Origin of the sequence: Stenotrophomonas sp. 2YAF26, assembly GCF_052114625.1 — a bacterium.
Taxonomy (GTDB): Bacteria; Pseudomonadota; Gammaproteobacteria; order Xanthomonadales; family Xanthomonadaceae; genus Stenotrophomonas; species Stenotrophomonas indicatrix.
Genome location: NZ_JBFRFC010000005.1, coordinates 225,974 through 280,322, shown reverse-complemented (window position 1 = coordinate 280,322; position 54,349 = coordinate 225,974). Strand labels below are relative to the sequence as shown.

Here is a 54,349-nt window from a genome sequence, read left to right as displayed (position 1 = left end):
GACGCTGCCGCCTGTTCGATCTCCGGGAAGCGACCGTCCAGCCGTTCTTCGCCGCGCGACCACAACGCCACCTCGCCCTGGCGCCGCAGCAACTGCAGGCGGATGCCATCCCACTTCCATTCCAGCAGCCAGTGGCTGATGTCGCCCAGCCGCTCGGTGGGCTCGCCTTCCAGCGGCGAAGCGAGGAAGAACGGGTAGGGCTGCTGACGATCGGTCGGCAGTTCTTCGGCAGACAGCAAGGTGGTAAGCAGGCCGGGGGAGGGCACCCAGTCGCCGAGCATGCGCTGGGCGATGCGGGCGATATCCAGCCCGGACCACTCGGCCAACGCCTGCTGCACCACGCGCTGCGACACACCAACGCGCAGCGCGCCGGTCAGCAGCTTGTTGAAGACCAGGCGTTCGGCCGATGCCAGCTGTCGCCAGCCGTCGACTACGGCGGCACGACGCACCGGCTCCGGCTGGTTGGCAACGGCAAGCAGGTGGTGTTCGATCCAGTCGGCCAGAGGCCGATCCTCGGCTTCGGTGGCTGGATCATCCAGCAGCAGGGTAAGCGTTTCAGCAAGGTCGCCGACCTGCGCGTAGCTGTCCTCGACCAGCCAGGGCGGCAGACCGGATTCTTCAGCGATCCACGTCCGCAATTCGCCGCTGCCCGCAATTTTCCGGCGCGCGCCGCCCACCTTGCCACCGCTGAGCAGGTACAGCGCCCACGCTGCGTCGTGCGGACGTGCGTGCTGGAAGTAGTTGATCAGCGCCGCGCGCTTGTCCAGCGTCGCCGTGCTGCGATCCAGTCGCTGGTACAGCGCGGCGAAGGCCTTCATTCCTCGCCTCCGAAATCGGTGCGGAACGCTTCGGCGGCGACGCCGCGTTCGCGCAGGTACGGAATCAACGCATCGGTGTTGCCGTGGGTGGCAATGACCCGCTGCGCGCCGGTCTGGGTGATGGTCTGCAGCAGCGCTGGCCAATCGGCATGGTCGGAGATCACGAAGCCACGGTCGACGTTGCGGCGGCGGCGGTTGCCGCGCAACTGCATCCAGCCCGAGGCGAAACCGAGCTGGTGACGGCCAAACCGGCGCAGCCAAGGCGTACCGGCGGCCGAGGGCGGGGCCAGGATCAGCTGGCCGGCCGCATCGGGCTGACGCCCCTGTTCGGCAACGGTGAGCGTGTCGAGCATGGGCACACCGGCCTGGCGATAGACGGCCACGCCGTTGGCGATGGCGCCATGCAGCCAAGCAGGCTGGTCATCCACCGCACGCAGCTCGGCAAGCACGCGTTGCGCCTTGCCCAGCGCATAGCAGAGCAGCACTGCCGCTTCGCCCCGCTGCGCGCACTCGCGGCGCCAGGCGGCGATCTCGGCCGCCACGGCACGGGTATCGGGCCAGCGATAGATCGGCAGCGCGAACGTCGCCTCGGTGATGAAGGTATCGCAGGGCACCACTTCGAACGGGGTGCAGGTGGGGTCTGGCTGGCGCTTGTAGTCGCCCGACGCCACCCAGACCTGCTCACCATCGTCGATGCGCACCTGCGACGAGCCGAGCACGTGGCCGGCGGGATGCAGCGATACCTGCACCCGGCCCAGCGCGAACGGCACGCCCTCGGCATGCGCGTGCAGCGGCACATCGCCCAGGCGCCAGCGCAGAATCGGCACGCTGCCGGTGCTGCAGTGGTACTCGCCCATGCCCGGACGCGCATGGTCGCCATGGCCATGGGTGATGACCGCGCGCGGTACCGGCCGCCAGGGATCGATATGGAAATCGCCTGCCGCGCAGTACAGCCCTTCCGGCCGCAGTACTACCAGATCGTCTTTGCCTGCCATGCCGTCACTGTGGCGGTCCGGTCGTGCACGTGGCGAGAATCGGCCTGAACGCGGGGTTGCCGGGCGATACGGCACAATCGGACCGCACACCTCTTGCCGGCGGGGAAAGAACCGATGAGTGGACCGAGCTTCAACAGCAGCGCCCCCTACGAAACCCATGTGGTGCTCAACCAGCCGCCGCCGTTCGCCGGCCGGCAGCTGTGGACCGACGACATCGCATTGATGGAGGCCGTGCAGCGCGAGGGCGCGGCGGCGTTCGCACCGCGGTTGGCGGCGTACGGAGGACTGGCCGGCGACGCGCTGTACCGGCTGGGCTTCGATGCCAACCGCGATCGCCCACGCCTGCGCACCCATGATGCGCAGGGACATCGCATCGACACCGTGGAGTTCCATCCGTCGTATCACCAGTTGATGCAGACGGCGAAGGAGCATGGCGTTGCCGGGCTGTCCTGGCACGAGCCGCAGCCCGGCGCGCATGTCGCGCGCGCTACGCTGAGCTACCTGCACCACCAGGCCGAGGCCGGCACCAGCTGCCCGTTGACCATGACCCATGCCGCGGTAGCCGTGCTGCGCGGGCAGCCGCATCTGGCCGAGTGGTCGCGCAAGGCCGCCGCACCGGTATACGACCCGCGCGATGTGCCAGTGGCCGACAAGGCCGGCATCACCCTGGGCATGGGCATGACCGAGAAGCAGGGCGGTTCGGATGTGCGCGCCAACACCACCCGCGCCGAACCCATCGACGGCGAGCGCTATCGGCTGATCGGCCACAAATGGTTTTTCTCCGCACCGATGTGCGATGGCTTCCTGGTACTTGCGCAGGCGCCGGCCGGATTGACCTGCCTGTTGATGCCACGGCGCCTGGCTGATGGCGATCGCAATGCATTCCGCCTGATGCGCTTGAAGGACAAGCTGGGCGACTGGGCCAACGCCTCCAGCGAAGTGGAGTTCTGTGGCGCACAGGCCTGGCGTGTGGGCGAGGAGGGACGCGGGGTGGCCACCATCATCGGCATGGTGATGATGACCCGGCTGGACTGCATGCTGGGCGCTGCGGCGGAAATGCGCATGGCGCTGGCGCAGGCGCTGCATCACGCGCGGCATCGACGCACCTTTGGAAAGCCACTGATGGACCATCCGCTGATGGCCAACGTGCTGGCCGATCTGGCGCTGGAATCGGAAGCGGCCACGGTGCTGGCGATGCGCATCGCGCGCGCGGTCGATCGCGCTGGCAGCGATCCGGCCGAGGCCGCGCTCGCGCGGCTGGGTACGGCCTTGGGCAAGTACTGGATATGCAAGCGCGCACCTGCGTTCGTCAACGAAGCGCAGGAATGCCTGGGCGGTGCCGGCTACGTGGAGGAATCGATGTTGCCGCGGCTGTACCGGCAGGCACCGTTGAATTCGATCTGGGAAGGCAGCGGCAACATCCAGTGCCTGGATGTGCTGCGCGCGCTGGCGCGCGAGCCGGAGGTGCTGGCGGCGCTGCACGGTGAACTGGAGGCGGTGGCCGATCGTGATGCGCGTTATGCGTCGGCACTGCAGGAGTGGCGCGATGCGGCGGCGCCGCAGGAGGCACAGGCACGGGTGTTCTGCGAACGCACTGCCTTGCTGCTGCAGGCGGCGCTGTTGCTGCGCGCGCGCAGTCCGATGGCCGAAGCGTTCATCCGCAGCCGGTTGCACGGCGAGCATGGGTTGGCGTTCGGCACGCTGCCGGCGGGGTTGGATGTGGCGGCGATGCTGGCACGCGCGCTGCCGTAGGTGACGGCCAACGGCGAAGCCCCTCATGGTGGGCGGCGCAGGAGCGCGGCCTTGGACGGTTTCCGTGCGCGCCCAGCACGGAATCAACAGAAGAAGCGAAAAGCAGAAAAGCCGCGGCGATGCCGCGGCTTTTCCGGTAGCGCCGGGCCATGCCCGACGAAAGCGAAGGCCTTAGTGCTTGGCTTCTTCCTTGGCGGCAGTGGCCTTGGCGTCGTCGGCCACATCGCGGGCCTTGTCGGCAACCTTCTGCGCGGCATCGGCCGTGGCGTCGCTGGCGTGGGCGGCGGCATCGGTGGCTGCAACCTTGGCCTTGTCGGCGGCGGTGGCGGTCGCGGCTGCGGCGCTGTCCAACGCCTGCTGGGTATCGGCAGCAGCCTGTTCAGAGGCGGCAGCGGTCTTGTCGGCAGCGTCGCGGGTGGCGGCAGCGGCCTTGTCGACGGCATCGCGTGCGGCGACACCGGCGCTGTCGGCAGCCTGCGCGGCATCCTGCTTGGCCTGTTCGGCTTCCGGGCCCTTGCAGGCAGCCAGTGCGAGCAGCAGGGAGGCGGCCAGCAGGGTAGTGGTCAGCGGACGGATCTTCATGGCGGTCTCCGGTACTGCAATGGATGGGGACGCCAGCCTATTCATACCGTTGTGAAGACCTGGTGGTGACCTGCGCACGGAACTGCGCGCAAAGAAAAAGCCGCTGGCGAACCAGCGGCTTCTTCAGAACAGCTTGAAGAAAGAAGTTATTACTTCTTGGCTTCTTCAGCAGCGTCCTTGGCCTGCTCAGCGGTAGCTTCGGCAGCCTTGGCGGCGTCCTTGGCTTCGCCAGCAGCGGCGTCGGTGGCAGCGCCAGCAGCCTGGGCAGCGGCGTCGACCGAAGCGTCAGCAGCGGTGGCGGCGGTGTCAGCGGCCTGCTGGGCAGCGTCGGCGGTCTGGGCGCCAGCAGCGGCGGCCTGGTCGGCAGCAGCCTGGGCTTCGGTGGCGGCCTGGTTGGCCGAAGCAGCGGCGTCCTGGGCAGCTTCCTGCTTCGAGCAGGCGGCCAGGGCCAGAGCCAGGGACATCGCGACCAGCAGCTTGTTGATGCTCATTGTGTAAATCCTCGTCGTTAGAATTAGGCAACGCGCATGCTGCGCGCCGACAACATGATGACAAGCCAAGATTGGGTGTCAAGCGATCCCGCATTCATTTTTGCGAAATAGACGTTAAATCCTTTCAGATCAACTCGATGGCGATAGCCGTCGCTTCGCCGCCGCCGATGCACAGGGTGGCAATGCCGCGCTTGCCGCCGCGCGTGCGCAATGCGTTGACCAAGGTGACCACCAGGCGTGCGCCGGAGGCGCCGATCGGATGGCCCAGCGCGCAGGCACCGCCATTCACGTTGAGCTTGTCGTGCGGGATGCCCAGTTCGCGCATCGGTGCCATCGCCACCACGGCGAAGGCCTCGTTGATTTCGAACAGATCGACCTGGTCCAGCGACCAGCCGGTCTTCGCCAGCAGGGTGTGGATGGCACCGATCGGGGCGGTGGTGAACCACTCCGGCTCCTGCGAATGGGTGGCATGGCCGACGATGCGCGCCAGCGGCTGCAGGCCGCGTGCGGCAGCATCTTCTTCGGTCAGCAGGACCACGGCGGCGGCGCCATCGGAAATGCTGGAGGAACTGGCGGCGGTCACGCTGCCGTCCTTCTTGAACGCCGGGCGCAGGGTCGGGATCTTGGCAATGTCCGAACGGCCGGGCTGTTCGTCGCTGGCGACCTCGACCTCACCCTTGCGGGTGGCGACCTTCACCGCAACGATCTCGTCGGCGAAGGCGCCGTTGGCCTGGGCTGCCTGTGCGCGCTTGACCGATTCGATGGAGTAGGCGTCCTGCTCTTCGCGGGTGAACTGGTACTTGTCCACGGCGCATTCGGCGAATTCACCCATGGCCTTGCCGTCATAGGCATTGACCAGGCCGTCATGGGCCATGTGGTCCACGGCCTGGAAGTTGCCGAAACGGTTGCCGGTGCGCGAGTTGGGCAGCAGGTGCGGGGCGTTGGACATCGATTCCATGCCGCCGGCGACCACGACCTTGGCCGAACCGGCCTTGATCAGGTCATGGCCGAGCATGATGGCCTTCATGCCCGAACCGCAGACCTTGTTGAGGGTGGTGGCGCCGACCGACAGCGGAATACCGGCGGCGATCGCTGCCTGGCGGGCAGGGGCCTGGCCGAGATTGGCCGGCAGCACGCAGCCCATCAGGACTTCGGAGACCTCGCTGGCAGGCACGCCCGACTGTTCCAACGCGGCGGCGATGGCGGCCGCGCCGAGGGTCGGGGTCGGAACGCCGTTGAACTGGCCGAGGAAGGAGCCGATGGCGGTGCGCTTGGCGGCGGCGATGACGATGTTGGACATGGCAATCTCGTTGATGCGTGAGCAATGTTCGGAAAGGAGACGACGGGCGTTGGAAGCGCCGCCGTTTCCCGGCAGACTGCGTGGGGGTCGGCCCAGTATAGAGGGTCGGCGAAGACTGCCGTTGGGCAGTACTGGATGCCTGCCCGGATGGCGGCAGGCCAACGTTCATGGGAAGGAAACGATGGAACGTAAGACGATGGGAAGGTCGGTCCTGGCATCGGCGCTGGCGGTGGCGCTGTCGGCGTGTGGCGGTGGAGGGGGCGGCAGCAACGTGCGCATCGACCCGCCCCCGACCACGCCTCCGGTCACGCCCCCGGTCACCCCGCCTCCCGCGTCCAAGCCGCTGGAACCGGCTGTGGATGCGCATCTGGCACAGACCAACGCGCGTGCCGCACAGGTCACTGGCGCGACCGGCCGCGGCGTGCGCATCGGCATCGTCGATTCGGGCGTGCTGCGCAATGCCGAGGCGCTGAACGGGCGGGTGGTGGCCAACCTCAACTACATCGACCCGAGCCGCAACAATCTCAACGTCGATGACGTGCTTGGCCATGGCACGGCGGTAGCCAGCCTGGCCGCCGGCGCATCGGTGGGTGTCTGGCCCGGGGGCATCGCTCCGGGTGCGGAGATCGTCTCGGCGCGCATCATTTCCGACACCGCGCCCAAGGACGACGGCAGCGGCAAGGGCAATTCCTTCAGCGGCACGTTGGGCGTGGCCGGGGTCCACCAGGACCTGATCAACTACGGCGTGAAGGTGATGAACAATTCCTGGGGCGGCCTGTACTGGACCGACCTCGGCACCACCGCGCAGGTCGCGGGCGAATATCGCCCCTTCATCATCAATCACGGTGGCCTGGTGGTTTTCGCTGCAGGCAACGAAGGGCGCGACCAGCCTAGCAGCGTGGCCGCGCTGCCCAGCCAGCGTGGCTTCGGCGGATCGCTGCCGGCAGCGGATCTGGAAAAAGGCTGGCTGGTAGCTACTGCGATCGATCCGAACAAGCCCGGTGAACGTGCGCCGTGGGCCAATGCCTGTGGCGACGCCGCGCGCTATTGCCTGACCGCTCCCGGCAGCGCGGTGTTTCCGGAGCCGGGTACCGGCAAGTACCTGTGGAACTACGGTACGTCCTTCGCCGCGCCACTGATCTCCGGTGCTGCGGCGCTGGTCTGGCAGCGCTATCCCTACTTCGACAACGACCTGGTGCGGCAGACCCTGCTCGGCACCGCCACCGACATCGGTGCGCCGGGCGTCGATCCCATCTACGGCTACGGCATGCTCAACGTCGGCAAGGCGGTGAACGGGCCCGGCCGCTTCGACTGGGGCGATGTCACGGTCAATGTCGACGCGGCCTCTTCGGGCTCGATCTGGAGCAACGACATCGCCGGCACTGGCGGCCTGATCAAGCGCGGCGATGGCCGGCTGGAGCTGAGCGGCAACAACAGTTACAGCGGTGCGACCCGCATTGAGCGCGGCACCCTGGCCCTGCGCAGTGGCGCCGTGATCCGTTCCAACGTGAGCGTCTCCGGTTCCGGCGGGGCCTCGATGGCCGGCCTGCAGTTCATGCCCGGTACGCCGCGGGTGATCGGCAACGTCGACAACGGCGCCAGCGTGGTGCTGGTCAACGCCAACACCACCGCGACCATCGAAGGCAATTACAGCCAGCGGCCGGATGCGCAGCTGATCGTCGCACTGGGTGTCAACGCGCTGCAGGTGACCGGCACCGCACGCCTGGCCGGTGGCGTCGTGGTCGATGGCATCGTGTCCGGCTACGTGCCGCAGGTCGGCAGCCGCCAGGGCCTGGTCCATGCCAACGGCGGTATCAACGGCACGTTCACCACGCCGGTGGCCAACACCGGCGCCAACGGCCTGACCCTGCTGCAGGCGCAGTACGGCTATGGCAGCAACGACGCGTGGATGGACCTGACCCAGGTCAACGTTTCGGCAGCCGCATCGGGCCTGGGTGCCAATGCACAGGCATCGGCACTGCGGGTGCAGTCGGCATTCACCGCGCTGGACCGCAATGTGGATCTGCAGGGCTCGGCGTTCGGCGTGGCCGCAGGCGCGCTGCAGCGTACGTCTGGCGGAACCGATGGCCTGTCGGCGAGCCTGGAGAGCCTGTCCGGACAAGCGCATGCGCGCGCTGAAGCGTCGACCTTCGACAGCGTGGACATGTCGCGCCGCGCGGTTGCCGAGCGCTTCGACCGCGTGCAGGCTGCGCCGAAGCTGCGTGGCGCCTGGCAGAGCGCGCTGGGCGAAGCCGGGCAGGGCAGCTTTGCCGGCAACGCCGCCGACAGCCAGGGCTGGATGGCCGGCCAGGACCTGGCACTGGGCAGCAACGGCCTGCTGGGCATGGCCTTTGGCGAAACCCGCAGCAACGGCGGCAGCAACTTCAGTGGCGATCGTGGGCGTGACCGCCAGACGCAGGCGCAGTTGTATGCCGGCTGGAACCTTGGGCGTGGCTATGCGCTGGCCCAGTTCGGCACCGGCCAGTTCACCCGTGAGCTGGACCGACAGTTGCTGCTGGGCGCCGCTGCCTACGGTGTGTCCGCGCGCTACGGCGGGCGTTTCAGCAGTGCCAGCGTCGAAGGCGGCTACCGTTTCGGGCGCATCGGTGCGTCGTTGACCCCGTACCTGGGGGCCAGCAGCACCCGCCTGGATACCGATGGCTTCAGTGAGCAGGGCGGCTTCGGTTTCGGCCTTCGCGGTGAGGCATCACGTGCACAGCGCAGCCAGATGCTGGCGGGCCTGCGGGGTGAACGGCAGTGGGGGCGCTGGATGCTGCGCGGCCATGCCGAATGGCAGCAACGGCTGGACGGCGGTGAGCAGGCCTGGCAGGCAAGTTTCGTCGGCGTTGATGCCTGGGCGCCGTTGGCCGGTGTTGACGCACCGCGTGGCAGTGCCTTGTTCGGCCTGGCGCTGGAATCGTGGTGGGGCCGCAATGGCCGCCTGAGCCTGGGTATCGACCAGCGCGTGGGTGGCGATGATGCACGTCAGGCGGCGCTGCGCTACAGCACCGGCTTCTGATCATGGCGCCGGGCTTGCCCGGCGCGTTCATCCGGCGGTGCCGACCCACGGTCGGCACGCGTCCGGTTGCCGGGGGTGGCGCTCAGCCGCCGCGCAGATTGCCCAGGCGCGGTGTGCTGCGGCCCAGCGGCATCTTCAGCTTGCCGATCGACAGGATGCGCGCTTCTGCGATCCGGTCAGCCGCGCGCTGCGGGGCGATGTTCTCGCGCTGCGACAGCTCGAAGATGCGCGTCAGGTTGTGGTAGATGCTGCGGATCAGCCGCATCGCGCGCTCGCGGTTGTAACCGTCGATTTCCAGCGACACGTTCATCACGCCACCGGCGTTGACCGCGTAGTCCGGCGCATACAGGATGCCGCGCGCATGCAGCTCGTCGCCGATCTCCAGGCTGGACAGCTGGTTGTTGGCGGTGCCACAGATGATCTTCGCCTTGATCCGCGGCAGCGTGTCGGCGTTGATCGCGCCTTCCAGCGCGCACGGCGCGAACACGTCGGCGTTCACTTCGTGGATCTCGTCCGGCTTGACTGCCTCGGCGCCGAAATCGTTGACCGCACGGTCCACCAGCGCGCTGTCCAGATCGGTCACGTACAGCTTGGCGCCACGGTCGCGCAGCAGCTTCACCAGTTCCATGCCGATATGGCCCAGGCCCTGCACCGCGATACTGGTCTTGCCCACTTCCTCATGGCCGAACTTGAAGCGCATCGAGGCCATCAGCGCCTGCAGCGCGCCATAGGCGGTGAACGGGGCCGGATCTCCCGAGCCGCCATGGACCTGGTGCACGCCGGTGACGAACTGGCTCTCCAGGTAGATGTTCTCCATGTCGTTGACGTCGGTGCCGACGTCCTCGGCCGTGATGTAGCGACCGCCCAGCGAATCGACATAGCGGCCGAACGCGCGGAACAGCACTTCGGTCTTGTCGGCCTTGGGGTCGCCGATGATCACCGCCTTGCCGCCACCGACATTGAGACCGGCCAGCGCATTCTTGTAGGTCATCGTGCGGCTCAGCCGCAGCACATCGGCCAGCGCATCGTCGGTGCTGGCGTAGGGGCGCATGCGCACCCCGCCCAGGGCGGGGCCCAGGGTGGTGTTGTGGATGGCGATGATCGCCCGCAGGCCGGCATCCTGGTTGTGGCAGAACACCACCTGTTCGTGGCCGGTGGTTGCGAGGGTTTCGAATAGCATGGGGTCTCCGATGGCGCGATCTGCGGTGAACTGCGGCGAACTGCCAATGAACGGTAGGGTCCGAAAACAAAAAAAGCGACGTCGTCGGTACAGGGGGACGGGTCGCGCGGCGCCATTCTAGTCCATTCGCCCGGGATATGCCGTCGACGCCGGAGGGGTCCGGGTTAAAGAAGATGAAAGTGCGGCCGATGCTGCGACGACGGCAGGTGGCCGGATGTGATGAAGGTGCAGGGGCAGGCCGTGGCAGCAGCAGGACAACGACAGGGTGGGCGGCGATGACCGCAGCGTGGTGGCGATCCGTGCTCCGTTGGCTGTCGCAGCTGACCGGGCAGGCCCCGGCACGTCTGGCCGCAGCCCCCCGCCAGGCCGTGGCCGCTGCGGCGGCCAGTCTGCAAGGTGACGCCTTGCCGGCGGCCGAGGTCGCCGCTCACCTGCAGCGCGGACTGCACGCGCTGGCCCTGTATCCGCGCTTGGCAGGCGAACCGGCGGCGGTCAGCGCATCGGGTCTGGCCGAAGCGGTGGACCGTGCACTGCGGGACCGCGACTGGGCCACCCGGCAGCTGCCGCGACGGCCGCAACTGCTGCCGCAGCTGATCCAGACGGTCAATGACGACGTTGCGTCTGCGCGGGTGATGGCCTCCATCATCGGCCAGGATCCGGTGCTGACCGGCAATCTGCTGCGGATTGCCAACAGCCCGGTCTACAAGGTGCACGAGCGGCCTGTGGAAAGCCTGCAGCGGGCGGTGACCCTGGTCGGCACCGAAGGTGTGCGGCAGATCATCAGCGCAGTGCTGGTGCAGCCGGTGATGCAGGTGCAGTGCGAGGTGTTCCCGCAGTTCAGTTCGATCATCTGGGAGCACGCTCTGCTGGCGTCGCGCGCGGCCGCCGACCACGCCCGCACGGTCACCTTCGGCGATGCCTTCGCTGCGCAATGGCTGGGCCTGGTGCAGGGCCTGGGTGCGGCGCTGGTCATGCGTCAACTGCTGCAGGAAGCACAGGCGCGTGGCGAAGAGGTGGAGCCGGCGCTGGCCCTGCAGTTGCTGCAGCAGTGGTCACTACCGCTGGCACAGCGGGTGGCTGCCGCCTGGGAACTGCCCGAACCGGTGCATCAGGCGCTGGCACCTGACGCTGATGGTCCGCTGGCCGACAGCCTGCGCCTGGCCAGCGCCGCCGCGGCGGCCAGTCTGCTGTGCCGGCACGGGCATGCCAGCCAGGGCCGCATGCTGGCCTTGCTGGAACAGTTGCCGGCAGCGCCGCCGCACGCGCTGCGCTGGATCTGGCGGCGCCTGCATGGGCGCAATGTGGAAACCCTGGACGAAAGCCTGCACGGCGATGGCGAGGGGGCCGCCCCCTGATCGTTACAGCTGGGATTCCAGCGGCAACCAGCTGATCACCCGTGCCGTCCAGCGTTTGCCGAGACTGCTGCCGGGCTCGGCATCGACCCAGTGCGGCGGCGGCTCGCGCTGCAACCAGCGCAGTTCGTCATCAGCGCCCAGTGCCAGCCACCAGCTGTGTTCCGGGCTGGCCAGGCGCAGGTATTCCGAGCGCAGCTGTGCGCCCAGCACTGGGTCGTCGAACAGCACGCCCATCTCGGTGTTGAGATAGGCCGAACGCGGATCGAGGTTGAACGATCCGACGAACCCGCGCCGGTCGTCGACCAGCAATGCCTTGGTGTGCAGGCTGGCGCCGCTGCTGCCGAACAGGCTGCCGTCACCGGCCTGGCCGTTCGCCTTCAGTTCGTACAGCTGCACGCCGGCCTTCAGCAGCGGCACCCGGTAGCCCATGTAGCCACCGTGCACGGCAGCCACATCGTTGGCCGCCAGCGAGTTGGTCACCACGCCTACCTGGGCGCCACGGCCGGCCATCGCCGAAAGTCCGTCCAGCCCTTCGCTGCCGGGGACGAAGTACGGCGAGATCAACAGTGCCTTGTAGCGCGTCGACTGCAGCTGCCGGACCAGTTCGGTGACCAGCCAGTCGTCGTGCGCATCGCCGTGGTGCTTCATCGGTGGATCGGACACGATCCGTACCTGCCTGCTCCAGTGCAGCGGCTCCGGGCTGGCACGCTGGCGCTGGCGCGACTCGGCCACGCGCTGCAGGTACGGTTGGGCCTGCGCATGCAGCGCGTCCAGATCGGACTGGCGCACCAGCTGGCGCAGCTGTGCATCGGTATAGGTCGCCAGCGCCGAGATCGGAATCGCCGCGTCGCTGTTCCAGTAGTCGTCGAAGATCTGGTTGGCCTGCTGCACGGCCGGGCCGGCCACCACGAGGTCCAGGTCCTGGAAATTCACGTCGCTGCGCGCGCTGAAGTATTCCTCGCCGATGTTGCGGCCACCCACGATCGCGATGCGTCCGTCGGCGATCCAGCTCTTGTTGTGCATGCGGTGGTTCACGCTGAAGGCGCGTTGCACCAGCTCCAGCGTGCGGGCGATGCCGCTGCGGTTGCGGAACGGGTTGTACAGGCGAAGCTCGATGTTGGGATGCGCATCGAGCGCCATCATCAGCGCATCCTTGTCCTTGGCATTCATGTCATCAAGCAGGATGCGCACGCGCACGCCACGTTCGGCAGCGTCGTACAGCGCCTTGGCCATCAAGTGGCCGATCAGGTCGTCGTGCCAGATGTAGTACTGCAGGTCCAGGCTGCGGCCGGCGTGCTCGGTGATCATCGCGCGGGCAGCGAACGCATCCATGCCATCGCTGAGGAAGGCCACGCCCGACTGCCCGGGATGGGCGGCCTGCAGGGGCATCATCTGCCGATCAATGGGCGTCTGCGAAGGTTGCAGTGGCAGTACCTGCGATGCTTCGCCGCGCGCCTGCGGGGCCAGGTGGTCGGCCAGCAGCAGGCCGGACAGGACCAGCAGAAGCAGTGCGGCGATGATGATCGCGGCGACGCGCARCAGGCGTCGCCATAGGGGTTTGCGCAGACTCATGACGCCGATGGTAGATCCACGTCACGCCTGGAGGTAGATCCACGCCATGCGTGGATGACCTGTCACCGGTAGATCCACGCCATGCGTGGATGAAGCGCCGTGGCTCAGAACCGCTCGTCGCTGCCCAGATAGCGCCACTGGCCCACGGCCAGCGGGCCCAGCGCCACCCGGCCGATGCGCAGGCGGCGTACGGCCACGACCTGCAGGCCGGCAGCCGTCACCGCAGTCCTCAGGCCCTTCGCGGTCAGTCCCTTGCCTGCAAAACGCAGGCGCTGCTCGCTCTGCCAGCTGACCTTCGGGCCGCCTGCTTCATGCTGCAGCCGGGCCATCAGCCACGGGCCACGTTCCGGGCCGCCTTCAGCCACTTCGACCAGGTACTCCTGTTCGGTGCGGCCCAGGTTGCGCTGCAGGTGCGCGAGCACCGCCGGATCCTGGCTGACCACCACCAGCCCGTTGTCGTCGGCCGGCAGCGAGGATGCCAGCTGCAGGCCGTGGAAGTGCCGCTGCAGCGGGCGGATGTCACTGGCATCCAGTTCGCTGCGGGTCTCGGTGCGGATCAGCGCGCACAGGGCATCGGCCGGCACGCCAGCCGGTTTGTGCAGCAGCATGCTGGCGCGCTCTGCCTTGCTGTCGCTGGCCTGCTCGGCCACCACGATGCTGGCGCTCTCGTCCACCGGGCGCTGCGGCTGTTCCACCACTTCGCCATCGACGCTGACCCAGCCGCCCTCGATATAGCGCCGCGCTTCACCACGCGGGATGCCGAGCAGGGCGGACAGGCGTTTGTCGAGTCGGGTCGGTTCCATGGCGAAAGGTCGGGCAGGGGGCGCGCAGTGTAGCCGCTACGCCGGCTCAGCGCTGGCCGCGGTTGGCCAGCTCGGTCAGGTACAGGCGGGTATCGAACTCCAGCTGCAAGTAATCCGGCTCCATGTGCTGGCACAGCTGGTAGAAGGCCTTGTTGTGGTCGGCCTCCTTCAGATGGGCCAGCTCGTGCACCACGATCATGCGCAGGAAGGCGGCTGGCGCCTGCCGGAACACGGTGGCGATGCGGATCTCGCGGCTGGCCTTGAGCCGGCCGCCGTGTACACGGGAAATGGCGGTGTGGGTGCCCAGGGCATGCTTGATGACCTCCAGCGTGTTGTCGTAGCAGACCTTGTTGAGCGGCACCGACTTGCGCAGGTAGCGGTCCTTCATGTCCAGGGTGTAGTCGTACAGCTGGCGGTCGCTGCGCACCTCATGCGGGTCGGGGTAGCGCTGCTGCAGCCAGGGGCCGAGCTTGCCCTGCGCCAGCAGATCGCTGACCTGGGCGACCAGGGGTTCGGGGTAGCCGGTGAGGTACTTCAGGACAGCCATGCAGGGGCGTCGGCGCGTCGGTAGAATGGGGCATCCAGATTACACGCGGTACGTATCGACCATGGCAAAGCCCAACGCGCTGCAGGAACAATTGCTCAAGGCCGGCCTGGCCAAGAAGTCGCAGGCCAGTGCCGCCGCGCGTGAACAGGCCAAGGCCCGCCAGGGCAAGGCCGAGTCGACGTCGGCAGAGGTCCAGCGTGAAGCTGAACGCGCGCGGGCCGAGAAGATCGAGCGTGACCGTGCGCTGGCTGCCGAGCGCAACGCGCAGGCCAAGCAGGCTGAGCGTAAGGCGCAGGCCAGGCAGATCATCAGCGCCCACGCCGTGCCGCACAAAGGCGAGGACGAGTACCGCTTCAGCGATGGCGCGGTGATCCGCACCCTGTTGATCGATACCAAGCTGCGCAAGGCGTTGTCGGTGGGCGTGCTGGTCATCGTGGCCCATGGCGACAGCTACGCGGTGCTGCCGCGCGCGGCAGCGGAGAAGGTGCGCGAGCGCGCCCCGGAGGCCATCGTCGTCGACCATGGCACGCCCGGCTCCAGCGCCGAGATCTCCACCGGCAACGCCGAGGACGACGCCTACTACGCACAGTTCCAGGTCCCCGACGACCTGGTCTGGTAAGAAAAAGGGGGACGGAGGGGGTTACGTCGTTTCTGCCACAAACGACGTAATCCCCTCCGTCCCCTTCTCTGCTCAGGTTGCTGAAGCGCTGCGGACGCAGATGCCTTTTCCGTGGGTGTATTGTCCCCATATCAGGCGACACACCTGCGGAGGATGGCCATGGCTACCGGTTGGGCCGGAGATGGCGCGGTCCAGGACCAGATCGACGCCACCGTCGACGATGCGATTGCCCGCGCGCGGCGCCAGCTGCGCCAGGGTCCGGGTCTGGAACACTGTGAAGAATGCGACGCGCCGATTCCCTTGGCGCGGCGTCAGGCGGTGCCCGGCGTACGGCTGTGCGTGAACTGTCAGCAGGCGCACGACGAAGAGGAACAGGCGCAGAGTGGCTACAACCGCCGGGGCAGCAAGGACAGCCAACTGCGATAAGGATGGTCGGCAGGGCTGCGCCCTGCACCCGCGGTAGTGCCGGCCGCTGGCCGGCAACCTTAAGAGCAATAGCAACAGCAACAGCGGCATTCCGTGGGATGGCGTGGTGGGCCCGGTTGCGGGAGACGCCGTAAACCCCGCTCCGCGGTCCGGCCCAGCCGCTGGCGGCTGTGCGTTCGGGCGCTTGCGAAGCAGTGCTTCGCAAGCAAAGCGCCCTCATCCTTGGGGGCTCGATGGCGCCATACATGGCGCCAACGGTCCTGCAACCCCACACCACCCCGCCTCTGACAGTTTCCAGGTGTCTGTTGGATCCACGCCATGCGTGGATGAATTCCGATGGAAATCGAATATTTCGATATTGGATCGAAGAGCATCCACGCATGGCGTGGATCGACGTGTCGACCAAGGTCGACACCTACCAACAGCAGCCGGGAATTGTCGAAGGCGGGGCACTGTGGGTTTGCGGGGTGTGAGCGGCATGGATGCCGCGACCAAGCCCCCAGGGATGGGTTCACGGCGTCCCCGCACACCCACAGTGCCCCGCCATCCCACGGAATGCCGGCTTTTGACGTTGACGTTGACGTTGCCTTGGTTTGAAGGCCTCTGCGGGTGCAGGGCGCAGCCCTGCCGAACAATCCCCTCAGCCGTCGCCCTGGATGCCGCCGGGCGCCTGCGTCGGATCGCGCCAGCGCCGCACCGTGCGCTGGAAAAACAGGTTGTTCGGCAGCTGCAGCACCGTGCCCTCGTGGCCGTTGCCGGTTTCCTGCAGCGTGGTGTAGATCAGGTTCACGTCGATTACCCGGCCCTTCAGCCCGGGCTTTTCGCCGTTCTCCAGCACTTCGATGTAGTCATGCAGGCGGAACGGCCGCGTGGTGAAGATCAGCAGCGTGCAGAAGATGTTGGACAGCACGCTCCAGGCCGCGAAGAACGCCACCGCACCCACCGCAGCGAAACCGGTGAAGGCCGTCCACAGCACCGAGGGCGATGCGCCGAGCAGGCTGAGGATGTACAGCACCGCGCTGAAATAGACCACGAAGCTGGTGATCCGGCGCGCGCCCATCACCATTTCCGGCGGCAGCGTGTAGTGGTCGGCGAAGCGGCGGATCAGGCGCCGCGCCAGCACCCGCAGCAGCCAGGCGGCGAGCAGGGTGATCAGGATCTGCAGGGCGATCCCGATGTCATGCAGCCAGGGGTGGGTCCAGGCGGGCAGGTGGTCCTTCAGCGACAACATCATGGGGCGACAACGTGTGACGAAACGGGGCTTGATGTTACCCGGCGCGTGTCGACGTTTCGACCGCCTGTGCCCAGGCAAGGCAGACGAGGTCCCGTTTGTGCTGCTGCAGGCAGGCGCGGCCGCTCTCGGCACGCCAGTGCAGGGAAACGCCGAACGCCTGCAGCAGCATGCAGGCCACGATCGCCAGCAGGGCGGCGCAGGAAGGACTGGACATGGGAGGCTCCTGGCCGGGCAGGCCTGCGGGGGACCTGTGATGGATGCAGCCAGGCGCGAAAAGGTTGCAAGCGGAAAGCGTGTCGGCAGATCTAAACCTTTTTCCGGCTGGCCGCATCCAACGGATATGCTCGACACCACCATGCCCGCGCCGCCTGCCGCCACCGACGCCGTCGACGAAACCGCCTTGGTGCGTGCGGCGGCGGCCGGCGATACCGCTGCCTACGAACTGCTGTATCGGCGGCATTCGCCGCGGGTGTTTGCCTCGTTGTGGCGCCTGTGTGGCGGGCAGCAGGCACGCGCCGAGGATGCACTGCAGGAGGCCTTCCTGCAGGCATGGAAGGCACTGCCGGGCTTCCGTTTCGAGAGCAGCCTGTCGACCTGGCTGCATCGGTTGGGAGTGAACGCCGCGCTGATGGAACTGCGCGGTCGTGCCGCCGGGCATGACCACGACAGCCTGGACGACGTTGACGGTGGCATACCGGAGATGGCGGTGCATGATGGCTGCGCCGGCACCGAACGCGACCTGGAGCGCGCGTTGGCGACCCTGCCGCCGCGCGCGCGTGCGGTACTGGTGCTGCACGATATCGAAGGCTGGAAACACCATGAAATCGCCGGCCAGCTGCAGATGGCGGTCGGCAGTTCCAAAGCACAGCTGCATCGCGCGCGTGGCCTGCTGCGCGCGCGCCTGGGAGACATGACATGACTACGCACGACCCCGATCACGATCTGCTGGCGCGCCTGCGCGCCCTTCCCGCGGAACGCAGCGCACCGGCTGATGGCTGGGAACGCCTGTCGGCGCGGTTGCCACCCCGCGAACCGGTTGCCGTGCAGGCGCCGGTGGACAACGTGGTGGCCTTGCCACTGCGCACCCGTCGCCGCTGGTGGCTGCCGGTTGGCGCGGCGTTGGCGGCCAGCCTCGCGCTCTACGCGGTGGCGCCGTGGCGGCATGCACCCGAGGCGCTGCCTGCACCCAATGGCCTGCAGCTGCAGGCCGATGCGATGACCGAACAGTACCGGCAGGCCGTGGCGTCGCTGCCTGATGGCACTGCGCCGGAGTGGCAGCCCGCGCTGCATGAACTGGATCGCAGCGCGGAACAGATCCGCGCCGCGATGGTGCAGGACCCGCGTGCGCCGCACCTGCTTGGACAGCTCAAGCGGACCTATGCGCTGCGGCTCGAACTGACCCGGCAGGCGGCCCAGGCCGCTTCCGGTCTGACAACCTGAGGAGACCCCGATGCGAACCCTTCCCCTTCTCTGCGCGGCCCTGCTGCTGGTGCCCGCCATGGCGCTGGCCGATACGCGCGTCGATGAACGCCACAATGTTGCGGCAGGCGGCCRCATCGAACTGAGCAACGTCGCTGGCAAGGTGACTGTACGCGGCTGGGACCGCAATGACGTGCAGCTCACCGGCACGCTCAGCGACGGCTTGCAGCTGCGCCAGGAAAAGAGTGCCAACCGGGTGCGCTGGGAAATCGAGTATCCGCGACGCGGCAACAATGGCGGCGCCACCTTGACCCTCAACGTGCCGCGCTCGGTCGAGCTGCTGCTGAGCACGGTCAGTGCCGACCAGGACATCAGTGGCGTTGATGTGCGACGCCTGCAGGCCGACACCGTCAGTGGCAATCTTGCCGCCGCTGGTCGTAGCGGCGACAGCGTGCTCAACACGGTCAGCGGCAATGTCACTGCACGGTTGCAGACCCCGCGGCTGGACGTGAACACGGTCAGCGGCCGGATCGAGGCCGGTGGCGGAGTTTCCGGCGAGATCGGGGCGCAGACGGTGTCCGGCCGGGTCGGCGTCGATGCCGGTCGCATCCAGCGCCTGGTGGTGGAGACGGTATCCGGCGGCATTGACCTGTCGGCGACCGCATTGGCGCCGGGCGGGCGCATCAACGTGGAGTCGGTCAGCGCATCGGTCAGCCTGCGCCTGCCGCGCACGGTGTCGGCGCAGCTGTCGGTGAACAGCTTCAGCGGGTCGATCAACAGTGACGCCGGCAAGGTCGAACGGCCGCGCTATGGGCCGGGCAGCAGCCTGGATGCCCGCCTGGGCAGCGGCGATGGCGATATCCGCGTGCAGTCGCACTCGGGCAGCGTGCAGGTGCGCCTGGACCGCTGAGCGCGGCCCGGCAGGCCGCGGCGGCAGCGCCGCCGCGGTCGGGGGAGGGTCAGCTGGCTTTCTTCAGCGCCCAGGTGGTACCGAGAACTTCAATCTTGCCACCGCTCTTGCGGAACGCGGCCAGGTCGGAGGCGATCGAGTCGCTGTTGACCACGGTGCTGGCGGATGCGCCCTTGCGTTCGCTGCGGATGCTGTTGCTGGCCTTCGCGGGGGTCTTTGCCTTGCGGGGCATGGTTGCTCCTGTCAGGTGGAAGGGGAGGAAAGCGCGCAGGATTCAGCCTGGCGCAGGTAGTCCTGCCGCTCGCGGCGGCAGTCATCGCCGCCCATCGAAAACTGGCGGCAGATCGCCGGGCGCTGCGAATAGATCGTGCAGCGCAGGTGATACGGATCGATCGCCGCGCACCAGCCTTCCTCGTTGCGCGCCATCACGGCACGGCCGTGTGCGTCGCGCGACAGGAACTGGCCGGGCACGTGGTCGCCGGGCTGCAGCAGGACCGGCAACCGGCAACAGACCGCGTCACAACGGCGGCAGTCGATGGGTGCTGGTTCAGCGTCAGGTTGTACGGCCACAGGGGCCTGGCGGGTGCCCAAAGCGGGTCTCGATGGCGGCTCGGGTAGTACGCGGACCATGATCGAGCCAGAAGGCATGGTCGCCAGACCCGCTGGGCGGGGCAGGCTGCACCATGGGTACACACACCGGCGAGGCCAGCGGAAGGTGCAGCGGTTTTCTAGCCGGCCAAGGGTAGCTCAGACCGCGTAACGTTTTGTTAATCCCGGCTGGCTGCCGCCAGCGCGAGGCCCTGGACGACCCCCAGCGAGGGCTCGCCGTGCACCATCCGGGCGCCCGGGAACGCCTCGGCAGCCGCCTGTCGCAGGTAGCCGGCGCGGGACATGCCACCGGTCAGGAACACCGCGTCAGGGTCGCCGCCGATGTCGCTGCGGACCTGGGCCAGCAGTTCACGGATCTGGCTCAGATAGCCATGGGCGGCGGCGGCCAGGCCGTCGGCGCTGTTGTCCACGTGCAGGTCGCGGGCGATGTAATCCAGCGTGCTGCGGTGTTCGCTGGCACCGCTGAGGGCGATCTTGGCGCGCTCGACATCGCGGTACAGGCGGGCGGTGTTGCCGGTGTCCTGCAGCGCCTGCAGGCGCGCGCCCCACGGCGCGTCGACGTTGTCGTAGTTGTGCTGGCGGAACTCGCGCTGGCGGGTCATGTCCTGCACGGTGGCCGCTTCCACGTAGTGGTGGGTGGGCACGCGGGTGATGCCGCGGCCGAACAGCGGCATGTAGCCGGACAGGCTCAGGGCCAGGTCGATATCGGTGCCGCCGCGGGCAATACCCCAGGCACGGTGGATGCGCGGGGCCTGGCTGCCGCCCACTTCGGCGTGGGCGATATCGGTGGTGCCGCCGCCGATATCGACGATCACCGCCTGATGGCGATCGCGGCTTTCAGCGTGGTAATGCATTGCTGCGGCGGCAGGCTCTTCGAGGAAATCGATGTGGTCGAAACCAGCCTGGCCGGCTGCTTCGCGCAGGATGTCCAAGGCCTGGTCGTTGCCGGCCTCGCCGATCGAGCTGCGGAACTGCACCGGGCGGCCGAGCAGGGCGCTGCGCAGCGGCTGGCCGAGCTGGGCGCTGGCGGTCAAGCGGATGTGTTCGAGGATGTGCGCGGCAATGCCGGTGATGGTCTGCCGCGCGCGTGGGTGCAGGTTGTAGCCGAGCATGGACTTCGGGCTCTGCACGAGGTTGCCTTCGTGCTCCTCGAAATACGCTTCCAGCGCGTCGTCGCCATAGACGGCGTTCTGCAGCAGGTCGCTGGCGCTGCGTTCCTTTCCGGCGCGAGCCTCCATCCATTCCCGGCGCAGGGCGCGCAGTGCCTCGCGGCGCAGGGCCTGTGGCGTGCGCTCCTGGCCAGCGGCGCGGGCCGCGCGAGCGGCGCTGTCGATCAGCTGCTGCAGTTCGTGTTCCTGCCCGGCGTCGAGCTGGAAATCGTCCGGGTCGGGCACCACGCCGGGGAAGTACACGCTGGTGCGGAACTGTTCGGCCTCGCCGAAGCGGATCGGCAGCAGCGTCCCATCACGCACGATGGCGGCGGCGGAGTTGCTGGTACCGAAGTCGATGCCGAGGCGCATGGGGAGGTCCGGGGACGATCAGGGGCCGCGCACTCTGCTGGAGTTTGCCGCGCGCTGCAAGTTCCGGTGCCTGCCTCGGGCGGGGTGGGCGAAGCCGCGCCCGGATCGTCGCCGGAAAATGAACGAAAAGGCCGGGCGGTTACAATGGCCGCTGTTGATTCATTTTGAGGTACTTGCAATGTCTTCTGTTCCCGCCTGCCCGCAGTGCACCCTGGAAAACACCTATGCCGATGGCGCGCTGTGGATCTGCGCCGACTGCGGCTTCGAGTGGACGGCCGAAGAAGCTACCGGTTCGACCCTGGTCGTGCGTGACAGCAACGGCAATACCCTGCAGACCGGCGATACCGTCACCGTGATCAAGGACCTGAAGGTCAAGGGCTCCTCAATCCCACTCAAGCAGGGTACGGTGATCCGCAACATCCGCCTGGTCGAAGACGATGCCGAGCACATCGAGGGCAACTCGGACAAGATCAAGGGGCTGGTGCTGAAGACCTGCTTCCTCAAGAAGGCCTGATCGCGCCTCAGCGCTTGGCCTGCTGCGCTCGCCAGCGGGCCAGGCTGTCCAGCTTGGCCTGGTAGCGGGCCTGCTGCGTTGAACCGCCCAGTTCCTGCGCCCGCAGCAGTTCGCGGTCCGCACGCTGCAGCCGGCCCGTCAGGAAATACACCCGCGCCAGGCCGAAGTGGAACTGGTGCGCGGTGTCGTACAGGCGCACCGCCCGCCGGTAGTACGTGATCGCCTTGTCCAGGTCGCCAGCGCGTTCGGCCTGGGCACCCTGCATGTACTGCGCGAACGGATCCTCGCGCTGCACCGACTGCAGCTTCTTCTGCATGGCCTGCGCCTGCGCGGTCATGCCCAGCTTGCGATAGAGCGCACTGGCGTTGTTCAGCGCTGCACTCTGGCGTCCGTCCAATCGCAATGCCGTGTCCAGCGCAGTGCGGGCCGCCTGGTCATCGCCCAGGCGGTTGTCGAGCACACCGATGTTGTTCCACGTCGGGGCGAACCCGGCGTCCTGCGCCAGCGCCGCATCGAAGAAGGCGCGCGCCCCGCGCAGGTCGCCATCGGCCAGCTGCTCCGCACCCCGGTTGTTGTAGTAGTGCGCCAGCGCCCGTTCGCGGCCGATGGGTTGCGGCCCGTGGCGGTCGTACAGCACGTTGCGGTCCAGGTCGACCGTACCGTAGCGGCCACCGACATCCACGCCAGCGTTGACGTGCCCGACGTTGTAGACCACGCCCTGGTCCTGGTCCTGGTACCACGACACCACCTGGCCGACTTCCTGCACCCGCGCCTGGATGCCGGCCTCACGGGCCAGGGTGACAAACAGCAGGGTGAAGGCGAGGCAGTTGGCACGCTGGTGCTGCCAGATCTCGCTGATGGTGTAGGTCGCATCGGCGTCGTACTGCAGGTCCATGCCGTGCTGGCTGAAGATCATTTCCACCAGCGCCTGCAGGCGCTGGTCACGCGAGTAGCTGCGGCTGATCACCTGCTTCTGCAGCATCTCGCGCATCGCCGGCGGGATCGCGAGCACCTGTTCGGGTGTCGGCACGCTGGCGGCGGTGACCTTTACGGTGGAGATGGTCGGAATGGCCGGCGCGGCAGCGGGCGCATCCTGTGCGCACAGGGCGGGGGTGCCGAGCGCGAGCAGTGGCAGGAGAAAGCATCGGGCGGCAAGACGGCGCATGACGGTTTCCGGCAGCGGCGGGCGCTCCCGCCTGCGGCCAGTGTAGACCCACGCGTGGCGGTCCGCATCCACCGGCAGCCGACGCTGCGCTTCGTCCACAGCCGATGTGGACCAGCACGCGACAAACCTGTGGACAACTGCCCCGCGCCCTTGCCCAGCGCGGGATGTGAGTGGCTGGTGAAAAAACAGCCAGCTTGCCCGGCGATGCCAAGGGCGGGATCATCCCCGCATGGACTTCGCCCCGCTGACTCTCGCTCCCGCGCACTGGCAGGCTCTGCAGGATGCCTATGCGACGCCACCGCGCGCCTATCACCACTTCGGCCATGTGCGCGCGGTGCTGCAGCATTGCCAGGAGGTGGCTGCAGGTCCGGGCTGGCAGCAGCCGGCCGAGGTCTATCTGGCAGTGCTGTACCACGATGCGATCTACCAGGCTGGCCGCAAGGACAACGAGGCCAGGTCGGCCGCGCTGGCACTGCAGGCGATCGCGGACTGGCCCGAGCTGGCATCGGTCGATGCCGGCCGGGTCGAGCAGTTGATCCTGCTCACCGCCCGCCATGGCGAGCTGGGCCCGGCCGATGTCGATGCCGAAGCTGCGCTGTTCCTCGACTGCGACATGGCGATCCTGGCGGCACCCGAGCAGGTGTTTGCCGCGTATGACCGCGGCGTGGCCGAAGAGTACAAAGGCGTAGTGCCGGGCTTTCTGTATCGCGCCGGACGCCGCCGCTTCCTGCAGGGGCTGCTGCGCGCGCCGCGGATCTTCCTCAGCGACTTTTTCGACCAGCGCCTTGATGCGGCCGCGCGGTCCAACCTGCGCCGCCAGCTGGGCGCCTGAGCGCGCCGCTACACTATCCACCTGCCATTGCGTGGTGTTGTTTGCAGCCGTGACCGTCTCCGATACTCCTGCCGATCCCCGTCCGCTGCCGCCGGAAGAACCCGGCCCCAACGAATGCTGCGGCAGTGGCTGCCCGTTGTGCGTACTCGACCTGTACACAGAGGAGCTGCAGCGTTACCGCAAGGCGCTGGCTGAGTGGCAGGCACGGCATCCGGACGCTGGCCCATGACGCGGGCCCGTCCGGCCGCGGCGCTGGCGCTGGTTGCACTGCTGTTGTTCGTGGCGACCGCGTTGTGGACGCAGTTCGCGCGTGCCGATCTGGATTGGGTGAAGGCCACCCTGAGCCTGTACCTGCATGGGCCGTGGGGCCTGGCGCTACGCACCGCTTATTGCCTGCTGGCTCTGGCCATCGCCGTGCTCGGCATCGCGTTGTATCGGCACAGCGTGGGGCCGCGGCGCAGCGCAGCGGCACCGCTGTTGTTCTGCGTGGCCGCCGTTGGCCTGGCCACCGTCGCCATCGGTGACAGCTGGCTGCCTGCGGCAACGCCGTTGCTGGCGCCGTTGATCCACGGCCTGGCCGCCAATACCGCCTTCCTGTGCGCCAGCGTCGGCATGCTGTTGCAGGCCTGGTACCTGCGCCGCGAGCCGGGCTGGCGAGGCAGTGCGGCGCTGTTGTGGGCCTGGGCATGGCTGGCCTTCGTGCTGCTGTGGATGCACGTGCTGTGGCGCGGTGGCCCACCGCGTGGGCTGGGGCAGAAACTGGTGATCGCGGTGATCGTCGGCTGGCTGCTGTGGCTGGCGCTGGCGCTGTATCGCCGCGGGCGTCCTGCCGGCACCCGCTGAATCAACCACCTGCCTGATTGCAGGCGGCCTGTACCGGTACGTGCCGTGCACGCAGCGGCGGCGTATCGTGTGCGCATTCCAACGGGATGCAGAACGATGCGTGCAGGGCTGGGCAGGGCGATGGGACTGGTGTTGGCGCTGGCGGCGGTGCCAGCGGTGGCGTCAGTGCAGCAGGTCAGCCATGGACGTTTCGATCAGGTGCCGGTGCATGTGCCGGCCGGGGCCCCGCAACGGGTGGTGATCTGGTTCCATGATGGCGCCGGTGCCGATGACAGCCGCATGCCGATCGAAGCGCTGCGTGCCGATGGTGCGCTGGTCGCATCGGTGGACGTGGCCCACCTGCGCGGTGTGCTCAAGCGCGAAGGCAACAGCAGCTGCGCGTTCGGGGCGGGCGATGTCGAGAATTTCTCGCGTTGGGTACAGGCGTTCCTGCATCTGCCGGGGTATCACCTGCCGTTGGTTGGCGGTAGCGGTGAAGGCGCCGAACTGGCCTACGCGCTGGCAGCGCAGGCCGACACCCAGGTCTTTGCCGGCCTGTTGACCTCGGGATTCTGCCCGGCCCATGTACACGAGCGCATGGTCTGCGGTGACGGCGTGAAGCACGACCGCCTGCAGCCCAGTGAACTGAATTTCCCGTGGTTGAACGCGGCCGGCGCGCCGGGGTGTTCGACCAACAGCGCTGGCGCGTTCGTGCAGCAGGTGGCAATGGCCCGTGAATTCAAGCGCACCGTTGCTGGCGATGCGACACCTGGGCTGGTGGCAGCCGCGCGGGTGATCGGCGCGCAGGCCGGGGTCGCGCTGGCTCCGCCGCCGGATGCCCTGAAGGGGCTGCCGGTAGTGGAAGTGCCGGCGCAGGGCAGCGGTGACACGCTGGCGGTATTCGTTTCCGGCGATGGTGGCTGGGCCGGCCTGGACAAGGACGTGGCCGGCGCCCTGGCCGAACACGGCGTGGCGGTGGTCGGCCTCGATTCGCTGCGCTACTTCTGGAGCGAACGCACGCCGCAGGGATTCGCTGTCGATCTGCAGAAGATCATCGGCCACTACCGCCAGCAATGGCAGCGCGACAAGGTGATGTTGATCGGTTTCTCGCAGGGCGCCGACGTGCTGCCGGCCACCATCAACCAGCTTGATGCGGGCACCCGCGCCGGTCTCGAGCGCATCGTGCTGCTGTCGGTGGGCAGGAACGCCGACTTTGAATTCCATGTCAGCAACTGGCTGGGCGGCGGTGGCGGCGGCCTGCCGATCGCGCCGGAAGTGGCGAAGCTGCCGGCGGCCAGGACCTTGTGCGTGTACGGTGACAAGGACGAGGATGCGCTGTGCCCTGATCTGCCGGGCAACGACGGCGTGCACAAGGTCAAATTGCCGGGTGACCATCACTTCGGCGGTGACTACGATCGCTTGGCCGAGGTGATCCTCAAAGGCGGCGCGTAAGCTGGAGTCGAACCCTGTTCGACGGCGTTTGCTAGACGCCGACCTTGGTCGGCGCTGGGGCTTGCAACACCACGGGCGGGAGTGTGTCGACCAAGGTCGACACCTACCGGCAAAGGTCCGGCAGAGGCCGGGCACATGGACTAGCCACGCCGCGGGTCCAGCGAGATCAGCCGCGTGGCATCCAGCAGCGCGGCTGGCAGGTGCATGCCGCCGGGCGCGGCCAGGTAGCGCGGTCGCCACTGTGGATCGAACTTCGACTTGAACCTGCGCAGGCCGCTGAAGCCATAGAAACGCTCGCCATGCCGTGCGAGCAGGCCGGCCAGCCGGTTCCAGCGACCGGCCAGGCGATGCTGGGCCAGGCCGGACAGCGGTGCCATGCCCAGCGAGAACCGTGCATACCCCTGCGCGCGGCCCCACAGGAACAACTCGATGAACAGGAAATCCATCGTGCCCTTCGGCGCGTCGCTGACGTGGCGCATCAGATCCACTGACAGTTCGGCGCCTGCCGGTGCCTGCCACAGGTTGGCAAAGGCCACGATCCGGCCTTCGGCTTCGACCAGCGCGATCGGGAAACGCACGAGGTAGTCCGGGTCGTAGCTGCCCAGCGAGAAGCCCTTTTCGTCTCCGGACTTGTCGTCGAGCCAAGCGTTGGAAATGGCATGCAGGCGTGGCAGCAGGGCAGGGATCTCTTCCGCCGGTGCTACGCGGAACGACAGCCCACCGCGCTTGCCGCGGTTCCAGGCTTGTCGCAGGTCGGCACGCTCGCGGCCTTCCAGACCGAAGTCGTGCAGCGGCACCATCGCCTCTTCGCCCAGCTTGACCAGGCCCAGGCCGAGATCGAGATAGGTCTGCCAATACGCTTCACCCACCTGGTAGAACACCGGGCGCAGTCCGAGCCGGTCGGCTTCTTCGCGGAAGCGCCAGATCAATGCGCGCGCCACCTCGGGTGGCCCGACCGGATCGCCCATCGCGATCAGCGAGCCGCCGTAGCGCTGCATCATCACAAAGCCTTTGTGCTGCTCATCGCGCAGCACTGCCTTGTCGGCGGTCAGCACCAGGCAGGCCTGGGTGTCGGTGGCGCCGGCCAGCACCGGTGTCAGCGCCTGCAGGGTTGCGGCGTCGGCAGGCGGCAGCGGGCTGCGCGTGCTGTGCAGCAACCGCGCCAGCCCGAACATCACCAGTGCCATCGCCACCAGCAGCAGCGCACGCAGCGCGCGCGGTGCATTGCCGGACACCGCGAACTGCCACCACAGCTCGTTCTGGTATTCGACATGGCTGTAGGTGAAGAACAGCAGCCAGGTCACTGCCACCAGCACCAGGCCGAGGTTGCGCAGCCATGGCCACGACCAGGCTTCGTCCAGCAGTGCGCCTTGGCGATAGAACTCGCGACGTGCTGCCCACAGCGCCATCGCCACCAACAACGCCGACAAGGCGATCAGCGGTTGGCCACCGCGCAGCCAGATCGGCAGCGGCGCGATTACGCAGATCGCCATCGCCAGCATCCAGGCTGCGTGGCTGCGGCGGGCCAGGCCCTGGCCGATCAGCAGCAGGGCGACGCCGCCCAGGCTGCCGATCAGGTGCGAGGTTTCCAGGATCGGCAGTGAGGCATTGATCAGGTGTCGGCGTGGCGTGGGCAAGGTGCCGTCGATGACCAGCGCTGCGCCGACACTGAAGGCGGCCAGCGCGATGATCTGCGGCAACCACGGACGCAGCGCGTACCAGCCGGCGCGGGTGGCACCTGCGCTGGCCTGCAGCGGTTGCCGCAGCGCAGGTGCCAGTGCCAGCACGGTCGCCAGCAGCAGCGGCAGCACGTAGTAACTGACGCGGTAGATCAATGCCGCCGCAAGTACCGCAGCGGGAGCCACCTGCGGCAGCAGCTTCAGCAGGCTCCACTCGAACACGCCCAGGCCGGCCGGCACGGTGGAGACCAGACCGGCCAGCACGGCCACCAGATACAGGCCGACGAAACCGGGCAGGCCAGTCGGCGTTGAATCTGGCAGCAGCACGTAGAACGCGGCACTGGCCAATACCAGTTCGACCACGCTCAACACGGTGACCCCGAGCATGGTGCGCCGGTCGGGCAGCCACAGGCCATGGCCGAATATGCGGAACTGGCGACCGTCCCGGCCGACCAGGATGAAGGTGGCGGCAAAGGCGATCAGCGCGATGATGCCGACCACGCGCACCGCCGCGGGATCCAGCGGCAGCGCAAGCGCGGCAGCGGCCGGCTCCATGCACAGCGCCACGCCGATCAGCAGCCACGCGCCGAAGATGAAGCCCAGCGTGCTCATCAGCACCACCTGGCCAATCTGCGCCAGGTCCAGGCCGGCACTGCGGTAGCCGCGCAGCCGCACTGCACCGCCGGTGAGGGCGGCAAAGCCCACGGTCTGGCCCAGGGTGTGGGCGAGGAAGGCGGTGATGCCGATCCGTGCCGGGTGCACGCGGATGCCACTGCGGCGCAGGCCGATCGCATCGAAGCCGATCAGGCAGGCGTAGCTGGCCAGGCCGAGCAGCACGGTCAGCGCGATCTGCGCGCCGCTGAGCTGGCGGAAGGCCTGGCGGATGGCACGATAGCCGTGCTCGTCGAATTCACCGGCCAGCCCATGCAGGGCCAGCGCGAGGATCAGCAGCGGGACGACGATGGTGACGACCCGCTTCCAGGTCGGGGCAGAGGCGGCAGGGACGGAATCGGTAGAGGCAGTCATCGGCGCAAGGGTGCGTCAGTAAGGGCGAGGGCGGTGTCAACGCAGGGCGTCGCGCATCGTGCGCCTGCCAGCGCGGTTTGACCAGCGGTGCGGCTGTGCCGCCGGTGGCGGTATTCAGTGGCCGCACCGGGCACACACTTCCGACGCCGGCTGGGTGAGAATGCAGTCCAGACCACCCGCAGGAGCCACGCCCATGATGGAGCGTTACGACGTCGGACCGCGCATGTCCGAGATGACCGTGTACAACAAGGTCGCCTACCTTTCCGGCCAGATTCCGGAAGACACCAGCCAGGACATCACCGGGCAGACCCGGCAGGTACTGGCCGAGATCGACAAGCTGCTGGCGCTGGTGGCCAGTGACCGCCAGCACGTGCTGCGTGCGGAGATCTTCCTGGCCGACATGGCCGATTTCGAGGGCATGAACAAGGCGTGGGACGAGTGGGTGGTGGATGGCGCGACACCGGCCCGTGCCACCGTCGAAGCCAAGCTTGCGCACGCCGAATGGAAGGTCGAGATCATCGTTACGGCGGCCGTGCCGTAATGACCGGGCAGGGGGCAGATCCGTTTTCCACTGGGAAAGGGATCTGACCCCACTCGTCGGGGAGGCGACGCTGCGACGCCTGTTACGGCTGCGGTTGTAACCGTGTGCTTGCCTGCGCGCACAAGGCCACGCAGGCCAGCATCAAGCCTTCCATGACGCGGTCGCCGACGTATTCTTCCGGCGCCCCATTCTGCCGGGCGCGTTCGGCGGCCAGCAGGACCTCCTGCACCACGCGCAGCCCGGCCAGCGCGCAGTCGGCATCGGCCAGTGCCATGCACCGGCTGGGAAGTTGATGCCGTTCCGGCCACGCTTGGCCATCGGCCGCCGCGCCAGTACCGATACGCCGCAAGGTCGCAACCAGCGTGGTGGGATCACAGGCTGGTGCCTGTTGCGTGTCCTCGTCGGCGTCTGCCGGGCCGAGGTAAGCGTGCAGATGGGGGAAATCCGATGCGTTCATGGCAAGGCTCCGTGCAGGACAGACGGTAGCCGCCACTCAAAGGTGGCGGACGGAGACGTGGCTCGAAAACCGGGACGCAAGACGAAACCGGTGGACCCGAAAGCCCCCACGCTCCGCCCGCCATGACCGGCAGACGGATTGCCAGCCGGCGCCACGCAAAGTGACGCCGGCTGGCAAGCGTAAACAACATCTTGCGTCGCGGGTTTTCGACACCCGGCCACCCTTTTGCGGTGGCTCACCATCTGTAAACCTGCTGCTGCGCAATGCCAATCAGACGAGTTGCATTGCTCGCACCATCAAGACGCTTTCAGCATTTTTGCATGCTGCTGAACGGCCTCAAGCGCAGGTGGCGCAAGGGCCGCGAATGATCGAGCAATCTGCGACATGCATCGTGATTCGATAGTTGCCAGTGCACACAGGGCAGGTCGTTTGCGACGAAGGTCCATGACGTCGGACAGATGGTGCGGACCAAGATCCGCACCTACCAACACCCAAGCCATGGCATTGCACTTGCTCGACCGTCCGCCGCGGATATCTGTCAGGGGCTGGTGGGCGGGGGCAAGCGGGACCGTTGGCGCCATGGATGGCGCCATCGAGCCCCCATGGATGGGTTCACGGCGTGTCCCGCTTGCCCCCACCCACCCGCCCAGATCATCAAACCCAGGCAGCCGACGCTCCCAGCTGTTGCCGTTGCTGTTGCTGTTGCTGTTGCTCTCAGCGCAACGCGACGCCGCGGCGTCGCAAAAAAAAACCTATACCAACACCAGCTCGATGCAATCCACCGGGCACGGTGGAATACACAACTCGCACCCCGTGCACAGATCCGCAATCACCGTGTGCATGTACTTCGCCCCGCCGACGATCGCATCCACAGGGCACGCCTGTATGCACTTCGTGCAGCCGATGCAGTCAGCCTCCACGATCAACGCCACCTGCGGCGCCTTGTGCTCGCCCCGCGATCGATCAAACGGCAGCGCCGACACACCCAGCACCTGCGCCAACGCCCGCGCACCGGCATCGCCGCCCGGCGGACAACGATCCACGCCAGCCTCGCCACGTGCCATCGCCTGCGCATACGGGCGGCAGCCGTCGTAGCCGCATTGCCCGCATTGGGTCTGCGGCAGCAAGCGGTCCAGGCGTTCGGTCAGGGGCGGAATCAGGCTCATGCGTGGCGAAGGCTGCGCGTTGGGCTACTTCAGGGGTTTGCCGCGGTACCAGCGCTCGTGCGCCAGGGCCAGCATCGGACGATCCTCGGCGCTGTCACCGTAGGCATGGATGCGTGTGTAGCGTGACAGATCGAACTGGCGACGGATGTGCTCGACCTTGCGTGGGCCACAATCGCCACCGGCGTAGCGGCCGGTCAGGCGTCCGCTTTCGCTTTCCAGCCGATTGCAGATCAGCTGCAGGCCCAGTTGTTCGCACCATGGCCGCAGGTACAGGTCCAGTGAACCGGATACCACCACCACAGTGTGCTGCTGCTCCTTGTGCCAGCGGATCTGCTCCAGCATTTCCGGACGCACGACATCGGGCAGGAACTCACGGGAAAAACCCGCGGCCAGCGTCTCGATGTCATCGGCGTGGCGTTCGCTGAAGGTCAACCGGGTCACCCGTGCGCGGATGCGCTCGGCGGAGATCAGCTTCAGCTTGTAGGCCAGCAGCCATGGGCCGACTTTCCACCAGGCCTGTGCCAGCTGTTCGGCGGTGGCGACCCGGCGCAGGAAGCGGCCGTAGGTGTCGCAGGTGGTAACGGTGTGGTCGAAGTCGAACAGCGCCAGTTCCAACGCAGCATCTCCCATCACGGTACCTCCCTTCGCAGTGCTCATGACCGGGCGCGGCCGTGGCCGCGCCCGTGTTGCATCAACGAACCGGCATGCCCGGCTGCGCGCCGCTGTCGGCGTCCAGCAGCGCCAGCGCGCCACCGTCGAAGCCGGCCGACAGGATCATGCCTTCGCTCAGGCCGAAGCGCATCTTGCGCGGGGCCAGGTTGGCGATGAACACCACGCTGCGGCCGACCAGCGCTTCCGGCTCGCCATAGCTGGCGCGGATGCCGGAGAAGATCTGGCGCTTGCCGAGGTCGCCGGCATCCAGTTCGAAACGCAGCAGCTTGTCCGAGCCTTCCACGAACTCGCACACCAGCACCTTGCCGATGCGCAGGTCGAGCTTGGCGAAGTCGTCGATGCCGATGTAGGCCGGGGCGTCAGCGCTGTTTGCTTCGTCCTTGGCCAGCACCGGTGCGGCAGGCTTTGCGGCTTCCACCTTGGCAGCGGGGGCTGCAGCGGCAGCGGTCAGGGTGTCCTTGGAGGCGTCGATCATGGCGTCAATCTTCTTCGGGTCGATACGGGTGAACAGCGGGGTGTACTCGGTGATGCGGTGGCCGAGCAGCGGCTGCGCCAGCTCGGTCCAGTCATTCACCGGCGCGGCCAGGAAGGCCTCGGCCTGCGCGGCGGTCGCCGGCAGCACCGGCTTCAGGGCGGTGACCAGTACGCGGAACAGGTTCAGGCCCTGGCTGCAGACGGCCTGCAGCTGCGCGTCGGCGCCTTCCTGCTTGGCGATCACCCACGGCTTGACGTCGTCGATGTAGCGGTTGGCTTCATCGGCCAGGGTCATGGTCAGGCGGATCGCCGCAGCCGGGTCGTTGCGCTCGTACGCCTCACGGATCGGTGCCAGGCCATCGACGAAGCGCTGGTACTGCGCCGCGTCGGGCAGCTGCGCGGCCAACTGGCCATCGAAGCGCTTGCTGATGAAACCGGCACAGCGGCTGGCGAGGTTGACGAACTTGCCGACCAGATCGGCGTTGACGCGGGCAATGAAGTCGCCCAGGTTCAGGTCGAGGTCGTCGACGCCGCCACCGGACTTGGCGGCGAAGTAGTAACGCAGCGCCTCCGGTTCCAGGCCGGCATCCAGGAACGTACGCGCCATCACGAAGGTGCCGCGCGACTTGCTCATCTTCGCGCCATCGACGGTCAGGTAGCCGTTGACGTGCAGGCGGGTCGGCGCGCGGTGGCCGGTGCCGTGCAGCACCGCCGGCCAGAACAGGCCGTGGAAATTGACGATGTCCTTGCCGAGGAAATGATGCAGCTCGGTGCTGGTGCCGGCGCGCAGATGCGCTTCGAAATCCTCGCCGATCCTGCTGCACAGGGTCTGGAAGCTGGACAGGTAGCCGATCGGCGCGTCCAGCCAGACGTAGAAGTACTTGCCCGGCTGGCCGGGAATCTCGAAACCGAAGTACGGCGCATCGCGCGAGATGTCCCACGCACGCAGGCCGCCTTCGGCGTTGAGCCATTCACCCAGCTTGGCCTTCACGCCCGGCAGGGCGACATCGCCGGCCAGCCAGTCGCGCAGGAAGCCGTCGAAGTGGCCGACCTCGAAGAAGAAGTGCTCGGAATCGCGCATTTCCGGGGTGGCACCGGAGATCACCGAGCGCGGTTCCTTCAGGTCGGTCGGCGCATAGGTGGCGCCGCAGACTTCGCAGTTGTCGCCGTACTGGTCGGCGCTGCCACAGTTCGGGCAGATGCCCTTGACGTAGCGGTCGGGCAGGAACATGCCCTTGGCCGGGTCGTAGAACTGCGCCACCGAACGGCGGCTGATGTGGCCAGCCGCTTCCAGCTTCAGGTAGAACGCCTCGGTCAGCGCCTTGTTGGCCGCCGAATTGGTCGAGTCGTAATGGTCGAAGGCGACGCCGAAGGCGGCGAAATCGCGTTCGTGACTGGCCTGGATGTTGGCGATGAAGGCTTCCGGGGTGACCCCGGCCTTCTCCGCAGCCAGCATGATCGGCGTGCCGTGGGTGTCGTCGGCGCACACGAACCAGGCCTTGCCGCCGCTCATTCGACGCGCACGCACCCAGATGTCAGCCTGGATGTAGCCGACCAGGTGGCCCAGGTGCAGCGGGCCGTTGGCGTAGGGCAGGGCGGTGGTGACGAGCGCGGTACGGGTCATGGTCACGGGGTGCAGCCAGGGGGAACCGAAGATTATCGCACGCCCGCAACGCAGTGACCCGGCCGGAGCCGGGTCACCAGGGCATTGCCGGGGCCGTGACGCTTACTCGCGGACCCAGGTCTGCGCGCGGCAGATGAAGGCGATGCAGCCGGACACGTCCAGCTTGCCGCCGCCCGGCTGCAGCTCGATCTTCGAGCGGTAGGTCTTGCCGTTGGCCGGGTCGAGGATGGTGCCACCGGACCACTTGCTGGTGGTGCCCTTGTCCTGGCTCAGGTTCCAGAGAATGGTCATGCCCTTCACCGGCTTGTTCTTGTTGGCGCCCTCGCAACCATCGCAGACCGGGTTCGGGCCCTTGTCCGAGTGCAGGATCTCGACCACCTTGCCGGACAGCGTGCCGTTGGCGGCCTGGCTGATCTCGACGATCGACTTCACCTTGCCGGTCTTGTCGTCGATGGTCTTCCAGCGGCCGGCTGCACTGTCGGCGGCCTGCGCGGAGAGCGCGGCCAGGCACAGCGGCAGCGCCAGCAGCAGGGTCTTGAAGGTCTTGCGCATGGTCCCCTCCCAGGGTTCATTCCGGCACGATGCCGGTACGGGTCGACTGTATACCCATTCGGCGGGGTATGGGGAAGGGGGGCGTTGGCCGGGTTGCACCCGGCACCCGCTACGGCAACAGCAACAGCAACAGCAACAGCAACAGCAACAGCAACAGCAACAGCAACAGCAACAGCAACAGCAACAGCAACAGCAACAGCGTGCATTCCGTGGGATGGCGGGGTGGGCCCGGTTGCGGGGGACGCTGCAAGTACGTCCATGTAAGCTCGGTCGCGCCATCCATGGCGCTCACGCCCCCGCAACCGGCCCCACCCCGCCTTCGACAGGTTCCCGCAGCTGTTGGTAGGTGTCGACCTTGGTCGACACGATGCGTGGATGAATCTCCGCGATTGGAAAACGCTCAACCGGTCTCGTACAGCTCCAGCGGCAGGTCGTCGGGGTCGGCGAAGAAGGTGAAGCGGCGGCCGGTGTATTCATCCACGCGGATCGGTTCGCAGGTTACGCCGTGGCGGGCCAGGCGTTCGATGAAGGGTTCCAGCGCGGCTACCCGGAACGCGAGGTGGCGCAGGCCCTGGGCTTCGGGGCGGCTCGGCCGTGCGGGCGGCGAGGGGAAAGAGAACAGCTCCAGTTGGCCGCCATCGGGCAGGGCCAGGTCCAGCTTCCACGAGTCGCGTACGGCGCGGTGGTTCTCGGCCAGTATGCGCAGGCCCAGCACGCGCACGTAGAAGTCTTTCGAGCGGGCGTAGTCGCTGCAGATCAGTGCGGCATGGTGGATGCCCAGCAGGCCGGTGGTTTCGGTGGTCATTGCAGGGTGTCCAGCCAGCGCTGGGCGATCTTCAACGCCAGCGGATAGGGTTCGGGGGCGTTGCGGTTGCTCAGCACGATCACGGTCAGGTGTTTGTCCGGGTAGCGCAGGATCACATTGCGGAAGCCGATGCTCTCGCCGCTGTGCCAGTGCATGTGGCCGTTCAGGCGCCAGCCGAAGCCGTAATGCGGCACGTCGGGTTCGGTGGTGGCGGTGGCCGGGCTGAACATGGCCTCGCGTGATGCGGCCGAGAGCAGGCGGTCGTCGTACAGGGCCGCGTCCCAGCGGGCGAGGTCGTCCAGCGAGGAGTAGATGCCACCGTCGCCGAGTACGGCGCTGGTGGTGCTCTGGTCGGTGCGTTGCCAGCGGCCGTCGACCTCGCTGTAGCCATAGGCACGCTGCGCCACCACGTCGACACCATCCTGGTGGGCGACGGTATGCGCCATGCCCAGCGGCCGGAAGATGCGCTGCTGCAGGAAACTGGCAAAGTCGGTACCGGCGGCGCGGCCGACGATCAGCGCCAGCAATGCGTAGCCGCTGTTGCTGTAGCGGTACTGCGTACCGGGTGCGAAGGCGAGCCGATCTTCGCGGGCCAACAGCGCCAGCACATCGGTGTCGTGCACCTGCCGGGTGTCGGCAGGGTCCATCAGGTCTTCGTAGTCCAGCAGGCCGCTGGTGTGCGACAGCAACTGGCGCAGGGTGATGGTGGCAGCGGCGGGCGGCAGTTCCGGCAGCCAGCGCCGCGCGGGCTGGTCCAGCGCCACGCGGCCGTCCTCGACCAGCAACAGCACCGCCGCAGCGGTGAACTGCTTGCTGACCGAGGCAAGGCGGAAGTTGCTGGCCGGCGTCACGGCGCTGCCATCCTCGACCACGGCCAACCCGTAGCCGCGACGGAACACCGGCTGCCCGTCGTGCAGCACCAGCACCGCTGCGCCCGGCACCTGGCCGTCGTAGGCCTGCATCAGGCCATCAATGCCTGCATCCGGCGGTGCCAGCGGTGCCGCTGCCAACGCTATCGACGGCAGCAGGGCGAGGACGGTGGCGCACAGCAGGGCGGCAGGGCGCATGGCAGCTCCGTGACGGTCAGGGTGCGGGTGCTGGTGTAGTGGCCGGCTGGGCCAGCCAGCGTTCGATCTTGTGGTCCAGTACATCCAGCGGCATCGAACCGTCCTTCAGCACTTCGGCATGGAAGCGGCGCAGGTCGAACGCTGCGCCCTGGCGTGCCTTGGCCTTGTCGCGCAGGGCGATGATCGTGGTCAGGCCTGCCACGTTGGACAGTGCCTGGCCAGGCTGGGCCATGATCCGTTCCACTTCCGCATTGGCATCGTCAGCGCTCATGTCGACGGTCTTCTGCAGATAGGTCACGGCTTGCTGCTTGCTCCAGCCCTGCGCATGCACGCCGGTGTCGGCGACCACGCGTGCGGCGCGCAGCAGGCGCGAATACAGATAGCCGATGCGGTCGTACGGATCGGTGTACGCGCCGAGGTCTTCGCCGAGGGTTTCCGCATACAGGCCCCAGCCTTCGACGAAGGCAAGGTCACCGCCGAGGCGGCGGAAGCGCGGCAGCTTGGTCAATTCCTGCTGCAGGCCCAGCTGCACATGGTGCCCGGGAATGGCTTCATGCAGGTACTGCACCGGCACGTTCCAGCGCTTGCGGCTGGGCAGGTCGCGGGTGTTGACGAACAGCACGCCGGGTTGTCCTGGGGGCGACGGCTGGTAGGAGGCTGCGGCGGCGGTCATGGCACGCTCCGGCTCCACTGCATGGATCTGCAGCGGCGCCTTCGGCAGGGTGTCCAGTACCTGCGGCAGGCGTGCATCGACCTGCTGCTGCACCTGCCGGTAACGGTTGAGCAGCGCGTTGGCATCGCTGTACTGGAACTGGCGGTCGTTGCGCATGCTGCGCAGCAGCTTGGCCTGCGAACTGCGCAGCTTGCCGTCGCGCATCACCGTGGTGATCTGCGCCTGCAGCTCCTGCACGCGCTGCTCGCCCAGCGCATGCAGCTGCGCGGCGGTCTGCTGGCTGGCAGTGGTCTGCACGATCAGGTTGGCATACCAGGCCTGGCCGTCGGGCAGTGCGCCAAGGCCGCTGCTGCTGCGCGTGGCAGGCAGGTATTCGGTGGCGATGAAGCCACGCAGGGCGCGGTAGGCCGGCATGATGCGCAGTTCGATCATGCGCTTGTACTCACCGCTGATTCGCGCCTTGTCTTCGGCGGAGATGGACTCGGGCATGGTCCGGATCGGCGACCAGAAGATGCTCTCTTCGGCAGTCGGCTTGATCACCGCATCCAGCTGCGGCAGGACCTTTTCCATCAGGTCGCGCGGTTGCACCACACCAGCCTTCATGCCTTGGCGCATGTTGGCGATGGCCTGGTCGAACAGATCGGGGATGCCCAGCGAGCGTCGTGACCAGGTGTCGTAGTCCTTGGCCGTGTTGAACGGCTGCGCGCCAGCGCCGGCGCCGAGGATGGCCATGATGCTGCCGACGTTGTAGTACTGGCTGATCGGCATCATCCAGCTCGGATAACGTTCGGCGGCCAGCGAGGCGCGGGCGTCGCGCACGAAGATCTCGTAGCTGAGCAGGTCCTGCCCCTGCAGGCCGTCGCTGCCGATCTTCTCGACCTTGCCCAGCCACTCGGTGGTGAAGTCGTGCGATTGCTGGCGCCAGGCGGCGGAGAGGATATTGGGCAACTGGTCGTTGTAACGCGGTTCGCCCTGGAAGGTAGCCTGCAGCGGGTTCAACCGCATGGAGGCATCCCAGTACTCGTCGTACAAGCGCTCCAGCTGCACCTGCTTGGGCACTGCGCGGGCCGGGGCGACCGGACGCGGCGCGGCGCGGCGCGCCGAGCTGCCGCGGGCCGGCGTGGTGGCACGCGTGCCGGCGCGGGCCTTCGGCTTGGCAGCCTGGCGGGTCTGCGCGGCGGCGGGGCGGCTGCCCTTCKTCTTCGCTGCTTCGGCCGGCGGAACGGCGCTGAACAGGAACAACGCGGCGATGGCAGCGGCCAGGACGCGGGGGGAATACGGCATCAAGAAGCTTCCGTGGAACACAGACCGTGGAGCTTGCACGATCCGCGCGCGTACGGCCAGCGTGAGGGCGCAGTCAGCTTGCGCGCCGCTGGGGCTTCAGTCAGCCGCGGCCGCAGCGCGCAGGTCGACGGCGCGCTGCTCGCCCAGATAGCGGGTGATTGCGCGGCGCATCAGGTACAGCAACGGAATCAGGGCGATCGCGAAGCCCATCTTGTAGACATAATTGACACTGCTGACCGCCAGGAACAGCGATGTCGGCCAGTGCTGCGGGCCGAGCACGAAGGCGATCCAGATCACCACAAAGCTGTCCACCAGCTGCGAGACCGCAGTGGAACCGGTGGCACGCAGCCATACATGGCGCTCGCCGGTTGCTTGGCGGATGCGATGGAACACCGCCACGTCGATCAACTGGCCGAACAGGAACGCCACCAGCGAGCCGGCGATGGTCCACATGCCCTGTCCGAACACCGCCGCGAACGCGGCCTGGTAATCGGGCACGCCGTGGGCATCCATCGAGGTCACCCACCAGCTGGCCGGTGCCAGCGAGATCGCAGCGAAGGCGAACAGGAAACCGTAGGCGATCAGCACCACCGCCAGCCACGAGATGAAACGCACCCCGCGCTTGCCGAAGAATTCGTTGATGGTGTCGGTCATGATGAACACCACCGGCCACAGCAGCGTGCCGGCGGTGAAGCTCAACGAACCGGTCTGGCCGAACAGGTTCCAGTTCAGCGGATCGATGCCGAGGGTGTCTTCCAGGGCGAAGATCTTCACCCCGATCAGTTCGGCCAGTACTGCGTTGCCACAGAAGAACGCGGCCAACACGATGAACAGCAGGACCGCGCGGTCCTGCAGCGGGCGCGCGTGCGACGCCTCGCTCATTCGGAACGATCGCCAGCGCGGGTGAACGGAACGCTGGAGGGCGCCACTGCACCGCCGGAAATGATGAAGCTCATCGCCTGGTCCACCGTCCAGTCGGTCGGGGTGAGCAGTTCGACGGGCACGATTTCCAGATAGCCCGAGGTCGGGTTCGGCGTGGTCGGCACATAGACGGCCGCCAGTTCGCGGTCGGTGCCCTGTTCCTTGATGACCCGGGTGACCAGGCCGACCGATTTCATGTCGCGGTGCGGGAAATCGATCAGCACCACGCGCTGTGTGCTGCCCGGCTCGGTCTGCAGCATGTCCAGCAGCTTCTTGGCGCTGTCATAGATGATGCTGGCCAGCGGAATGCGCTTGATGACCGCGCCGACCCAGCGCAGCAGGCGCTGGCCGACCACGCGGCGGCTGGCCACGCCCACCGCCAGGATCACCAGCAGGGTGGCCAGCAGGGCGATAGTGTTCTGGATCCATTCGGCGCGGACCCAGCCGAGATAATGCGGAAAGTTGGTCGCGATCTGTTCGGACAGCGGCACGACCAGCGGGCTGGAGATGCCCGACAGCAGCACGAACACGAATTTGACCACCACCCAGGTCAGCCAGATCGGCAACAGGGTCAGCAGGCCGGTCAGGAACAGGCGCTGCAGGGAGGGGCGGGGAACCAGGGCGGGGGCTTCGAGCGACATGCGCGCATTGTAGCGGTCGCGGCCGCTCGTTTACGCTGTCCGTTGGCGGTGCAGGCCATACAGGGAAAGGATACCGTGTTGAGGATGCTGCGGTGGTTGAGCTGGGCAATGCTGGGTCTGCTGGTGATGGCCGTCGCGGCATGGCTGCTGTCGAGGTACTGGCCGTTGTCGGCCGCCCAGCGGGAAGACGGGCGTCTGCTTGAGGCCGTGCAACCCAACGAAGGTCGCAACGGCTTCGCCCTGCTGTGGACGCTGCCCTTCGATGGGCTGGACCAGGCCCAGCGTGAGGCGGCGTTGGCCGAAGATCTGCGGCGCTGGCAGGCCTCGCCGTCGCAGGCGTCGCACACGTCGTTGCTGGCGGCCGCGCACGCACCGTTGAAGCTGGATGGGGCAGGTCGTTGTGCCGTCGGGCCCGTCGGCTGCCTGGCACAGGTACGCGCTGATCCGCAGCGCTTCGCTGACGCCCACGCCGGGCATGCCGGCCTGCACGAGCGACTGGCGCGGATGGCGGACTACGATCGTTTCGATTCCCCGTTCCAGCCCTTCGAAAGCGAGCTCCTGCCACTACCGGCGTACACGCCGCTGTTGGATGGCACCAGTGCGCAGGCACTGGCCTATCTGCAGGGCGATGTTGCCGGTGCCGTCGAGGCAGGCTGCAGATCGGTTCAGTTCGGGCGGCGGATGATGCGCACCGGCAGCACGCTGGTGGACAGCATGATGGGTGCCGCCGTGGTGAGGATCCATGCCGCATTGCTGGGTGACATGCTGGTCGAGCAATCACCGGATTACGTGCTGCCCGTCTCCTGCGAGGTGGCGCTGCAGCCGCTGGAAGCCGACGAGCAGAGCCTGTGTCATGCGATGCAGGGCGAATTCGCGATGAACAAGGCCGCCATCGAGGCGTCCACGCAGACAGCAGGCAGCCGCCTGCTGCTGGATCGCGACCACACCCTGGCCCGGATCGCCGGCAATTTCGGCTGGGCATGTCGCCCTGCTGCAGTGAAGGCGCTGGCAGCCGATGTCCCGCTCCTTGCCCCGCCACCGCCCCGATGGGAAGTGGGCTGCGTGGCCAATCCGCTGGGATGCACATTGAGCGCCATCGCCGGGCCGTCCCACGCACAGTACGCGACGCGCAGCCAGGACGCAGCGGCGATGATCCGCCTGCTTGGCGCGCAGCGCTGGCTGCGGCAACAGGCCGGGCCACCCGACGAGGCACTGGCGCGGTTGCCGGCGCAGTGGCGTTCGCAGGCGCGCACGCCAACACTGTCTGCCGACGGTCGCCACCTGCAGCTGCTGAGGCGCGGACCGGCGCGCGAAGGCGAGGGCCCGTATCTGTCGATGCCCTTGCGGGCTGACTGACCCGGGCTCAGTCGCTGTCGCCGAGTGGATTGAACGCCCAGCCATCACCGACGCTGTCCAGCGTCCAGCGCCTGCGGTCACGCAGGGTCTGCCAACGCACCTGTTCCTTGTCGTCCTGCATGCTGCCTTCGGTCAGCTTCACCTTGCCGGTGGAGAAGTTCACGCTGAGGCCCTCGGTCTGCCCGGAATTGCGCATCATCGAGTCGCGGTCGTAGCCGATCAGCGCGAAGTCGCCTTCCTGCCAGCGGAACGTGAACGTGGTGGTGCCCATCGACCAGCTGCCCGCGCTGGAGAACGAGTACAACCCTACCCGCAGTGCGCCGCGCTGGATGGACACGCCGGTGCCTTCGGCCAGTGCATCGCTGAGCACGGGCGAGTCCGGCCGCGGAATGAGCGTGTGGTTCTGCGCGGCCAGCACGTAACCGGACGGTCGCGCGAAGGCGATGGCGAGGATGCGCGGGTTGCTGTCATACGGCGAGGGGCCAAACCCATCGTGTTCGATGATGTTGCGCGGGTCCTGCTGGCGCAGCACCAGCGCGAGGTCTGCGCGCCCGTCCTGGTCGAGGTCGCCTTCGATCCTGTATTCCAGCGTCCAGCCGGCAGGTACGAAACCCTCGGCCGTGGCGGCGTGCGCGGGCACGGCGGGGTAGCGCACCGGCGGCACGTCCAGTGCAGTGGCGGCGAAGGGCAGGGCGGTCAGTGCCGCCGCAAAGTAGAAAAGGCGCATTGCAGCCTCCATGGCAGGGCTGCAGAGGATAGCCGGGCGTCAGCCGGCCCGCTTTACCGTGCGTGTGGCTTCAAGCGCACATAGACCTGCTTGCGTACCTGCGCGACCACCTCGCCAGCTTCGTCGACCACGTCGTTGCTGAACCAGCGCAGCACTTTTTCGCCACCGGCCGCCGCCGTGCGCAGTTCATCCAGCAGTGCATCGTCGATGCGGAAAGACGTGCGTACTGTGCCTCGACCGGGCTTGAGGAAATCGATCGCACCGGCGCGATCCCAGACGTAATAGTCGCGGCCCAGGGTGTGCATCAGGCCCAGCATCCAGAACGGATCGGTCATTGCGAACAGGCTACCGCCGAAGTGGGTGCCGACATAGTTGCGGTTCCAGGGGCGCAGGCGCAGTTCCACGTCGATCTGCCGGTAGTCCGGGGTGATCCGGGTGACATGGATGCCGGTGAACAGGAACGGTGGCCACAGGTTGATGCCGAAGCGGAACGTGCTGGCTTTCATGCGGGAACCGGGCAGGGGACGGGGCACCCAGTCTAACCATTCGCATGCGTATGTTGTAGCCCGCAGCAACTCCGACAGGCCTGCCGGGCGCTACGGCGCGGGCGGGCCGCCGTCGATCACATAGCCGTCGCGGCCATTGTCCTTGGCCCGGTAAAGCGCGTTGTCGGCGCCTTCGACGAAATGATGCGGTTGCAGGTCGCCGTCAGGCACACGGGTGTAGACGCCGATGGTCAGGGTGACGCCTGAATTGCTGCCATCGCCGGGCGGCGGCAGGGCGCGGATGCAGGAGATCAGGTCTTCGATCACCTGCCGTGCGCCTTCAACCGGGGTGTCGGGCAGCACCAGTGCGAATTCGTCGCCGCCGTAGCGGGCAGCCATGTCACGCGGCCGCCGGGCATGCGCCTGGATCAGGCGGGCCACTTCGCACAGCACGCGATCGCCGACCTGGTGGCCATGGCGATCGTTGTGATGCTTGAAGTGGTCGACATCGATCAGGGCCAGGGTCAGTGGCTTGCCACTGCGGCGCGCCGCATCGCATTCCTGTTGCAGCGACTGCTCGAAGCGCAGTCGGTTACCGAGTCCGGTCAGCGCATCGCGGTTGGCCTGGCGGTGCCAGGAGGCGATCCGCCAGGTCGCCCACGCGGTCAGTACCAGCACGATGCCGAGCAGGGCGCTGGCCGGCGCCCACCAGAGGCTGCCGGTGCGCAGCAGCAACCAGCTCAGCAGCGGCGCAGCCGGTAGCGAGCATAGGGCAACCACCCAGGGCAGGCGCAGCCCGAGCAGCAGCACGCACATGGCCACCAGCAGGCCGGCCAGGGCGTCCTGCCAGGCGCGGGGCAACACGTCGATCTGCTTGTCCTGCAGCAGCATCGAGGCGATGTTGGCCTGGTACTCGCTGCCGCTCATCCAGTATTCGCGGGTGGTGGGGGTCAACAGGCGGGTGGTGATGCCGCTGGCCGTCATGCCCACCACGATGCGCCTGCCACGCAGCATCGAGGCATCCACGCGCCCTTCCAGCACATCGGCGTAGGACACCTGCGGCAAGCGTTCCGGTGGCCCGGCATAACGCACGCGCACGTAATCATTGCGGCGCCATTGATAGGGCGAGTCCAGCGCCGGGTCAGGGTCGGGCAGGCCCTGTGCGCGTTGCGGTGGCAGTCCGGTCAACGCCAGACCGAGTGCCGGCCAGTGTGCCTGGCCGATGCCCGCATGCAGGTAGACCCCGCGGGCGACACCATCGCCGTCGACTTCAACGTCACTGTGGCCGATGGCGGCGGCGCTGGCGGCAATCAGCGGGATGGGCAGCATTTCCTCGGCCATGCGGTCGCCGGCGGCCGGCGCGGCCAGCACCGGCAGTACCACACGGCCGTTGCGACGGATCGCCGCTGCCAGCTCGGCATCCTGGCGCGCATCGCGACGGTCGGGCTCGGACAGCATGAGGTCCAGCGCGACGCGCTCGGCACCGGCGTCGGTCAAGCGGTCCAGCAGGCGGGCATGCATCGAGCGGGGCCACGGCCACTGGCCCAGCCGCTGCAGGCTGCCTTCGTCGATGGCCACGATCAGCACGCTGGGGTCGGGGCGGTAATCCCAGCTGCCGACCATCAGGTCGTACGCGCTTTCGTCCTGCCGCCACAGCCACTGGCCATGGCTGACCACCGCCGTCGCTACACCCGCCAGCAGGGCCAGCAGGATCCGTCGCGACCACGGCAGCGGTGAGCGCCTCACAGCAACAACCACAGCAGCAGGGCACCGCCGCTGGCGCCGTAGCACAGGCGACACGGCAGCTTGACCTGCTGGGCGGGCGAGAACGGACCAGCATGGCCGTCGTCATCGATGTACTGCACGCGGATGTGCAGCGTGCCGCGCCACGGGCGCTTGAAGCTGACCTGCGGTTGGTCGACGGTGGTATCGAGCAGCGGCGCGCTGAAGTCGCCGCGGCGATCGACCTGCACGCGGTAGCGCTGCCCGTCGCTTCCCGCCTGCCAGCGCAGGGTCAGCTCGCCATCGGTGGCTTCGGGCGGTTGTAGTGCCGGGTCCACCGGTTCATCGGTCAGTTGCAGCGTCACTGCCTGGCCATAGCGACCCTGGTGGCCCTGGTCATCACGCGAAGCGACCCGCCAGTAGTACTGGCCGGGAGGTAGCGGCTGGCCCAGGCGCAGGTCGGTGCCGCCGGTGCTCTGCTCGCGCAGCGGCTGCAGGAACTGCGGCTCGTCGGCCACCTGCAGCACGCTGCTGCTGGCACCGGGCGCCTGGCTCCAGTGGAAGCGGGGACGGTCGCTGTTGACCGTCTGTCCCTGCAGCGGGGAAATGGTCAGCGGCGGTGGCGGCTGGTCGTCGAGGACGAAATCCTCGCTGGCATCCAGGCCTTCCACACCCTGTGCATCCACTGCCCGCAGCAGCAGGCGCAGCGTCCCTGGCGGCAGCTCGCCGATCACCAGCCGGGTGTCGGCGGTGTCGGCGGCAAACAACAGGATTTCCGGGGTGGCGGCCTGCACCACTTCCACCCGGTAGCGGTCGGCGCCGGTCACCGGCTCCCACGCGAGTTGGGCCGGCAGGGCTCCCAGGCGGGTCGAATCGGCACGCAGGCGCGGTGCCGGCAGCAAACCGGAAACCGCTTCGGGCGCCGTTCCGCTGCCCGCGCTGCGGCTGGCCTGGCCGGGGTGCACCAGGCGCTGGCCATGCGGGTTGCCGACCTGCACTTTGCCTTCCAGTACTTCGGTGGCGCCGGCATGGGCGTCATCGCCGGCGCTGACCCGGAACACGGTGCCGCGCACGCTGCTGGTGGCCGTCGGTGCATCGATGATGTAGCGCGAGGCGGGCCCGCGCGCAGGGGTGACCCGGTTGCTGGCGCGCCCCTGCTGCAGGCGCAGGCGGGTATCGACCATGCCGGTGCGGCCATAGCGGCTGAGCTGGTCCAGGCGCAGGCGTGAGTATTCGCGCAGCTGCAAGCGCGACGCATCGGCGAACTCAAGGGTGATGCTGGAATCGGCCTTGGTCTGGATCGCATCGCCGATGTGCAGCTGTTCGCCTGCGCGCACGGCGCGGCTGCTGCTGCCATCGGCCGCGCTCAGTTCAACCTGCCCACGCACGGCCAGTACCCTCGCCGGGGCGGGCTCAACGCGCAGCCAGCCGATCGGGAAGCGCAGCAGTTCACCCGGCGGCAGCCGGTACGGGTTGTCGATGCGGTTGTGCTGCTGCAGCTGCTGCCAGCCGATGCTGGGCTTGAGGTAGGCCGCGCCGAGATCCCACAGGGTATCGCCGGGGCGGACCCGGTAGTTCCAGTCCTGCGCGCCGGCGAGCGCCGGCCACAGGCAGAGGGCACACAGCAGTGTGCGCAGGAAATACTTGATGAAAGACGACGAGCGGCCAACGGTCACGGATAGCTGTCCCGGCAAAGCGGGGGCGCAGCAGCAAGACCCCATGGCCCCGACCTCATCCCCCCGAACGGATCGTGGCGGCCCTGGGGGCCACCATCGCGGGCATTATTGCCCGCGTTCAGTGCAGGGATTCTGAACGATGCCGGTGCCGTTCAGAACAGCAGGGAGGCCATCCGGCGCCGCGAACGGCCGACCAGGTCTTCATCGGCGATGACGTTGAACGCATCGATCAGGGCCTTGCGCGGCAGTCCTTCCTGGAAACTGCGGTCGATCCGCAGCATCTCGAGGAACTGTTCCAGCGCAGCTTCGTCCTCGCCGGCCAGCAGCAGCTGCACACCCCGCAGGTGGCGTGCCTGCAGATCCTTGCCGTCGGCGGCGATGCGCGCATCCAGCTCCTCGGCGGGCGGGGCATCCTTCAGCGCGGCGGCGAAGGAGAGCCGGGCGCGGCCACGCACGGCGCGGTCATCGGTGGCCAGGTTGGCGGGCAGGGCATCGATCAGGGTAGCGGCCTCGTCCACGCCGCCGACCTGCAGCAGCGCCAGGGCCAGGTCGAGCTTCAGCTCATCCTTGTCCGGCTCGGCGGCGATCTGCGCGCGCAGCACGTCCACCTGCGCCTGCGGGTCCAGCGGCGCTTCGTCTTCGGCGATGGTGTCGCCGACATCAGCCGGCACAACGCCGTGCTGGGCCAGGAATTCACGCAGCTGGCCTTCCGGCAGGGCGCCGGGGAAGCCGTCCACCAGCTGTCCACCCTTGACCAGGAACACGGTGGGCACCGAACGGATCTGGAAGGCTGCCGCGATCTGCTGTTCCTTGTCCACGTCGACCTTGGCCAGCTCGAACGCGCCGTTGTATTCGCCGGCCAGCTTCTCCAGCATCGGGCCGAGGGTCTTGCACGGTTCGCACCAGGTCGCCCAGAAATCCACCAGGACCGGCGTCTGCAGCGACTTCTGCAGCACTTCCGCCTCGAAGGTGGCAGTGGTGGCATCGAATACGTAGGTCGTCTCGGTCATGGGGCATCGTTCGGCATCTGGAGACCGATTCTATGGTGACGAACCTTGCCGGTCTCAACCCTGCGGTCACGCCCACCATGAAATCGCGGACGGCTTGGCGCAGGTGCCAGCTGCCGTGACAATGGCCTGATGTTCTCCTGAAGAGTGGCTGCGATGTCCGTGGTTCGGCTGGATCGTTGGGTAGGCGTGCTCGCCGCAGCCCTGTTCGTGCTGTCGGTGGCCGGCTTCGGTGCGGCCCTGCCGGACTATTCGCAGGCGATGCATCCGGTGACCTGGCTGGGCGCGCACGGCATCCCCCATGCGCTGGGCTTCAACCTGCTGGGCCTGGTGCTGCCGGGTGCACTGGCGGTGGTCGTGGCCGAGCGCCTGCGCCGGCAGCTGCCGGTGGACGCCGCCTGGACGGCACGCGTGGGCAGCCAGATGCTGCTGCTGGCCGGTCTCGCCTTCATCGCGATGGGCCTGCTGCCGCTGGATTTCGAAGACCAGATGGGCATGCAGGGCCCTGCCAGCAAGCTGCACGCCAGCGTGTGGATGGTCTGGGCACTGGCCTTTGTCGCCGGCAGCGTGATGCTGGGCGCGGCGCGGCTGCGGCATTCCGGCGGGCGCAGGCTGGGCCTGCTGACGCTGGCCTGCGGAATCGGTGCCGGTCTGCTGGCGTTCGGCCTGCCGGGGGTACTGCCGGCGGCGCTGGCGCAGCGGTTGGCCTTTGCCTGCTGGGCGCTATGGCTGGCCCTGGCCCTGCCTCTGTCGCGCGGGCGCTGAGACACTTCCCGCAGCCGCGCCGCGCGCCGGTCCGGCAGGCAGGATTGGAGCCATTTGCCGCACTGCGGTACGCTGTACCGCTTTGCCGCCGCAACCGCGTGTTACATGACCAGCGTCGAACCCAACGTTTACGATCCGCAGCAGGTTGAATCCGCCGCCCAGAAGTACTGGGACGCTACCCGTGCCTTCGAGGTCGATGAAGCCTCGGACAAGCCGAAGTACTACTGCCTGTCGATGCTTCCGTATCCGTCCGGTGCGCTGCACATGGGCCACGTGCGCAATTACACGATCGGCGACGTGATCAGCCGCTACAAGCGCATGACCGGCCATAACGTCCTGCAGCCGATGGGCTGGGACGCATTCGGCCTGCCGGCGGAAAACGCCGCGATCAAGAACAAGACCGCGCCGGCCGCCTGGACCTACAAGAACATCGACCACATGCGCAGCCAGTTGCAGTCGCTGGGTTATGCCATCGACTGGTCGCGCGAGTTCGCCACCTGCCGCCCGGACTATTACGTCCACGAGCAGCGCATGTTCACCCGCCTGATGCGCAAGGGCCTGGCTTACCGCCGCAACGCGGTGGTGAACTGGGACCCGGTCGACCAGACCGTGCTGGCCAACGAACAGGTCATCGACGGCCGCGGCTGGCGCTCCGGCGCGCTGGTGGAAAAGCGTGAGATCCCGCAATGGTTCCTGCGCATCACCGACTACGCCCAGGAACTGCTGGACGGCCTGGATGAGCTGGATGGCTGGCCGGATTCGGTCAAGACCATGCAGCGCAACTGGATCGGTCGCTCCGAAGGCCTGGAAATCCAGTTCGACGTGCGTGACGTCGATGGCGCCGCACTGGATCCGCTGCGCGTGTTCACCACCCGCCCGGATACCGTGATGGGCGTGACCTTCGTGTCGATCGCCGGCGAACACCCGCTGGCGCTGCATGCCGCGAAGAACAATCCGGAACTGGCTGCGCTGCTGTCGGAAATGAAGCAGGGAGGCGTGTCCGAGGCCGAGCTGGAGACCCAGGAAAAGCGCGGCATGGATACCGGCCTGCGCGCCGTGCATCCGGTTACTGGTGCCCAGGTGCCGGTTTGGGTCGCCAACTTCGTGCTGATGGGCTATGGCACCGGCGCGGTGATGGCCGTACCGGGCCACGACCAGCGCGACAATGAATTCGCCAACAAGTACAACCTGCCGATCCGCCAGGTCATCGCGCTGAAGTCGCTGCGCAAGGACGAGAGCGCCTACGACGCGACGCGCTGGCAGGACTGGTACGGCGACAAGACCCGCGAGACCGAACTGGTCAACTCCGACGAGTTCGACGGCCTGGACTTCCAGGGCGCCTTCGAAGCGCTGGCCGAGCGTTTCGAGCGCAAGGCCCAGGGCCAGCGCCGGGTGAACTACCGTCTGCGCGACTGGGGCGTGAGCCGCCAGCGCTACTGGGGTTGCCCGATCCCGGTGATCTACTGCGACAAGTGTGGCGCGGTGCCGGTGCCGGAAGACCAGTTGCCGGTGGTGCTGCCTGAAGACGTCAACTTCGTCGGCACCGGTTCGCCGATCAAGGCCGATCCGGAATGGCGCAAGACCACCTGCCCGGACTGCGGCGGCGCGGCCGAGCGTGAGACCGACACCTTCGACACCTTCATGGAGTCGAGCTGGTACTACGCCCGCTACACCTCGCCGGGCGCCCGCGATGCGGTCGACAAGCGTGGCAACTACTGGCTGCCGGTGGACCAGTACATCGGTGGCATCGAGCACGCGATCCTGCACCTGATGTATTTCCGCTTCTACCACAAGCTGCTGCGCGACGCGCGGATGGTGGACAGCAACGAGCCGGCGCGGAACCTGCTGTGCCAGGGCATGGTGATCGCCGAGACCTACTACCGCCCGAACCCGGACGGCTCGAAGGACTGGATCAACCCGGCCGATGTGGAAGTGCAGCGCGACGAGCGCGGCCGCATCACCGGCGCCACCCTGATCGCCGACGGTCAGCCGGTGGTGGTCGGTGGTACCGAGAAGATGTCCAAGTCGAAGAACAACGGCGTGGACCCGCAGGCGATGGTCGGCAAGTACGGTGCCGACACCGTGCGCCTGTTCTCGATGTTCGCGGCACCGCCGGAACAGTCGCTGGAATGGAACGAAGCCGGCGTGGACGGTATGGCCCGTTTCCTGCGCCGCCTGTGGGCACAGGTGCAGAAGCACGCTGCCGAAGGTGCCGCACCGGCGCTCGACGCGGCCGCGCTGGATGCCAGCCAGAAAGCCCTGCGTCGCAAGACCCACGAGACCATCGGCAAGGTCGGTGACGACTACGGCCGCCGCCACAGCTTCAACACCGCCATTGCCGCTGTGATGGAACTGATGAACGCGCTGGCCAAGTTCGAGGACGGCAGTGAACAGGGGCGCGCTGTGCGCCAGGAAGCGCTGCAGGCCATCGTGCTGCTGCTGAACCCGATCACCCCGCATGCCAGCCACGCCCTGTGGCAGGTGCTGGGTCATGGCGAAACGCTGCTGGAAGACCAGCCGTTCCCGCAGGCCGACAGCAACGCGCTGGTACGCGACGCGCTGACCCTGGCCGTGCAGGTCAACGGCAAGCTGCGTGGCACCATCGAGGTGGCGGCCGACGCCGCGCGTGAGCAGATTGAAGCGCTGGCGCTGGCCGAGCCAAACGCGGCCAAGTTCCTGGAAGGCCTGACGGTGCGCAAGATCATCATCGTTCCCGGCAAGATCGTGAATATCGTCGCTGCCTGATGTACCTGGCACCGGCCGCCATCGTGGCGGCCGGTGCGTTGTCGCCACGCCGGGCGCGCCCGGCCGATGGCCCTGCGTTCACGCGGCCTCGGGCACCCTGTCTGTTGCCGTGATCGCCCGGCTCCGCCAGACTGTCTACATGACCCGAATCCTGCTTGCCCTCGTTCTCGTCCTCGGCCTCGCTGGCTGCGGTTTCCACCTGCGCAACAAGCTGATGCTGCCGTCCGACACGGCGCCGGTGAAGGTGGTGTCCACTGCGCCCTACAGTGAGCTGGTCAAGCTGTTGAACCGCAGCCTGCTGGCATCCGGTGCGCGCTTGGCCGATGAGGACAGCAAGGGCCCCAATGCCCAGCTGCAGGTGCTGTCCGAACGCTGGGGCGACCTGCCCATCGCCATCGACTCGCAGGGCCGCGCGCAGGAATACAGCCTGCGCTATGCCGTGATCTTCATCTTCCGCCGCGAAGATGGCAGCGAACTGGTGCCGCAACAGGTGATCGAACTGTCGCGCGACTACGTGTCGCCGCCGACCGACGCTACCGGTACCACTACCGAGCGCGAGATCCTGGCCGATGAACTGCGCCGGGAAATGTCGGCCTCGATCATCCGCCGCATCGACAGCGTGGTCCGCGCCGAACTGGAAAAGGGCGGCAGCCTGTCGGCGCCGAAGCCGGTCGAGCACGATCCGGTCGAGCCCGCACCCGCCGTCCAGCACTGAGCCGGGCGCCTGATGGAACTGCGACCGGAACAGCTGGCCGGGCAGGGCGCTGACACGGCGCTGGCGCCGGTCTATCTGATCGCCGGTCCGGAAACGCTGCGTGTGCTGGAGGCGGCTGATGCCGTGCGTGTCCGTGCACGTGCGGCCGGCATCGACGAGCGCGAAGTGTTCGATGCCGATGGCCGTGATTTCGACTGGAACCAGCTCGACGCCAGCTTCAATGCCCCCAGCCTGTTCAGTGCCCGCCGCCTGGTGGAAGTGCGCCTGCCAAGTGGCAAGCCGGGCAAGGACGGCGGTGAGGTGATCAGCCGGTTCTGCGCCAACCCGGCGCCGGACGTGATCCTGATGATCACCGCCAACGAATGGAGCAAGGCCCACCAGGGCAAATGGGCCGAAGCGGTGAACCGCGTCGGCGTGTTGTCGGTGGCCTGGGCCATCAAGCCGCATGAGCTGTCGGACTGGATCGAACGGCGCCTGCGCAGCAGGGGCCTGCGCGCCGAACCGGCGGCCGTGCAGCGCTTGGCCGAACGCGTGGAAGGCAACCTGCTGGCGGCTGCGCAGGAGATCGACAAGCTCGTATTGCTGGCCGACGGCCAGACCCTGGACGTGGAACGGATGGAGTCGCTGGTGGCCGATGCTGCCCGCTACGACGTGTTCCGGCTGGTGGAGGCGACATTCTCCGGCCAGCCACAGGCGGTGCTGAGGATGCTGGCCGGGTTGCGCGGCGAAGGCGAGGCCGTGGCCGCGCTGATGCCGATCGTGATCCGCGAGCTGTTGGCCGGTGCCGGCCTGGCACGGGTACAGGCACGTGGCGGCAATCTGGCGGCGGAGATGAAATCCCGCGGTATCTGGGAATCGCGGCAGGCGCCCTACAAGCGCGCGCTGCAGCGGCACCCGGAAGGCAAGCGCTGGGAGCGTTTCGTGGCCGAAGCAGGGCTGGTTGACCGCATCGCCAAGGGCCGCGCAGACGGCGATGCCTGGCTTGCACTTGAGCGCCTGCTGGTGGCGGTGGCCGAGGCGCGTGCGGTGCGCCTGCTCGCCCGGGCCTGATCCATGAGCCTGCGGATCTACTACGGGGGCACCTTCGATCCGGTGCATCTGGGCCATCTGGCGATCGCGCGCGCCGCGCGCGATGAACTGCAGGTGGCGGTGCGCATGCTGCCTGCCGCCGACCCGCCGCATCGCGCGGTACCGGGCGCGACCGCCGAGCAACGCTGCACCATGCTCGGCCTGGCCATCGGCGATGAGCCGGGCCTGCTGCTGGACCGTCATGAGCTGGATCGGGCCGAGCGCTTCCCTGGCCGACCTTCCTATACCGTCGATACCCTGCGCGAACTGCGGGCCGAACTTGGCCCCAGCCGCCCGCTGGCGTGGCTGGTGGGGGCCGACAGCCTGCTGGGCCTGCCCAGCTGGCATGAGTGGCAGGCGCTGTTCGGTCTGGCCCATTTCATCGTTGCCGAGCGGCCTGGCAGTCCGCTGCGGGCCAGTGTTGACGGCGCGCTGGGGCAGGCCACCGAGGGGCGCTGGGCCGACAACGAGCAGGCCTTGTTTGCCAGCCCGGCCGGCCGCATCCTGCGCCTGCACCACCCGCTGCGCGAGGAATCGGCCAGTGCCGTGCGCGCCCAGATCGCCGCGGGCGGCCCCTGGCGGGCCATGCTGGCACCGGCGGTGGCCGACTACGTTTCTGGCCACGGCCTGTACCGCCCCGCCACCTCGTGAATACGGTTGCCGCGCTGTGCCCGTATAATCGCCCCCACGTTTATCGAGTCGACCCGCTTTGAGCAACCAGACCCAGCCCCAGACCATCAAGGTCGATCTGCCCAGCCCGCCGCCCTCCGTGCCGGAACTGCTGGCCAGCGTCCGTCAAGCCACCGAAGACCTGAAGGCCAAGGACCCGGTCGAGATCGACGTACGCGGCAAGTCCAGCGTCGCCGACTACATGGTGGTCGTATCGGGTACTTCGACCCGCCATGTGAAGTCCATCGCCGACGAAGTCGTGCGCTTCGCCAAGAACATCGACGTCATGCCGCTGGGTGTTGAAGGCGAGCGTGAAGCCGAATGGGTGCTGGTCGACCTGGGCGACGTCATCGTGCACGTGATGCTGCCGCGCGTGCGCGAGTTCTACGCGCTCGAGCGCTTGTGGACCGTTGGCGACCAGCCGCCGTCCTACGACGACGACGAAGTGGCCTGAGCCATTCGTTGATGCAGTTTTCGACGGCGCCGATGGCGCCGTCGACGTTTTGGAGGAATGTTGATGAAAGCCCGCCTGATCGCCACCGGCGAACGCGCGCCCAGTTGGGTGGCGCAGGGATTTGCCGAGTACCAGAAGCGGCTCTCGCACTGGCTGCCGTTCGAGCTGGTGGAGATCGAGCCCGGCCTGCGTGGCAAAGGGCGCGACGCACGTCGCGCCACCGAGGACGAGGGCAAGCGGGTGATCGCTGCGTTGCCGAAGAATGCCTATGTCGTTGCACTGGACGTACCGGGCCGCCAGCTCAGTTCCGAACAGCTGGCGCAGCGCCTGGAGCACTGGCGTGGACAGGGCAGGGACCTGGCGTTCCTGATCGGTGGCCCGGAAGGGCATTCGCCGGAAGTGTCTGCGCTGGCCGACGAAAAGTGGTCGATCGGCCCGCTGACGCTGCCGCACATGCTGGTGCGGCTGGTGGTGGCCGAGCAGTTGTATCGCGCAGCTGCGATGTTGGCCAATCACCCCTACCATCGGGCGTGAAGAGTCGTTATACTGGCGGTCTGCCCGAATAGCTCAGCCGGTTAGAGCACTTGACTGTTAATCAGGGGGTCGTTGGTTCGAGTCCAACTTCGGGCGCCACATTCAAGAGGCCTGCATCGCAAGATGCAGGCCTTTTTGTTGTGTCGCGCCGTGCAGTCGCGTGCGGCGGTAGATCCACGCCATGCGTGGATGCATCGCGCGCGATCTTTCGAGCGGACTCGACTCGACTCTACACTGCAGGTCCATCACGTGGATGTTGACGATGCGCGCTTGCTTTGCATTTCTCCTGCTGATGGTCCTGCTGCCATCTACCGCATCTGCAGTCGCGCCTGCCACCTGGCACCCGCCGGCCGGTACCACCGAATTCCCTCTCTGGCCCGATGGGCAGGTGATGACACCGCCGAAGCTGAAAGGCCCCGAGCAGGTCAGCGAAACCGTGTCCAAGGCCAGTGGCGAGCGCTGGATGATGCTGCAGAACGTGGCCGTGCCCACGCTCACCGTGTTCCCGGCGAAAGGCTCGCCCAACGGCACGGCAGTGATGGTGATACCGGGTGGGGGCTACAACGTGCTGGCGATGGACCTGGAAGGCAGCGAGATCTGCGATTGGCTGACCGCGCAGGGCGTCACCTGCGCACTGCTGAAGTATCGCGTACCGGCCTCGGGACCGAACTGGGATCGGGAGTGCAACTGCCGCGATATTCCGGCCGTGCCGATGGCCTTGCAGGATGCGCAGCGGGCAATGGGCCTGCTGCGTGCGCAGGCCGCGCGCTGGAAGATCGATCCACAACGGTTGGGCGTGATCGGCTTCTCGGCCGGCGGCCATGTGGTGGCGGGGTTGAGCACGTATGCGCAGCGCAGCTATGCACCGCTGGATGCGGCCGATGTGCAGTCCAGCCGGCCGGATTTCG

At 67.5% G+C, this 54,349-nt stretch carries 55 protein-coding genes and 1 tRNA gene (2 of these 56 cut by a window edge); 24 read left to right on the top strand and 32 right to left on the bottom strand.

Annotated elements, in window-relative coordinates:
• On the bottom strand, positions 1–818 hold the 5' portion of the coding sequence (locus tag AB4Y98_RS08130; RefSeq protein ID WP_442244124.1) for an ATP-dependent DNA ligase. Its footprint begins 790 nt before the window's first position; only the first 818 of its 1,608 coding nucleotides appear in the window; the start codon lies at positions 816–818; the stop codon falls past the left edge of the window.
• Positions 815–1,813 (bottom strand): ligase-associated DNA damage response exonuclease, encoded by a 999-nt coding sequence (locus AB4Y98_RS08125; RefSeq protein WP_428705173.1) that lies wholly within the window; start codon positions 1,811–1,813, stop codon positions 815–817. The genes AB4Y98_RS08130 and AB4Y98_RS08125 overlap by 4 nt, the downstream gene beginning before the upstream one ends.
• A gap of 114 nt (positions 1,814–1,927) precedes the next feature.
• Here AB4Y98_RS08125 and AB4Y98_RS08120 point away from each other — a divergent pair, with 114 nt between their 5' ends.
• On the top strand, positions 1,928–3,565 hold the full coding sequence (locus AB4Y98_RS08120; RefSeq protein WP_442244123.1) for an acyl-CoA dehydrogenase family protein: 1,638 nt from the start codon (positions 1,928–1,930) through the stop codon (positions 3,563–3,565).
• A 171-nt stretch (positions 3,566–3,736) separates the two neighbouring features.
• Here the strand turns inward: AB4Y98_RS08120 and AB4Y98_RS08115 are convergent, their stop codons facing one another.
• The 3 genes from AB4Y98_RS08115 to AB4Y98_RS08105 form a co-directional block, all read right to left on the bottom strand.
• The gene (locus AB4Y98_RS08115) at positions 3,737–4,147 is read right to left on the bottom strand and encodes a hypothetical protein (protein WP_025879171.1); all 411 of its coding nucleotides are present in this window, start codon (positions 4,145–4,147) and stop codon (positions 3,737–3,739) included.
• Positions 4,148–4,296: 149 nt separating this feature from the next.
• Positions 4,297–4,638, bottom strand: a complete 342-nt coding sequence (locus tag AB4Y98_RS08110; RefSeq protein WP_025879170.1) for a hypothetical protein — start codon at positions 4,636–4,638, stop codon at positions 4,297–4,299.
• A 124-nt stretch (positions 4,639–4,762) separates the two neighbouring features.
• On the bottom strand, positions 4,763–5,938 hold the full coding sequence (locus AB4Y98_RS08105; RefSeq protein WP_394198587.1) for a thiolase family protein: 1,176 nt from the start codon (positions 5,936–5,938) through the stop codon (positions 4,763–4,765).
• A 181-nt stretch (positions 5,939–6,119) separates the two neighbouring features.
• On the opposite strand from AB4Y98_RS08105, the gene AB4Y98_RS08100 reads away from it, so the two are divergent.
• On the top strand, positions 6,120–8,957 hold the full coding sequence (locus tag AB4Y98_RS08100; protein ID WP_442244122.1) for a S8 family serine peptidase: 2,838 nt from the start codon (positions 6,120–6,122) through the stop codon (positions 8,955–8,957).
• 82 nt (positions 8,958–9,039) lie between these two features.
• On the opposite strand, the gene AB4Y98_RS08095 is transcribed toward AB4Y98_RS08100, so the two are convergent.
• Complete coding sequence (locus tag AB4Y98_RS08095) at positions 9,040–10,137, bottom strand: Glu/Leu/Phe/Val dehydrogenase dimerization domain-containing protein (RefSeq protein ID WP_312110677.1); 1,098 nt, start codon at positions 10,135–10,137, stop codon at positions 9,040–9,042.
• Between the two features lie 275 nt (positions 10,138–10,412).
• Between AB4Y98_RS08095 and AB4Y98_RS08090 the strand changes: the two genes are divergently transcribed.
• On the top strand, positions 10,413–11,492 hold the full coding sequence (locus tag AB4Y98_RS08090) for an HDOD domain-containing protein (RefSeq protein ID WP_442244121.1): 1,080 nt from the start codon (positions 10,413–10,415) through the stop codon (positions 11,490–11,492).
• A 3-nt stretch (positions 11,493–11,495) separates the two neighbouring features.
• Here AB4Y98_RS08090 and AB4Y98_RS08085 read toward each other — a convergent pair whose 3' ends face one another.
• The 3 genes from AB4Y98_RS08085 to AB4Y98_RS08075 form a co-directional block, all read right to left on the bottom strand.
• Entirely contained in the window at positions 11,496–13,064 is a 1,569-nt protein-coding gene (locus tag AB4Y98_RS08085) for a phospholipase D family protein (RefSeq protein ID WP_312110079.1), read from the bottom strand.
• 104 nt (positions 13,065–13,168) lie between these two features.
• Positions 13,169–13,867, bottom strand: coding sequence for an RNA pseudouridine synthase (locus AB4Y98_RS08080; RefSeq protein WP_025879164.1), 699 nt, complete (start codon positions 13,865–13,867; stop codon positions 13,169–13,171).
• A 46-nt stretch (positions 13,868–13,913) separates the two neighbouring features.
• On the bottom strand, positions 13,914–14,414 hold the full coding sequence (locus AB4Y98_RS08075) for a M48 metallopeptidase family protein (RefSeq protein ID WP_442244120.1): 501 nt from the start codon (positions 14,412–14,414) through the stop codon (positions 13,914–13,916).
• 61 nt (positions 14,415–14,475) lie between these two features.
• On the opposite strand from AB4Y98_RS08075, the gene AB4Y98_RS08070 reads away from it, so the two are divergent.
• Together AB4Y98_RS08070 and AB4Y98_RS08065 are read left to right on the top strand one after the other, a co-directional pair.
• Positions 14,476–15,033, top strand: coding sequence for a DUF2058 domain-containing protein (locus AB4Y98_RS08070; protein ID WP_312787298.1), 558 nt, complete (start codon positions 14,476–14,478; stop codon positions 15,031–15,033).
• Between the two features lie 159 nt (positions 15,034–15,192).
• On the top strand, positions 15,193–15,459 hold the full coding sequence (locus tag AB4Y98_RS08065; RefSeq protein WP_025879161.1) for a DksA/TraR family C4-type zinc finger protein: 267 nt from the start codon (positions 15,193–15,195) through the stop codon (positions 15,457–15,459).
• A 640-nt stretch (positions 15,460–16,099) separates the two neighbouring features.
• On the opposite strand, the gene AB4Y98_RS08060 is transcribed toward AB4Y98_RS08065, so the two are convergent.
• Both AB4Y98_RS08060 and AB4Y98_RS08055 read right to left on the bottom strand, forming a co-directional pair.
• Entirely contained in the window at positions 16,100–16,693 is a 594-nt protein-coding gene (locus AB4Y98_RS08060) for a mechanosensitive ion channel family protein (RefSeq protein WP_025879067.1), read from the bottom strand.
• Positions 16,694–16,727: 34 nt separating this feature from the next.
• Positions 16,728–16,907 (bottom strand): hypothetical protein, encoded by a 180-nt coding sequence (locus AB4Y98_RS08055; protein WP_312788176.1) that lies wholly within the window; start codon positions 16,905–16,907, stop codon positions 16,728–16,730.
• Positions 16,908–17,033: 126 nt separating this feature from the next.
• On the opposite strand from AB4Y98_RS08055, the gene AB4Y98_RS08050 reads away from it, so the two are divergent.
• The 3 genes from AB4Y98_RS08050 to AB4Y98_RS08040 are packed head-to-tail and all read left to right on the top strand — an operon-like array spanning position 17,034 to position 19,022.
• Positions 17,034–17,612 (top strand): RNA polymerase sigma factor, encoded by a 579-nt coding sequence (locus tag AB4Y98_RS08050; protein ID WP_191078812.1) that lies wholly within the window; start codon positions 17,034–17,036, stop codon positions 17,610–17,612.
• The gene (locus AB4Y98_RS08045) at positions 17,609–18,133 is read left to right on the top strand and encodes a hypothetical protein (RefSeq protein ID WP_442244119.1); all 525 of its coding nucleotides are present in this window, start codon (positions 17,609–17,611) and stop codon (positions 18,131–18,133) included. The genes AB4Y98_RS08050 and AB4Y98_RS08045 overlap by 4 nt, the downstream gene beginning before the upstream one ends.
• Before the next feature lie 10 nt (positions 18,134–18,143).
• Positions 18,144–19,022: a DUF4097 family beta strand repeat-containing protein gene (locus tag AB4Y98_RS08040; RefSeq protein WP_442244118.1), complete on the top strand. Its 879-nt coding sequence runs from the start codon at positions 18,144–18,146 to the stop codon at positions 19,020–19,022.
• A 49-nt stretch (positions 19,023–19,071) separates the two neighbouring features.
• On the opposite strand, the gene AB4Y98_RS08035 is transcribed toward AB4Y98_RS08040, so the two are convergent.
• The 3 genes from AB4Y98_RS08035 to AB4Y98_RS08025 form a co-directional block, all read right to left on the bottom strand.
• Complete coding sequence (locus tag AB4Y98_RS08035; protein ID WP_025879072.1) at positions 19,072–19,254, bottom strand: hypothetical protein; 183 nt, start codon at positions 19,252–19,254, stop codon at positions 19,072–19,074.
• Between the two features lie 11 nt (positions 19,255–19,265).
• Positions 19,266–19,559 (bottom strand): YkgJ family cysteine cluster protein, encoded by a 294-nt coding sequence (locus AB4Y98_RS08030; protein WP_051501656.1) that lies wholly within the window; start codon positions 19,557–19,559, stop codon positions 19,266–19,268.
• 230 nt (positions 19,560–19,789) lie between these two features.
• Positions 19,790–21,151, bottom strand: coding sequence for an Hsp70 family protein (locus tag AB4Y98_RS08025; RefSeq protein ID WP_164281247.1), 1,362 nt, complete (start codon positions 21,149–21,151; stop codon positions 19,790–19,792).
• Positions 21,152–21,329: 178 nt separating this feature from the next.
• Between AB4Y98_RS08025 and AB4Y98_RS08020 the strand changes: the two genes are divergently transcribed.
• On the top strand, positions 21,330–21,665 hold the full coding sequence (locus tag AB4Y98_RS08020; RefSeq protein ID WP_312786374.1) for a zinc ribbon domain-containing protein YjdM: 336 nt from the start codon (positions 21,330–21,332) through the stop codon (positions 21,663–21,665).
• A 7-nt stretch (positions 21,666–21,672) separates the two neighbouring features.
• Here the strand turns inward: AB4Y98_RS08020 and AB4Y98_RS08015 are convergent, their stop codons facing one another.
• Positions 21,673–22,830: a transglutaminase domain-containing protein gene (locus AB4Y98_RS08015; RefSeq protein ID WP_442244117.1), complete on the bottom strand. Its 1,158-nt coding sequence runs from the start codon at positions 22,828–22,830 to the stop codon at positions 21,673–21,675.
• Between the two features lie 229 nt (positions 22,831–23,059).
• On the opposite strand from AB4Y98_RS08015, the gene AB4Y98_RS08010 reads away from it, so the two are divergent.
• From AB4Y98_RS08010 to AB4Y98_RS07995, 4 genes are all read left to right on the top strand, one after another.
• Positions 23,060–23,662: an HD domain-containing protein gene (locus AB4Y98_RS08010; protein ID WP_442244116.1), complete on the top strand. Its 603-nt coding sequence runs from the start codon at positions 23,060–23,062 to the stop codon at positions 23,660–23,662.
• A gap of 49 nt (positions 23,663–23,711) precedes the next feature.
• Complete coding sequence (locus tag AB4Y98_RS08005; protein WP_099844378.1) at positions 23,712–23,891, top strand: oxidoreductase-like domain-containing protein; 180 nt, start codon at positions 23,712–23,714, stop codon at positions 23,889–23,891.
• Positions 23,888–24,505: a DUF998 domain-containing protein gene (locus AB4Y98_RS08000; protein WP_312111563.1), complete on the top strand. Its 618-nt coding sequence runs from the start codon at positions 23,888–23,890 to the stop codon at positions 24,503–24,505. The genes AB4Y98_RS08005 and AB4Y98_RS08000 overlap by 4 nt, the downstream gene beginning before the upstream one ends.
• 96 nt (positions 24,506–24,601) lie before the next feature.
• Entirely contained in the window at positions 24,602–25,936 is a 1,335-nt protein-coding gene (locus AB4Y98_RS07995) for a virulence factor family protein (RefSeq protein ID WP_313251685.1), read from the top strand.
• Between the two features lie 140 nt (positions 25,937–26,076).
• On the opposite strand, the gene mprF is transcribed toward AB4Y98_RS07995, so the two are convergent.
• On the bottom strand, positions 26,077–28,641 hold the full coding sequence (gene mprF, locus AB4Y98_RS07990; RefSeq protein WP_442244115.1) for a bifunctional lysylphosphatidylglycerol flippase/synthetase MprF: 2,565 nt from the start codon (positions 28,639–28,641) through the stop codon (positions 26,077–26,079).
• A 193-nt stretch (positions 28,642–28,834) separates the two neighbouring features.
• Between mprF and AB4Y98_RS07985 the strand changes: the two genes are divergently transcribed.
• On the top strand, positions 28,835–29,182 hold the full coding sequence (locus AB4Y98_RS07985; RefSeq protein ID WP_223496073.1) for a RidA family protein: 348 nt from the start codon (positions 28,835–28,837) through the stop codon (positions 29,180–29,182).
• An 82-nt stretch (positions 29,183–29,264) separates the two neighbouring features.
• Here the strand turns inward: AB4Y98_RS07985 and AB4Y98_RS07980 are convergent, their stop codons facing one another.
• From AB4Y98_RS07980 to AB4Y98_RS07930, 11 genes are all read right to left on the bottom strand, one after another.
• A complete protein-coding gene (locus tag AB4Y98_RS07980; protein ID WP_353099429.1) occupies positions 29,265–29,639 on the bottom strand; it encodes a hypothetical protein in 375 nt (124 codons plus the stop codon).
• Positions 29,640–30,391: 752 nt separating this feature from the next.
• Entirely contained in the window at positions 30,392–30,805 is a 414-nt protein-coding gene (gene rnfB, locus AB4Y98_RS07975) for an Rnf electron transport complex subunit RnfB (protein WP_442244114.1), read from the bottom strand.
• Positions 30,806–30,829: 24 nt separating this feature from the next.
• Positions 30,830–31,420 carry an HAD family hydrolase gene (locus AB4Y98_RS07970; protein WP_025879084.1) on the bottom strand — a complete coding sequence of 197 codons (591 nt, stop codon included), beginning with the start codon at positions 31,418–31,420 and terminating at the stop codon, positions 30,830–30,832.
• A 76-nt stretch (positions 31,421–31,496) separates the two neighbouring features.
• Positions 31,497–33,575 (bottom strand): methionine--tRNA ligase, encoded by a 2,079-nt coding sequence (metG, locus tag AB4Y98_RS07965; protein WP_336030792.1) that lies wholly within the window; start codon positions 33,573–33,575, stop codon positions 31,497–31,499.
• Positions 33,576–33,677: 102 nt separating this feature from the next.
• A complete protein-coding gene (locus AB4Y98_RS07960; protein ID WP_025879086.1) occupies positions 33,678–34,127 on the bottom strand; it encodes a DUF2147 domain-containing protein in 450 nt (149 codons plus the stop codon).
• A 109-nt stretch (positions 34,128–34,236) separates the two neighbouring features.
• Positions 34,237–34,377, bottom strand: a complete 141-nt coding sequence (locus tag AB4Y98_RS07955) for a hypothetical protein (protein WP_442244113.1) — start codon at positions 34,375–34,377, stop codon at positions 34,237–34,239.
• Between the two features lie 150 nt (positions 34,378–34,527).
• The gene (gene gloA2 / locus AB4Y98_RS07950; RefSeq protein ID WP_442244112.1) at positions 34,528–34,932 is read right to left on the bottom strand and encodes an SMU1112c/YaeR family gloxylase I-like metalloprotein; all 405 of its coding nucleotides are present in this window, start codon (positions 34,930–34,932) and stop codon (positions 34,528–34,530) included.
• On the bottom strand, positions 34,929–35,999 hold the full coding sequence (locus AB4Y98_RS07945; RefSeq protein WP_442244111.1) for a serine hydrolase domain-containing protein: 1,071 nt from the start codon (positions 35,997–35,999) through the stop codon (positions 34,929–34,931). The genes gloA2 and AB4Y98_RS07945 overlap by 4 nt, the downstream gene beginning before the upstream one ends.
• A 16-nt stretch (positions 36,000–36,015) precedes the next feature.
• Positions 36,016–37,956 (bottom strand): DUF885 domain-containing protein, encoded by a 1,941-nt coding sequence (locus AB4Y98_RS07940; protein WP_442244110.1) that lies wholly within the window; start codon positions 37,954–37,956, stop codon positions 36,016–36,018.
• A gap of 96 nt (positions 37,957–38,052) precedes the next feature.
• Entirely contained in the window at positions 38,053–38,838 is a 786-nt protein-coding gene (locus tag AB4Y98_RS07935) for a queuosine precursor transporter (protein WP_223496057.1), read from the bottom strand.
• Positions 38,835–39,518 carry a DUF502 domain-containing protein gene (locus AB4Y98_RS07930; protein WP_100553172.1) on the bottom strand — a complete coding sequence of 228 codons (684 nt, stop codon included), beginning with the start codon at positions 39,516–39,518 and terminating at the stop codon, positions 38,835–38,837. The genes AB4Y98_RS07935 and AB4Y98_RS07930 overlap by 4 nt, the downstream gene beginning before the upstream one ends.
• Before the next feature lie 84 nt (positions 39,519–39,602).
• Here AB4Y98_RS07930 and AB4Y98_RS07925 point away from each other — a divergent pair, with 84 nt between their 5' ends.
• Entirely contained in the window at positions 39,603–40,874 is a 1,272-nt protein-coding gene (locus AB4Y98_RS07925) for a hypothetical protein (protein WP_442244109.1), read from the top strand.
• 7 nt (positions 40,875–40,881) lie between these two features.
• Here AB4Y98_RS07925 and AB4Y98_RS07920 read toward each other — a convergent pair whose 3' ends face one another.
• The 5 genes from AB4Y98_RS07920 to trxA all read right to left on the bottom strand — a co-directional run bounded on the left by AB4Y98_RS07920 (position 40,882) and on the right by trxA (position 46,494).
• The gene (locus AB4Y98_RS07920) at positions 40,882–41,601 is read right to left on the bottom strand and encodes a hypothetical protein (protein ID WP_442244108.1); all 720 of its coding nucleotides are present in this window, start codon (positions 41,599–41,601) and stop codon (positions 40,882–40,884) included.
• 53 nt (positions 41,602–41,654) lie between these two features.
• Entirely contained in the window at positions 41,655–42,107 is a 453-nt protein-coding gene (locus tag AB4Y98_RS07915) for a DUF4442 domain-containing protein (RefSeq protein WP_032975063.1), read from the bottom strand.
• Between the two features lie 90 nt (positions 42,108–42,197).
• The gene (locus tag AB4Y98_RS07910) at positions 42,198–43,832 is read right to left on the bottom strand and encodes a CHASE2 domain-containing protein (RefSeq protein WP_394198056.1); all 1,635 of its coding nucleotides are present in this window, start codon (positions 43,830–43,832) and stop codon (positions 42,198–42,200) included.
• Entirely contained in the window at positions 43,829–45,529 is a 1,701-nt protein-coding gene (locus AB4Y98_RS07905; protein ID WP_442244107.1) for a FecR domain-containing protein, read from the bottom strand. Before AB4Y98_RS07905 ends, AB4Y98_RS07910 begins: the two co-directional genes overlap by 4 nt.
• Before the next feature lie 107 nt (positions 45,530–45,636).
• Positions 45,637–46,494, bottom strand: a complete 858-nt coding sequence (gene trxA / locus AB4Y98_RS07900) for a thioredoxin (protein WP_032975060.1) — start codon at positions 46,492–46,494, stop codon at positions 45,637–45,639.
• Between the two features lie 153 nt (positions 46,495–46,647).
• On the opposite strand from trxA, the gene AB4Y98_RS07895 reads away from it, so the two are divergent.
• From AB4Y98_RS07895 to AB4Y98_RS07855, 9 genes are all read left to right on the top strand, one after another.
• Positions 46,648–47,256: a DUF998 domain-containing protein gene (locus AB4Y98_RS07895; RefSeq protein WP_442244106.1), complete on the top strand. Its 609-nt coding sequence runs from the start codon at positions 46,648–46,650 to the stop codon at positions 47,254–47,256.
• Between the two features lie 105 nt (positions 47,257–47,361).
• Positions 47,362–50,001, top strand: a complete 2,640-nt coding sequence (gene leuS, locus AB4Y98_RS07890) for a leucine--tRNA ligase (RefSeq protein WP_442244105.1) — start codon at positions 47,362–47,364, stop codon at positions 49,999–50,001.
• 139 nt (positions 50,002–50,140) lie between these two features.
• A complete protein-coding gene (locus AB4Y98_RS07885; protein WP_312787083.1) occupies positions 50,141–50,716 on the top strand; it encodes an LPS-assembly lipoprotein LptE in 576 nt (191 codons plus the stop codon).
• 12 nt (positions 50,717–50,728) lie between these two features.
• Positions 50,729–51,766: a DNA polymerase III subunit delta gene (gene holA / locus AB4Y98_RS07880; RefSeq protein WP_442244104.1), complete on the top strand. Its 1,038-nt coding sequence runs from the start codon at positions 50,729–50,731 to the stop codon at positions 51,764–51,766.
• A gap of 3 nt (positions 51,767–51,769) precedes the next feature.
• A complete protein-coding gene (nadD, locus tag AB4Y98_RS07875; protein WP_442244103.1) occupies positions 51,770–52,435 on the top strand; it encodes a nicotinate-nucleotide adenylyltransferase in 666 nt (221 codons plus the stop codon).
• A gap of 58 nt (positions 52,436–52,493) precedes the next feature.
• The gene (gene rsfS, locus AB4Y98_RS07870; protein WP_025879295.1) at positions 52,494–52,907 is read left to right on the top strand and encodes a ribosome silencing factor; all 414 of its coding nucleotides are present in this window, start codon (positions 52,494–52,496) and stop codon (positions 52,905–52,907) included.
• A gap of 63 nt (positions 52,908–52,970) precedes the next feature.
• Complete coding sequence (gene rlmH / locus AB4Y98_RS07865; RefSeq protein WP_025879294.1) at positions 52,971–53,441, top strand: 23S rRNA (pseudouridine(1915)-N(3))-methyltransferase RlmH; 471 nt, start codon at positions 52,971–52,973, stop codon at positions 53,439–53,441.
• Between the two features lie 22 nt (positions 53,442–53,463).
• Positions 53,464–53,540: transfer RNA gene (locus AB4Y98_RS07860), tRNA-Asn, on the top strand.
• Positions 53,541–53,703: 163 nt separating this feature from the next.
• On the top strand, positions 53,704–54,349 hold the 5' portion of the coding sequence (locus tag AB4Y98_RS07855; protein WP_442244102.1) for an alpha/beta hydrolase. The gene runs 305 nt beyond the window's last position; the window shows 646 of its 951 coding nt (coding positions 1–646); the start codon lies at positions 53,704–53,706; its stop codon lies beyond the right edge, outside the window.

What these genes read in the sequence shown, in the direction of transcription:
- AB4Y98_RS08080 (WP_025879164.1), bottom strand. Translation starts at nt 13,867, where the DNA reads ATGGAACCGACCCGACTCGACAAACGCCTGTCCGCCCTGCTCGGCATC.
- gloA2 (WP_442244112.1), bottom strand. Translation starts at nt 34,932, where the DNA reads ATGACCACCGAAACCACCGGCCTGCTGGGCATCCACCATGCCGCACTG.
- AB4Y98_RS07935 (WP_223496057.1), bottom strand. Translation starts at nt 38,838, where the DNA reads ATGAGCGAGGCGTCGCACGCGCGCCCGCTGCAGGACCGCGCGGTCCTG.
- AB4Y98_RS08100 (WP_442244122.1), top strand. Translation starts at nt 6,120, where the DNA reads ATGGAACGTAAGACGATGGGAAGGTCGGTCCTGGCATCGGCGCTGGCG.
- trxA (WP_032975060.1), bottom strand. Translation starts at nt 46,494, where the DNA reads ATGACCGAGACGACCTACGTATTCGATGCCACCACTGCCACCTTCGAG.
- AB4Y98_RS07895 (WP_442244106.1), top strand. Translation starts at nt 46,648, where the DNA reads ATGTCCGTGGTTCGGCTGGATCGTTGGGTAGGCGTGCTCGCCGCAGCC.
- AB4Y98_RS08010 (WP_442244116.1), top strand. Translation starts at nt 23,060, where the DNA reads ATGGACTTCGCCCCGCTGACTCTCGCTCCCGCGCACTGGCAGGCTCTG.
- AB4Y98_RS08125 (WP_428705173.1), bottom strand. Translation starts at nt 1,813, where the DNA reads ATGGCAGGCAAAGACGATCTGGTAGTACTGCGGCCGGAAGGGCTGTAC.
- AB4Y98_RS08120 (WP_442244123.1), top strand. Translation starts at nt 1,928, where the DNA reads ATGAGTGGACCGAGCTTCAACAGCAGCGCCCCCTACGAAACCCATGTG.
- AB4Y98_RS08110 (WP_025879170.1), bottom strand. Translation starts at nt 4,638, where the DNA reads ATGAGCATCAACAAGCTGCTGGTCGCGATGTCCCTGGCTCTGGCCCTG.
- AB4Y98_RS08000 (WP_312111563.1), top strand. Translation starts at nt 23,888, where the DNA reads ATGACGCGGGCCCGTCCGGCCGCGGCGCTGGCGCTGGTTGCACTGCTG.
- AB4Y98_RS07930 (WP_100553172.1), bottom strand. Translation starts at nt 39,518, where the DNA reads ATGTCGCTCGAAGCCCCCGCCCTGGTTCCCCGCCCCTCCCTGCAGCGC.
- AB4Y98_RS07995 (WP_313251685.1), top strand. Translation starts at nt 24,602, where the DNA reads ATGCGTGCAGGGCTGGGCAGGGCGATGGGACTGGTGTTGGCGCTGGCG.
- AB4Y98_RS08025 (WP_164281247.1), bottom strand. Translation starts at nt 21,151, where the DNA reads ATGCGCCTCGGCATCGACTTCGGTACCAGCAACTCCGCCGCCGCCATC.
- AB4Y98_RS08065 (WP_025879161.1), top strand. Translation starts at nt 15,193, where the DNA reads ATGGCTACCGGTTGGGCCGGAGATGGCGCGGTCCAGGACCAGATCGAC.
- AB4Y98_RS08035 (WP_025879072.1), bottom strand. Translation starts at nt 19,254, where the DNA reads ATGCCCCGCAAGGCAAAGACCCCCGCGAAGGCCAGCAACAGCATCCGC.
- AB4Y98_RS07885 (WP_312787083.1), top strand. Translation starts at nt 50,141, where the DNA reads ATGACCCGAATCCTGCTTGCCCTCGTTCTCGTCCTCGGCCTCGCTGGC.
- AB4Y98_RS07945 (WP_442244111.1), bottom strand. Translation starts at nt 35,999, where the DNA reads ATGCGCCCTGCCGCCCTGCTGTGCGCCACCGTCCTCGCCCTGCTGCCG.
- AB4Y98_RS08090 (WP_442244121.1), top strand. Translation starts at nt 10,413, where the DNA reads ATGACCGCAGCGTGGTGGCGATCCGTGCTCCGTTGGCTGTCGCAGCTG.
- AB4Y98_RS08095 (WP_312110677.1), bottom strand. Translation starts at nt 10,137, where the DNA reads ATGCTATTCGAAACCCTCGCAACCACCGGCCACGAACAGGTGGTGTTC.
- leuS (WP_442244105.1), top strand. Translation starts at nt 47,362, where the DNA reads ATGACCAGCGTCGAACCCAACGTTTACGATCCGCAGCAGGTTGAATCC.
- rlmH (WP_025879294.1), top strand. Translation starts at nt 52,971, where the DNA reads ATGAAAGCCCGCCTGATCGCCACCGGCGAACGCGCGCCCAGTTGGGTG.
- AB4Y98_RS08015 (WP_442244117.1), bottom strand. Translation starts at nt 22,830, where the DNA reads ATGCGCCGTCTTGCCGCCCGATGCTTTCTCCTGCCACTGCTCGCGCTC.
- metG (WP_336030792.1), bottom strand. Translation starts at nt 33,575, where the DNA reads ATGACCCGTACCGCGCTCGTCACCACCGCCCTGCCCTACGCCAACGGC.
- nadD (WP_442244103.1), top strand. Translation starts at nt 51,770, where the DNA reads ATGAGCCTGCGGATCTACTACGGGGGCACCTTCGATCCGGTGCATCTG.
- mprF (WP_442244115.1), bottom strand. Translation starts at nt 28,641, where the DNA reads ATGACTGCCTCTACCGATTCCGTCCCTGCCGCCTCTGCCCCGACCTGG.
- AB4Y98_RS08020 (WP_312786374.1), top strand. Translation starts at nt 21,330, where the DNA reads ATGTCTTCTGTTCCCGCCTGCCCGCAGTGCACCCTGGAAAACACCTAT.
- AB4Y98_RS07905 (WP_442244107.1), bottom strand. Translation starts at nt 45,529, where the DNA reads ATGGGGTCTTGCTGCTGCGCCCCCGCTTTGCCGGGACAGCTATCCGTG.
- AB4Y98_RS08045 (WP_442244119.1), top strand. Translation starts at nt 17,609, where the DNA reads ATGACTACGCACGACCCCGATCACGATCTGCTGGCGCGCCTGCGCGCC.
- AB4Y98_RS07925 (WP_442244109.1), top strand. Translation starts at nt 39,603, where the DNA reads ATGCTGCGGTGGTTGAGCTGGGCAATGCTGGGTCTGCTGGTGATGGCC.
- AB4Y98_RS07920 (WP_442244108.1), bottom strand. Translation starts at nt 41,601, where the DNA reads ATGCGCCTTTTCTACTTTGCGGCGGCACTGACCGCCCTGCCCTTCGCC.
- AB4Y98_RS07960 (WP_025879086.1), bottom strand. Translation starts at nt 34,127, where the DNA reads ATGCGCAAGACCTTCAAGACCCTGCTGCTGGCGCTGCCGCTGTGCCTG.
- AB4Y98_RS08075 (WP_442244120.1), bottom strand. Translation starts at nt 14,414, where the DNA reads ATGGCTGTCCTGAAGTACCTCACCGGCTACCCCGAACCCCTGGTCGCC.
- rnfB (WP_442244114.1), bottom strand. Translation starts at nt 30,805, where the DNA reads ATGAGCCTGATTCCGCCCCTGACCGAACGCCTGGACCGCTTGCTGCCG.
- AB4Y98_RS07985 (WP_223496073.1), top strand. Translation starts at nt 28,835, where the DNA reads ATGATGGAGCGTTACGACGTCGGACCGCGCATGTCCGAGATGACCGTG.
- AB4Y98_RS07915 (WP_032975063.1), bottom strand. Translation starts at nt 42,107, where the DNA reads ATGAAAGCCAGCACGTTCCGCTTCGGCATCAACCTGTGGCCACCGTTC.
- AB4Y98_RS08070 (WP_312787298.1), top strand. Translation starts at nt 14,476, where the DNA reads ATGGCAAAGCCCAACGCGCTGCAGGAACAATTGCTCAAGGCCGGCCTG.
- AB4Y98_RS08115 (WP_025879171.1), bottom strand. Translation starts at nt 4,147, where the DNA reads ATGAAGATCCGTCCGCTGACCACTACCCTGCTGGCCGCCTCCCTGCTG.
- holA (WP_442244104.1), top strand. Translation starts at nt 50,729, where the DNA reads ATGGAACTGCGACCGGAACAGCTGGCCGGGCAGGGCGCTGACACGGCG.
- AB4Y98_RS08105 (WP_394198587.1), bottom strand. Translation starts at nt 5,938, where the DNA reads ATGTCCAACATCGTCATCGCCGCCGCCAAGCGCACCGCCATCGGCTCC.
- AB4Y98_RS08055 (WP_312788176.1), bottom strand. Translation starts at nt 16,907, where the DNA reads ATGTCCAGTCCTTCCTGCGCCGCCCTGCTGGCGATCGTGGCCTGCATG.
- AB4Y98_RS08060 (WP_025879067.1), bottom strand. Translation starts at nt 16,693, where the DNA reads ATGATGTTGTCGCTGAAGGACCACCTGCCCGCCTGGACCCACCCCTGG.
- AB4Y98_RS07980 (WP_353099429.1), bottom strand. Translation starts at nt 29,639, where the DNA reads ATGAACGCATCGGATTTCCCCCATCTGCACGCTTACCTCGGCCCGGCA.
- AB4Y98_RS08050 (WP_191078812.1), top strand. Translation starts at nt 17,034, where the DNA reads ATGCTCGACACCACCATGCCCGCGCCGCCTGCCGCCACCGACGCCGTC.